This window comes from Geodermatophilus sp. SYSU D00779, from assembly GCF_054050595.1.
The window spans coordinates 1-57,671 of sequence record NZ_JBJGZQ010000008.1; the positions used below are offsets into that span (position 1 = coordinate 1).

General features: G+C 74.5%; 51 protein-coding genes and 1 riboswitch (1 of these 52 running past the window's edge). Of the genes, 31 read left to right on the top strand and 20 right to left on the bottom strand.

The genetic code is table 11. The annotated features are described in order from the left end of the window. Positions 1 to 53 precede the first annotated feature (53 nt). A complete protein-coding gene (locus ACI79G_RS07990; protein ID WP_456880602.1) occupies positions 54 to 1,265 on the bottom strand; it encodes a fatty acid desaturase family protein in 1,212 nt (403 codons plus the stop codon). Positions 1,266 to 1,293: 28 nt separating this feature from the next. Further along, positions 1,294 to 2,394 carry a ferredoxin reductase gene (locus ACI79G_RS07995; RefSeq protein ID WP_456880603.1) on the bottom strand — a complete coding sequence of 367 codons (1,101 nt, stop codon included), beginning with the start codon at positions 2,392 to 2,394 and terminating at the stop codon, positions 1,294 to 1,296. Positions 2,395 to 2,501: 107 nt separating this feature from the next. Here ACI79G_RS07995 and ACI79G_RS08000 point away from each other — a divergent pair, with 107 nt between their 5' ends. Beyond that, entirely contained in the window at positions 2,502 to 3,689 is a 1,188-nt protein-coding gene (locus ACI79G_RS08000) for a PucR family transcriptional regulator (protein WP_456880604.1), read from the top strand. A gap of 28 nt (positions 3,690 to 3,717) precedes the next feature. Here the strand turns inward: ACI79G_RS08000 and ACI79G_RS08005 are convergent, their stop codons facing one another. Beyond that, complete coding sequence (locus ACI79G_RS08005; protein WP_456880605.1) at positions 3,718 to 4,323, bottom strand: class I SAM-dependent methyltransferase; 606 nt, start codon at positions 4,321 to 4,323, stop codon at positions 3,718 to 3,720. Between the two features lie 131 nt (positions 4,324 to 4,454). On the opposite strand from ACI79G_RS08005, the gene ACI79G_RS08010 reads away from it, so the two are divergent. Continuing rightward, a complete protein-coding gene (locus ACI79G_RS08010) occupies positions 4,455 to 4,721 on the top strand; it encodes a hypothetical protein (protein WP_456880606.1) in 267 nt (88 codons plus the stop codon). Here the strand turns inward: ACI79G_RS08010 and ACI79G_RS08015 are convergent. Further along, a complete protein-coding gene (locus tag ACI79G_RS08015; RefSeq protein WP_456880607.1) occupies positions 4,693 to 6,054 on the bottom strand; it encodes a DNA polymerase IV in 1,362 nt (453 codons plus the stop codon). The genes ACI79G_RS08010 and ACI79G_RS08015 overlap by 29 nt on opposite strands. Positions 6,055 to 6,442: 388 nt before the next feature. Between ACI79G_RS08015 and ACI79G_RS08020 the strand changes: the two genes are divergently transcribed. Next, positions 6,443 to 6,616 (top strand): hypothetical protein, encoded by a 174-nt coding sequence (locus ACI79G_RS08020; protein WP_456880608.1) that lies wholly within the window; start codon positions 6,443 to 6,445, stop codon positions 6,614 to 6,616. Positions 6,617 to 6,685: 69 nt separating this feature from the next. On the opposite strand, the gene thiD is transcribed toward ACI79G_RS08020, so the two are convergent. From thiD to thiM, 3 genes are all read right to left on the bottom strand, one after another. Continuing rightward, positions 6,686 to 7,510, bottom strand: coding sequence for a bifunctional hydroxymethylpyrimidine kinase/phosphomethylpyrimidine kinase (gene thiD / locus ACI79G_RS08025; RefSeq protein ID WP_456880609.1), 825 nt, complete (start codon positions 7,508 to 7,510; stop codon positions 6,686 to 6,688). Beyond that, entirely contained in the window at positions 7,507 to 8,181 is a 675-nt protein-coding gene (gene thiE / locus ACI79G_RS08030; protein ID WP_456880610.1) for a thiamine phosphate synthase, read from the bottom strand. The genes thiD and thiE overlap by 4 nt, the downstream gene beginning before the upstream one ends. Then, entirely contained in the window at positions 8,178 to 8,966 is a 789-nt protein-coding gene (thiM, locus tag ACI79G_RS08035) for a hydroxyethylthiazole kinase (RefSeq protein ID WP_456880611.1), read from the bottom strand. The genes thiE and thiM overlap by 4 nt, the downstream gene beginning before the upstream one ends. Next, positions 8,960 to 9,055, bottom strand: a riboswitch (TPP riboswitch). It overlaps the preceding gene by 7 nt. A gap of 80 nt (positions 9,056 to 9,135) precedes the next feature. On the opposite strand from thiM, the gene ACI79G_RS08040 reads away from it, so the two are divergent. Further along, positions 9,136 to 9,870, top strand: coding sequence for a TSUP family transporter (locus ACI79G_RS08040; RefSeq protein ID WP_456880612.1), 735 nt, complete (start codon positions 9,136 to 9,138; stop codon positions 9,868 to 9,870). A gap of 46 nt (positions 9,871 to 9,916) precedes the next feature. On the opposite strand, the gene ACI79G_RS08045 is transcribed toward ACI79G_RS08040, so the two are convergent. Next, positions 9,917 to 11,659, bottom strand: a complete 1,743-nt coding sequence (locus tag ACI79G_RS08045; protein WP_456880613.1) for a helicase — start codon at positions 11,657 to 11,659, stop codon at positions 9,917 to 9,919. A 70-nt stretch (positions 11,660 to 11,729) separates the two neighbouring features. Between ACI79G_RS08045 and ACI79G_RS08050 the strand changes: the two genes are divergently transcribed. The 5 genes from ACI79G_RS08050 (at position 11,730) to pgm (ending at position 19,056) form a co-directional block, all read left to right on the top strand. Further along, complete coding sequence (locus ACI79G_RS08050) at positions 11,730 to 12,578, top strand: alpha/beta fold hydrolase (RefSeq protein ID WP_456880614.1); 849 nt, start codon at positions 11,730 to 11,732, stop codon at positions 12,576 to 12,578. A gap of 101 nt (positions 12,579 to 12,679) precedes the next feature. Continuing rightward, positions 12,680 to 14,287, top strand: a complete 1,608-nt coding sequence (locus ACI79G_RS08055) for a methyl-accepting chemotaxis protein (RefSeq protein ID WP_456880615.1) — start codon at positions 12,680 to 12,682, stop codon at positions 14,285 to 14,287. Positions 14,288 to 14,491: 204 nt separating this feature from the next. Then, a complete protein-coding gene (gene bluB / locus ACI79G_RS08060; protein ID WP_456880616.1) occupies positions 14,492 to 16,243 on the top strand; it encodes a 5,6-dimethylbenzimidazole synthase in 1,752 nt (583 codons plus the stop codon). Positions 16,244 to 16,900: 657 nt separating this feature from the next. After that, a complete protein-coding gene (locus ACI79G_RS08065) occupies positions 16,901 to 17,338 on the top strand; it encodes a DUF4190 domain-containing protein (protein WP_456880617.1) in 438 nt (145 codons plus the stop codon). Positions 17,339 to 17,421: 83 nt separating this feature from the next. Further along, positions 17,422 to 19,056, top strand: a complete 1,635-nt coding sequence (gene pgm, locus ACI79G_RS08070) for a phosphoglucomutase (alpha-D-glucose-1,6-bisphosphate-dependent) (RefSeq protein WP_456880618.1) — start codon at positions 17,422 to 17,424, stop codon at positions 19,054 to 19,056. A gap of 57 nt (positions 19,057 to 19,113) precedes the next feature. Here the strand turns inward: pgm and glpK (ACI79G_RS08075) are convergent, their stop codons facing one another. From glpK (ACI79G_RS08075) to ACI79G_RS08090, 4 genes are all read right to left on the bottom strand, one after another. After that, a complete protein-coding gene (glpK, locus tag ACI79G_RS08075; RefSeq protein WP_456880619.1) occupies positions 19,114 to 20,631 on the bottom strand; it encodes a glycerol kinase GlpK in 1,518 nt (505 codons plus the stop codon). 46 nt (positions 20,632 to 20,677) lie between these two features. Continuing rightward, complete coding sequence (locus ACI79G_RS08080; protein ID WP_456880620.1) at positions 20,678 to 21,400, bottom strand: MIP/aquaporin family protein; 723 nt, start codon at positions 21,398 to 21,400, stop codon at positions 20,678 to 20,680. A gap of 153 nt (positions 21,401 to 21,553) precedes the next feature. Beyond that, a complete protein-coding gene (gene glpK / locus ACI79G_RS08085) occupies positions 21,554 to 23,062 on the bottom strand; it encodes a glycerol kinase GlpK (RefSeq protein WP_456880621.1) in 1,509 nt (502 codons plus the stop codon). A gap of 73 nt (positions 23,063 to 23,135) precedes the next feature. Further along, positions 23,136 to 23,888 (bottom strand): IclR family transcriptional regulator, encoded by a 753-nt coding sequence (locus ACI79G_RS08090; protein WP_456880622.1) that lies wholly within the window; start codon positions 23,886 to 23,888, stop codon positions 23,136 to 23,138. Positions 23,889 to 23,999: 111 nt separating this feature from the next. On the opposite strand from ACI79G_RS08090, the gene ACI79G_RS08095 reads away from it, so the two are divergent. Continuing rightward, on the top strand, positions 24,000 to 25,727 hold the full coding sequence (locus ACI79G_RS08095) for a glycerol-3-phosphate dehydrogenase/oxidase (protein ID WP_456880623.1): 1,728 nt from the start codon (positions 24,000 to 24,002) through the stop codon (positions 25,725 to 25,727). 363 nt (positions 25,728 to 26,090) lie between these two features. Next, positions 26,091 to 27,212 carry a M20 family metallopeptidase gene (locus ACI79G_RS08100; protein WP_456880624.1) on the top strand — a complete coding sequence of 374 codons (1,122 nt, stop codon included), beginning with the start codon at positions 26,091 to 26,093 and terminating at the stop codon, positions 27,210 to 27,212. 113 nt (positions 27,213 to 27,325) lie between these two features. On the opposite strand, the gene ACI79G_RS08105 is transcribed toward ACI79G_RS08100, so the two are convergent. After that, positions 27,326 to 28,216, bottom strand: coding sequence for a diguanylate cyclase domain-containing protein (locus ACI79G_RS08105; RefSeq protein ID WP_456880625.1), 891 nt, complete (start codon positions 28,214 to 28,216; stop codon positions 27,326 to 27,328). Between the two features lie 134 nt (positions 28,217 to 28,350). On the opposite strand from ACI79G_RS08105, the gene ACI79G_RS08110 reads away from it, so the two are divergent. Continuing rightward, complete coding sequence (locus ACI79G_RS08110) at positions 28,351 to 29,286, top strand: hydroxymethylglutaryl-CoA lyase (protein ID WP_456880626.1); 936 nt, start codon at positions 28,351 to 28,353, stop codon at positions 29,284 to 29,286. Positions 29,287 to 29,314: 28 nt separating this feature from the next. Next, complete coding sequence (locus tag ACI79G_RS08115; RefSeq protein ID WP_456880627.1) at positions 29,315 to 29,830, top strand: flavin reductase family protein; 516 nt, start codon at positions 29,315 to 29,317, stop codon at positions 29,828 to 29,830. 10 nt (positions 29,831 to 29,840) lie between these two features. On the opposite strand, the gene ACI79G_RS08120 is transcribed toward ACI79G_RS08115, so the two are convergent. Next, the gene (locus tag ACI79G_RS08120) at positions 29,841 to 32,141 is read right to left on the bottom strand and encodes a SpoIIE family protein phosphatase (protein ID WP_456880628.1); all 2,301 of its coding nucleotides are present in this window, start codon (positions 32,139 to 32,141) and stop codon (positions 29,841 to 29,843) included. Positions 32,142 to 32,227: 86 nt separating this feature from the next. Here ACI79G_RS08120 and ACI79G_RS08125 point away from each other — a divergent pair, with 86 nt between their 5' ends. Beyond that, complete coding sequence (locus ACI79G_RS08125; protein WP_456880629.1) at positions 32,228 to 33,010, top strand: hypothetical protein; 783 nt, start codon at positions 32,228 to 32,230, stop codon at positions 33,008 to 33,010. A 79-nt stretch (positions 33,011 to 33,089) separates the two neighbouring features. Here ACI79G_RS08125 and ACI79G_RS08130 read toward each other — a convergent pair whose 3' ends face one another. The 3 genes from ACI79G_RS08130 to ACI79G_RS08140 form a co-directional block, all read right to left on the bottom strand. Then, the gene (locus ACI79G_RS08130; protein WP_456880630.1) at positions 33,090 to 33,512 is read right to left on the bottom strand and encodes a hypothetical protein; all 423 of its coding nucleotides are present in this window, start codon (positions 33,510 to 33,512) and stop codon (positions 33,090 to 33,092) included. Beyond that, entirely contained in the window at positions 33,505 to 33,870 is a 366-nt protein-coding gene (locus ACI79G_RS08135; RefSeq protein WP_456880631.1) for a hypothetical protein, read from the bottom strand. Before ACI79G_RS08135 ends, ACI79G_RS08130 begins: the two co-directional genes overlap by 8 nt. A 159-nt stretch (positions 33,871 to 34,029) precedes the next feature. Next, positions 34,030 to 35,049 carry an aldo/keto reductase gene (locus ACI79G_RS08140; RefSeq protein ID WP_456880632.1) on the bottom strand — a complete coding sequence of 340 codons (1,020 nt, stop codon included), beginning with the start codon at positions 35,047 to 35,049 and terminating at the stop codon, positions 34,030 to 34,032. A gap of 107 nt (positions 35,050 to 35,156) precedes the next feature. On the opposite strand from ACI79G_RS08140, the gene ACI79G_RS08145 reads away from it, so the two are divergent. The 4 genes from ACI79G_RS08145 to ACI79G_RS08160 are packed head-to-tail and all read left to right on the top strand — an operon-like array spanning position 35,157 to position 38,890. Beyond that, on the top strand, positions 35,157 to 36,107 hold the full coding sequence (locus ACI79G_RS08145) for a siderophore ABC transporter substrate-binding protein (protein WP_456880633.1): 951 nt from the start codon (positions 35,157 to 35,159) through the stop codon (positions 36,105 to 36,107). Between the two features lie 5 nt (positions 36,108 to 36,112). After that, on the top strand, positions 36,113 to 37,138 hold the full coding sequence (locus ACI79G_RS08150; protein ID WP_456880634.1) for an ABC transporter permease: 1,026 nt from the start codon (positions 36,113 to 36,115) through the stop codon (positions 37,136 to 37,138). Beyond that, positions 37,138 to 38,118 carry an iron chelate uptake ABC transporter family permease subunit gene (locus tag ACI79G_RS08155; RefSeq protein WP_456880635.1) on the top strand — a complete coding sequence of 327 codons (981 nt, stop codon included), beginning with the start codon at positions 37,138 to 37,140 and terminating at the stop codon, positions 38,116 to 38,118. The genes ACI79G_RS08150 and ACI79G_RS08155 overlap by 1 nt, the downstream gene beginning before the upstream one ends. 13 nt (positions 38,119 to 38,131) lie before the next feature. After that, positions 38,132 to 38,890, top strand: a complete 759-nt coding sequence (locus ACI79G_RS08160; protein ID WP_456880636.1) for an iron ABC transporter ATP-binding protein — start codon at positions 38,132 to 38,134, stop codon at positions 38,888 to 38,890. 49 nt (positions 38,891 to 38,939) lie between these two features. Here the strand turns inward: ACI79G_RS08160 and ACI79G_RS08165 are convergent, their stop codons facing one another. Further along, complete coding sequence (locus ACI79G_RS08165; protein ID WP_456880637.1) at positions 38,940 to 40,628, bottom strand: alpha/beta hydrolase; 1,689 nt, start codon at positions 40,626 to 40,628, stop codon at positions 38,940 to 38,942. A 488-nt stretch (positions 40,629 to 41,116) separates the two neighbouring features. Between ACI79G_RS08165 and ACI79G_RS08170 the strand changes: the two genes are divergently transcribed. Then, positions 41,117 to 41,446 (top strand): hypothetical protein, encoded by a 330-nt coding sequence (locus ACI79G_RS08170; protein WP_456880638.1) that lies wholly within the window; start codon positions 41,117 to 41,119, stop codon positions 41,444 to 41,446. On the opposite strand, the gene ACI79G_RS08175 is transcribed toward ACI79G_RS08170, so the two are convergent. Then, entirely contained in the window at positions 41,400 to 41,738 is a 339-nt protein-coding gene (locus ACI79G_RS08175) for a DUF1330 domain-containing protein (protein ID WP_456880639.1), read from the bottom strand. The two genes, ACI79G_RS08170 and ACI79G_RS08175, sit on opposite strands and share 47 nt — an antisense overlap. Then, on the bottom strand, positions 41,735 to 42,103 hold the full coding sequence (locus ACI79G_RS08180) for a nuclear transport factor 2 family protein (RefSeq protein ID WP_456880640.1): 369 nt from the start codon (positions 42,101 to 42,103) through the stop codon (positions 41,735 to 41,737). Before ACI79G_RS08180 ends, ACI79G_RS08175 begins: the two co-directional genes overlap by 4 nt. 157 nt (positions 42,104 to 42,260) lie before the next feature. Between ACI79G_RS08180 and ACI79G_RS08185 the strand changes: the two genes are divergently transcribed. The 12 genes from ACI79G_RS08185 to ACI79G_RS08240 form a co-directional block, all read left to right on the top strand. Next, complete coding sequence (locus ACI79G_RS08185; protein ID WP_456880641.1) at positions 42,261 to 43,052, top strand: helix-turn-helix domain-containing protein; 792 nt, start codon at positions 42,261 to 42,263, stop codon at positions 43,050 to 43,052. A gap of 152 nt (positions 43,053 to 43,204) precedes the next feature. After that, a complete protein-coding gene (locus tag ACI79G_RS08190) occupies positions 43,205 to 44,986 on the top strand; it encodes an N-acetylglutaminylglutamine amidotransferase (protein WP_456880642.1) in 1,782 nt (593 codons plus the stop codon). Positions 44,987 to 44,988: 2 nt separating this feature from the next. Next, a complete protein-coding gene (ngg, locus tag ACI79G_RS08195) occupies positions 44,989 to 46,740 on the top strand; it encodes an N-acetylglutaminylglutamine synthetase (RefSeq protein ID WP_456880643.1) in 1,752 nt (583 codons plus the stop codon). A gap of 139 nt (positions 46,741 to 46,879) precedes the next feature. Continuing rightward, positions 46,880 to 47,257, top strand: coding sequence for a fluoride efflux transporter CrcB (gene crcB / locus ACI79G_RS08200; RefSeq protein ID WP_456880644.1), 378 nt, complete (start codon positions 46,880 to 46,882; stop codon positions 47,255 to 47,257). Beyond that, positions 47,254 to 47,613, top strand: coding sequence for a fluoride efflux transporter FluC (locus ACI79G_RS08205; RefSeq protein WP_456880645.1), 360 nt, complete (start codon positions 47,254 to 47,256; stop codon positions 47,611 to 47,613). The genes crcB and ACI79G_RS08205 overlap by 4 nt, the downstream gene beginning before the upstream one ends. Positions 47,614 to 47,716: 103 nt before the next feature. Beyond that, entirely contained in the window at positions 47,717 to 49,132 is a 1,416-nt protein-coding gene (locus tag ACI79G_RS08210) for an alpha,alpha-trehalose-phosphate synthase (UDP-forming) (RefSeq protein WP_456880646.1), read from the top strand. Beyond that, positions 49,129 to 49,893, top strand: coding sequence for a trehalose-phosphatase (gene otsB / locus ACI79G_RS08215; RefSeq protein WP_456880647.1), 765 nt, complete (start codon positions 49,129 to 49,131; stop codon positions 49,891 to 49,893). Before ACI79G_RS08210 ends, otsB begins: the two co-directional genes overlap by 4 nt. 180 nt (positions 49,894 to 50,073) lie before the next feature. Continuing rightward, positions 50,074 to 51,687 (top strand): methyl-accepting chemotaxis protein, encoded by a 1,614-nt coding sequence (locus tag ACI79G_RS08220; protein ID WP_456880648.1) that lies wholly within the window; start codon positions 50,074 to 50,076, stop codon positions 51,685 to 51,687. A 268-nt stretch (positions 51,688 to 51,955) separates the two neighbouring features. Next, on the top strand, positions 51,956 to 53,587 hold the full coding sequence (locus ACI79G_RS08225; RefSeq protein ID WP_456880649.1) for a methyl-accepting chemotaxis protein: 1,632 nt from the start codon (positions 51,956 to 51,958) through the stop codon (positions 53,585 to 53,587). A gap of 28 nt (positions 53,588 to 53,615) precedes the next feature. Continuing rightward, complete coding sequence (locus tag ACI79G_RS08230; protein ID WP_456880650.1) at positions 53,616 to 55,238, top strand: methyl-accepting chemotaxis protein; 1,623 nt, start codon at positions 53,616 to 53,618, stop codon at positions 55,236 to 55,238. A gap of 274 nt (positions 55,239 to 55,512) precedes the next feature. After that, the gene (locus ACI79G_RS08235; protein ID WP_456880651.1) at positions 55,513 to 57,423 is read left to right on the top strand and encodes a methyl-accepting chemotaxis protein; all 1,911 of its coding nucleotides are present in this window, start codon (positions 55,513 to 55,515) and stop codon (positions 57,421 to 57,423) included. Further along, on the top strand, positions 57,420 to 57,671 hold the start of the coding sequence (locus ACI79G_RS08240) for a methyl-accepting chemotaxis protein (RefSeq protein WP_456880652.1). The gene runs 1,422 nt beyond the window's last position; the window shows 252 of its 1,674 coding nt (coding positions 1-252); the start codon lies at positions 57,420 to 57,422; its stop codon lies beyond the right edge, outside the window. Before ACI79G_RS08235 ends, ACI79G_RS08240 begins: the two co-directional genes overlap by 4 nt.

Sequence of the window (57,671 nt, forward strand, 5' to 3'; positions counted from 1 at the left end):
CGCGGCTCGCGCCGCGCACCCCGCCCTCCGTCGTCAGCGGGTCGGGAGACCGATCACGCGGCGGAAGCGGCCGCCGTCCACTCCGCCTGCAGGCGGCGGCGCGTGCGCCGGTCGCCGGTCGTCGCCTTGTAGAGCTTGACCAGCTGCGAGGGCAGGTTCCTCCGGTTGGTGGCGTCCAGCCACCCGTTGGGCAGCGACAGCCGGATGATCTTGTGCCAGGCCGAGCCGACCTGCTGGGGCAGCGGCGCGGTGTGGTAGTTCAGGCCGTAGCGGTCGAACAGGTCGCGGATCTTCGGCGCGATCTCGGCGTACCGGTTGCTCGGCAGGTCCGGGAACAGGTGGTGCTCGATCTGGTGCGACAGGTTCCCGGTCATGATGTGCATGGCCTTGGAGCCGGAGATGTTGGCCGAGCCGAGCATCTGGCGCAGGTACCACTCGCCGCGGGTCTCGCCGTCGATGGACTTCTTCTCGAAGGTCTCGACGCCCTCGGGGAAGTGTCCGCAGAGGATGACCGAGTTCGACCAGAGGTTGCGCACCAGGTTGGCGGTGAAGTTGGCCGCCAGCGTGGAGAGGAAGTTCGGCCCCGACAGCAGCGGGTGGATGAGGTAGTCCTTGCGGACCTGGGCGCCGATCTTGCGCAGCACGGCCTTCGCACGCGCCCGGAACTCCGGGTCGCCGGTCTGCTTCCTGGCGATGACCCCGCCGAGCTCGAGGTCGTAGGCCGCGATCCCGTACTCGAAGAAGCAGGCGTTGATGAAGCTCCAGATCGGCTGGCCGAGGTGGAACGGCTGCCACGGCTGGTCCTCGTCGACGCGCATGATGCCGTAGCCGAGGTCGTTGTCCTTGCCGACCACGTTCGTGTACGTGTGGTGCAGCTCGTTGTGCGAGTGCTTCCACTGCTCGGCCGGGCTGGCCATGTCCCACTCCCACGTCGTGGAGTGGATCTTCGGGTCGCGCATCCAGTCCCACTGACCGTGCAGGATGTTGTGCCCGATCTCCATGTTCTCGAGGATCTTGGCGACCGAGAGGCCGATCGTCCCGACGACCCACGCGGGCGGGAAGCCCGAGGCGAGCAGGACGGCGCGGCTGCCCAGCTCGATCTTGCGGTGGACGTCGATGACCTTGCGGATGTAGCGGGCGTCGGACTCGCCGCGGGTGTCGATCACACTCTGGCGGATGTCGTCGAGCTCCTTGCCGATGAGCTCGATGTCCTCGGAGGTGAGGTGCTCGATCGGGTTGTCGGCCTTCTTCTGCAGAACGGTCATGCGGTGCGGCTCCTCGGGTCTCGAGTGGTCAGTGGTCGATGTCGCAGGCGCCGGCGGCGGCGCTGATGCAGGTCTGGATCAGGACGCCGTCGCCGGGCGCGGCCGTGGTGACCTCGCCGTTGCGCAGGTCGCGGACGGCGCCCTCGCGCAAGGGCAGCACGCAGCCGTAGCAGATGCCCATCCGGCAGCCGCTGGGCATGAGGACGCCGGCGTCCTCGGCGGCGTCGAGGATCGGGGTGGCCCCGTCGGCCTCGATGCTCGTGCCGCCCTTCGTGAAGGTCACCGTGCCGCCCTCGCCGGCGACGACGACCGTGGGCCGGAAGCGCTCGGTGAACAGCCGGTCGGCGATGCCGGCGGCGCTCCAGTGCTCCTCCAGCGCCTCGAGCATGCCCACCGGGCCGCAGGCCCAGGTGGCCCGCTCGGCCAGGTCGGGGACCAGCGCGGCGATGGCGGCGGCGTCGAGCATCCCGGCGCTGTCGGTGTGCTGCTCGATGAGGCGGATGCGGCCGGCGGCGGCCAGCTCCCGCAGGTCCGCGCCGAAGACGACGTCCTCCGGGGTGGGAGCGGAGTGCACGACGACGACGTCGGCCAGCTCGTCGTGGTTGCGCAGGATGCCCATGACCGGGGTGATGCCGGAGCCGGCGGTGACGAACAGGACCTTGGCGGGGGCCTGCGCGGGCAGGACGAACTCGCCGGTGGCCTGGTCGAGGTGGACCAGCGTGCCGGGCTGGGTGCGGTGCACCAGGTGGTTGCTGACCTTGCCGCCCGGGATGGCCTTGACGGTGATGCTGATGCAGCCGTCGGGGCGGTCCAGGTGCGAGGTCAGCGAGTAGGCGCGCCACATGCGAACGCCGTCGACGTCGACGCCGATGCGCACCCACTGGCCGGGCACGTGGCGCTGCCAGTCGGCGCCCGGCCGGATGACCAGCGTGGCGGCGTCCCGGGTCTCCCGGTGGACGGCGACGACGCGGCCGCGCAGGTCCGCCCCCGCGCGCAGCGGGTTGACCATGTCCAGGTAGTCGGCCGGCAGCAGCGGGGTCGTGACGAGCTCGGCCAGGCGCATCGCCCGGTCGCGCAGCGCGCTCAGGGCCGGCCGGGCCGACGGAGGGCGCGGGACGGTCGCGGTCATACACCTGATGGTTCCCAGCGCTGCGCGCAATTACCTGTGCCGTGGGCGTGAACCTGCCGCTGGATACTGTCCCTGCCGAACAAAGCCCGGAGCGGAGGAGAGCGTCGATGGCGCCGGAGCAGGACACCTTCCCGCCGGAGGTCGCGGCGGCGATGCAGGGCCAGCTGCCCGCCGTCGCCGAGCGGACCGTCGCGGCGATCGTCGTCGAGGTGCCCAGCTACACCGAGGCCTTCAGCGGCGTCATGGGCCGCAAGATCGAGAACGCCGTCCAGCTGGCCCTCGGTGGCTTCCTGGAGCTGGCGACGGCGAACGGCGGGGCGGACCCCAGCCGGCCCATCGGCCCGGCGCTCGAGGGCGCCTACGCCCTCGGTCGCGGGGAGGCCAAGTCGGGCCGGACCATGGACGCGTTGCTGGCCGCCTACCGGGTGGGCGCACGGGTGGCGTGGCGGCACATGAGCGAGACGGCGGTGGCGGCCGGCATGCCCGCCGGGTCGCTGGCCCGCTTCGCCGAGCTGGTGTTCGCCTACATCGACCAGCTGTCGGCGGCCAGCGCCTCCGGCCACGCCGACCACCTCGACAGCAGCGGCCGGCTGCGCCGCCGCAACCTGGAACGGCTGACCGAGCTGCTGCTCACCGGTGCGCCCCCGTACGACCTCGCCGCCGCCGCCGAGCGCGCGGACTGGGCGCCGCCGCGGACCCTGACCGCGGTGCTGGTGCCCGAGTCGCGCGTGCGCGGCGCGCTCGCCGTGCTCGACGTCCGCACGCTGCAGGCCGGGGAGGACCTGCCCGGCACCGAGCCCGGCGCCGAGCGCTCGGTGCTGCTCGTGCCGGACGCCGACGGGTACGCCCGCACCCAGCTGGTCCGGGCGCTGGGCGGGCGGGAGGCCGTCGTCGGCCCGGCCCGGCCGTGGCAGCAGGCCCGCTCCTCCTACTCGCGGGCGCTGCGGGCGCTGCAGCTGGACCTGCGCCCGGACGGCGACCAGCCGGTCGACACCGAGCTGCGGCTGGCCGACCTCGTGCTGCGTGCCGACGGCGAGGCGCTCGCCGACCTGCGCGCCCAGGTGCTCGCCCCGCTCGACGGGCTGGGCCCCGGACCCCGCGAGAAGCTGGTGGAGACGCTGCGCTCCTGGCTGCTGCACCACGGGCGCCGGGAGAAGGTCGCCGCCGAGCTGTTCGTGCACCCGCAGACGGTCCGCTACCGGATGGGTCAGCTGCGCGACCTGTACGGCGAGCGCCTCGAGGACCCGCAGTCGGTCCTCGAACTGACCCTGGCCCTGGGCGCGGTGCAGCGGTGACACCGCGCGGCCGGACGGGGGTCCTCCCTCAGGCGGGACGCAGGACGGCGACCAGGAAGTCCGCGTCCGGGCTGAACGGCCGCAGGTCCCAGGTGGACAGCAGCAGGTCCTCCGCCCAGCCGGCCGTGCGGGCGTCGGCGCGGAAGTCGTCGAAGGCGTAGCCGCGGCCGGCGCCGAAGCCGATCGCGGCCCGTCCGCCGGAGGCCACGTGCGCCCGCAGCCGCTGCAGGACGGCGACCCGCGTGCTCGGCGCCAGGAAGGCCATCACGTTGCCCGCCGAGACGATGGCGTCGAACGGCCCGGGGATGCCGCGCGCCGGCAGGTCGAGCTCGGCGAGGTCGCCGACCAGCCACCGCGGCCCGGGGTGGTCCACCTCGGCGGCCGCGACGAGCACCGGGTCGACGTCCACCCCGACCACGTCGTGGCCCGCGCGGGCCAGCCAGCCGCCGGTGCGCCCCGGCCCGCAGCCGGCGTCGAGCACGCGGGAGGCGCGCGGCAGCATGGCGTCGACCAGCCGCGCCTCGCCGGCCAGGTCGAACCCCTGCGCGGCGAGGTCCCGGAACCGCTGCACGTAGGCGGCCGAGTGGCCCGGGTCCTGCTGGGTGATCCGCGTCCAGGCGCTCTGCTCCGTCACCCGCCCATGGTCGCCGACCGGGGTGGATCCCGAGGCAACCGGTACCTGGCGTCCAGCTGGGCCACAGGTGCGCCCCCCAGGCTCGACCTCACCAGCGGCCCACCGGGGGCCGGAGGACGGGAGGCACCGCCATGACCCAGACCCTGACCGGACGCCGGTCCCGCCGCACGCGGACGCCGCTGCCGACCCCGCCGGCCGCCGACGTCCTCGACGCCGACCTCGAGGTGCGGGTGGCGGCGGCCGCCCTCGCCGAGCACCCGGGCGCGACGGTCGGCCGGGTCGAGGTGGACGGCGAGGGTCGCTACGCGGCCCACCTCGTCACCTGGTTCGGCCAGCAGGTCGTCGTCCCGGTCGACCGGGACCTCACGGTCATGGGGTGGGCGGCGCTGGCGCGCTGACCCGCCACTCCGGCGGCTCGGCCGGGTGCAGGGCCGGGTCGTCGGCGGCCAGCGTGCGCACCGGCCCGGGCGGGGTCAGCGGCCCCTCGAAGCGCACGGTGACCCGGCCGAGGCCGCGACCCCACACCCAGCCGGCGCCGTGCTCGTCGTGCCGCACGTCCTGGCCCGGCCACCAGCGCGACTCCGCCGTCAGCGGCTCGGGCGCCTCCTCGACCTCGGCGCCGGGCGCCTCCACGGCGTCGTCCACCGGCTCCTCGTCGGTGGCGAACAGGTCGCCCTGCGCGTAGAGCGACAGCCCGGAGACGCCGACCCCGAGCAGCCGCAGCCCGCCCTGGGTGCCGGCCTCGGCCAGCAGCCGCGCGGCGATCGAGGCGATCACCCGCGGGTCGTCGGTCGGGTGGGGCAGCGTCTGCGAGCGGGTGAGCGTGGTGAAGTCGTAGCGGCGCAGCTTGAGCGTCACCGTCCGTCCCGAGTACGCGGACGCGCGCAGCCGGCTGCCGACCCGCGCGGCCATGCTGTCGACGTACCGGCCGAGCACCCTCAGGTCGGTGAGGTCGCGGGCGAAGGTCTCCTCCTGCGAGATCGACTTGGCCTCCCGCTCGGCGACCACCGGTCGGTCGTCCTCGGCGCGGGCCAGCGCGTACAGGCCGGTGCCGTGCGCCCGGCCGGCCAGCGCGACCAGGTCGGGCAGCGACTTGACCGCCAGGTCCGCGACGGTCTTCACGCCCACCTGGTGCAGCCGCTCGGCGGTCGCCGGTCCCACGCCCCCGAGCCGGGTGACCGGCAGCGGGTGCAGCACCTCGAGCTCGCCCCCCGGTGGGACGACGACCAGCCCGTCGGGCTTGTCGAGGTCCGAGGCGATCTTGGCCATCAGCTTGGAGCTGCCGATGCCGACCGACCCGGTCACCCCGCCGGTGGCTGCGGCGATCCGCTCCTTGAGGCCCCGGGCCAGCCCGGTCACGCCGTCCACCGACAGGTCCAGGCCGTCGCCCGCCCCCAGGTCGACGTAGGCCTCGTCGATCGACACCGGCTCGACCAGCGGGGACAGCTCGCGCAGCAGCGCCATCACGACGTCGGAGGTGCGGCGGTAGGCGGCGAAGCGGCCGCCGAGGAACGCCGTCCCGGGCGGGCAGCGGCGGCGCGCCTCGGCGGTGGACATCGCCGAGCGGGCGCCGTAGGCCCGCGCCTCGTAGGACGCCGTCGCCACCACGCCGCGCCCGCCCACGCCGCCGACCACCACCGGGCGGCCCCGTAGCGAGGGCTTGTCGCGCTGCTCGACGGCGGCGAAGAAGGCGTCGAGGTCCAGGTGCAGGATGCTCGCCTCCCGCCGCACGCCCCACCTCCTCGTCCTCGCCGCCGGCCCGCTCCATGGTCACCCGTCCTCCCCGCGGGTGAGAGCGGACGCACCGGTGCGGTCCCCGAAGGGCGTCGAGGCCGACCTCGAGGGTGTGGCCATCGTCGAGGTCGGCGGCACCGAGGACTCCATCCGGGCGGCCGCACAGCGCTTCCCCGACCAGCAGGACGGCATCGGTACCTCCACCTCGGAGGTGCTCGCCGGGGCGCTGCGCTCGATCGTCGGCGCCGCCAGGCGGTCGCCGACGCCGTCGAGCGGGAGGGCGCCGCGGAGGCGGCGGCGATCCTGGTCCGCGGGCAGGCGGAGGCCGAGGCGCTGGACGCCCGGGCCGAGGCCTTAGGAGTACGGCGAGACCGCGATCTTCGAGATGCTGGTCGAGGTGCTGCCCGAGGTCGTGCAGGCCGCGGCCGCCCCGCTGGCGGGCGTGGACGAGATCCGTCATCTCCGCCGACGGCGCCGGCTCGGTGGCGCGACGCCCGCCGCGGACGGCCCCACCCGCGTCCCGATCACCACGGTCGACGGGGAGGAGTCGGCCCGCTGACCCCTGTCCGCCGTGATCATCGGCGGGTGGTCGAGCACGTCGGCGTGTCAGGCGACCACCTGCCGATGATCAACGCGGGAGTGGCTCCCAGATGCCGGCGAAGTGGTGCACCGGGCCGTGGCCGGAGCCGACGCCCAGGCTCTCCCCCGCCTCCAGCGCCCGCTGCAGGTAGTCCCGGGCGGGGTCGACCAGCCGGGACCAGTCGTCGGTGCGGTGGCGGGCGGCCAGCGCGGCCAGCGCCGAGGACAGCGTGCAGCCGGTGCCGTGCGTCGAGGTGGTGCCGACCCGCGGCCGCCGGGTGACCGTGACGCCGTCCGCGGTGGCCAGCACGTCGACGCTGTCGTCCCCACCCAGGTGGCCGCCCTTGAGCAGCACCGCACGGGGGCCGAGCGCGAGCAGGGCGGTGGCCTGGCCGGGCAGCTGGTCGACGTCGGTGGCCGGGGGCACGTCGAGCAGGACGGCGGCCTCCGGCACGTTCGGCGTGACCAGGTCGGCCAGGGGCAGCAGGTCGGTGCGGACGGCGTCGATCGCGGCGTCGTCGATGAGCCGGTCGCCGCTGGTCGCGACCATCACCGGGTCGCACACGACCGGGCCGCCCGGGTGGCCGGCCAGCCCCGCGGCGACGGCGCGCACGACACCGGCGGTGCCGAGCATGCCGAGCTTGGTGGCGTGCACCTCGACGTCGGCGAACAGGGTCGCCAGCTGTTCGGCGACGAACTCCGGCGGGACGCCGTGCACGCCGGTGACGCCGCGGGTGTTCTGGGCGGTCAGCGCGGTGAGCACCGCCGTCCCGTAGACGCCCAGCGCGCTGAAGGTCTTGAGGTCGGCCTGGATGCCGGCGCCGCCGCTGGGGTCGCTGCCGGCCACGGTCAGCGCGACCGCAGTGTCACTCACCGGACCACCTGCGCGAGCCGCCCCCGGTCGATGGCCGAGCGGAGCGCGCGGGCGGCGGCGTCCGGGTCGGCCGCCGCGCAGATCGCGGAGACGACGCAGACGCCGTCCACCCCGGTCGCGGCCACCTCGGCGGCCCGGTCGGCGTCGATCCCGCCGATCGCGACGGTGCCGAACCCGGCGGCGCGGGCCGCCTCGGCCAGCCCCCGGACGCCGTCCGGGCCCAGGGCGCTGCCGGCGTCGGGCTTGGTGGGCGTCGTCCACACCGGTCCGATCCCGACCAGGTCCACCGTCCCCGCCGGCAGTGCGCGGGCGACGTCCAGCTCGGCGACGGAGGAGACGCTGAACCCGAGCAGCCGGTCGGGCCCGAGCAGGGTGCGCACCTCGGCGGGGGGCAGGTCGTCCTGGCCGACGTGCACGCCGTCCACGCCGGCGAGCAGCGCGACGTCGACGGCGTCGTTGACCCAGAGCGCGACGTCCGGCCGGTCGGCCAGCGCCGCCTGCACCGCGCGGGTGAGCTGGAGCAGCTCGCGGCGGGAGGCGGTCTTGTCCCGCACCTGGACGGTGGTGACGCCGCCGGCGACCGCCGCGCGCACGACGTCGGCGACCGGCCGCGGGGCGGACAGCGCGGTGTCGGTGACCAGGTAGAGGGTCGGGTCGACGCGGCGTGTCATCGGACGTCCGCCGCGGCCAGGGCCTCGCCGTCGACGGCGTCCAGCGCGTCGAGCCAGGCGGGCGCGAAGGTGCCCGGGCCGCGCGCGACCTGCGCGGCCCGCTCCGCGGCGACGGCGACGTGCGCGTGCGCGGCCACGGTGCCGGTCAGCGCGTCGCCGGTGGCCGCGACGTAGGCGGCGACGAGGGCGCCCAGCGCGCAGCCGGCGCCGGTGGTGCGGGTCAGCAGCGCCGATCCCCCGCCGACGCGGACGGTGCGGTGTCCGTCGGTGACCAGGTCGACCTCGCCGCTGACCGCGACGACCCCGCCGGTCAAGGCGGCCAGCGCGGTGGCCGCCTTGGCGGCGTCCTCGGTCGAGTCGGTGCTGTCCACGCCGCGGCCGCCACCACCCGCGCCGGCCAGCGCCATGACCTCCGAGGCGTTGCCGCGGACGACGGTGGGCCGCAGTCCGACCAGCTCGGTGGCCAGCTCGGTGCGGTAGACCAGGCCGCCGACGGCGACGGGGTCCAGGACCCACGGCGTCCCGGCGGCACCGGCCGAGCGCGCGGCCAGCCGCATCGCCTCGGCGGTGCGGGCGTGCACGGTGCCCACGTTGACCAGCACCGCGGAGGCGACGGCGGCGAAGTCGCCGGCCTCCTCCGGGGCGTCCACCATCGCCGGCGCGGCGCCCGCGGCCAGCAGGGCGTTGGCGGTGATCGTCTGGACGACGGTGTTGGTCAGGCAGTGCACCAGAGGGGTGCGTGCGCGCACCGCCGCGCGGGCGGCGCGCAGGTCGACGGCCGGCATGCCGGTGACATCCCTTCGCCAGTGCGAACTGGAGCAGGTTCGACGGGTGTGCTCTCAGTCCCCGGTCGGGGACACCCCGTGCCACGTGCGCCTCCGAACGTAACACCGCCCCGCCGTGGTGCTCCCGCCGCGCGGAGCAGCAGCCGGGGCGTGCGACAGGATGGCCGGCGTGCTGCTCGCCTGCCTCGCCGTGCTGGTGGGCGCGACCGTGCAGGCCGCCGCCGGGTTCGGGCTGGCGCTCATCGCCGGACCCGCTCTCGTGGCCGTGCTCGCCCCCACCGAGGCGGTGACCACGCTGATCGTGCTGGCCACGACCACGACCCTGCTCCTGCTGCTGGTGCGCCGCGGGTCGCGGCCGGCCATCCGGTGGGCCGACGTCCGCGTGGTGGTCCTCGCCGCCGTCCCCGGGGTCCTGGCCGGCGTGCTGGTGCTCGCCGTGGTCAGCAAGCCGGCGCTGCAGCTGGCGGTGGGCGTGGGTGTGCTCGCGGCCGTGGCGCTGCAGGTCCTGCGGCGCCCGGTCCCCGGCCAGGGGACGCCGTCCCGGTGGGCCACGCTCGGCGTGGGGCTCCTCGCCGGCGTCCTCACCACCACGACCAGCACCAACGGGCCGCCGCTGGTGCTCTGGCTCGAGCGGCGGCACGTGCCCCCGGCGGAGATGCGCGACACCCTCGCGGCGCTGTTCCTCGCCCTCAACCTGCTCGGCGCCGCGGTGCTCGCCGCGTCGGGGCGGGTCGCGCAGGCCTTCCGGCCGGAGGTGGTGCTGGTGCTGCTGGTCGCGGCGGTCGTCGGCCACGTGGCGGGCCGCCGGCTGTTCCACCTGCTCGACGTCCGCCGGTTCCGGGCGGCCGGGTTGGCCCTGTCGGCGCTGGCCGGGGTGGCCAGCATCGCCGCGGCGCTGGGCTGAGGTCGCAGCGCGGCCACCGGCTCCTCAACGCGAGGCGGAGGTGGCCTCAGGCGTCGGTGAGCGCGACCGGCGGCAGCCAGTCGGCGTCCAGGAGCTCGGCGATCTCCTGCAGGGCCGAGGTGTCGGCCCCGGCGGTGGAGCCGCTGACCGCCAGCCGCTCCACCATCACCCGGGCCACCTGCTCCTCGACCGTGTCCTCGGCGAAGGCCACCCGCCACGGGGACACCTGACCGTCGCGGTGCGTGCGGCCGGTGACCTGGCGGGCCTGGATGCCGGAGAAGCGCGGCTGGTGGAACAACCCGACCCGCGGTGTCGTGGAGGCCGTGGCCCCGCCGGGCAGCAGCTCGCCGGCGTGCAGGCTGATCGAGGCGGTCACGGTGAACACGCACACCGGCGCCGCGCCGGTCTGGAAGCGCAGCCGCTCGGCCTCGACGTCGAAGCGGTCGCGGCCGTAGATGGCGGCCACACCGACGCCCGAGTCGAGCAGCGCCTCGCGGATCGGGTCGGCCGCCGTCTCGACGAACTCCACCGACACCGCGACCTGCCGCTCGGCCTCGACCTGCGCGCGCACCCAGTCGACGGTGGCCTGGGCGCGGATCAGCCCGGCCTTCTGCCGGAAGCGCAGCAGCGCGGCGCGCCCGCGGGCGGTCTGGCGGGCCCTCCGGGCCAGCTGCATCTCGGCGCGGAACTCCTGCCACTCGGACTCGTAGGCGCACCTCTCGGCCGGCGTCAGCGCGACCGGCGTCCCGGTGACCGACACCGGGCCCCAGGGCGCCGGCCGGTGCAGCGTCGCGGGCGGCTCGCCGTCGGCCAGCCAGCCCTGCAGCCGGGCGAGGTCGGCGCGGCGGGAGTCGGCGTCCTCGGTCCACGCCCACCCGTAGCGCCCACGTTCCACGTGGAACCCGTGCTCGGCGAGCTTCGCCGGGAGGTCGGCCCAGGCGCGCAGCGGGTCGCCGTGGCGCTGGGCGAACTGCGGGGCCAGGTAGGGCAGCTCCAACGGCGTGTGCGCCGGGGTGGCGGTGGCGGCGACGACGAAGGGCACGTCCCTCACCCGCCCGGCGCCGGAGACGGCCTTCCAGTGCTTCCACCGCTGGGTCGTCGTGTGCCGGACCATGTGCGCCTCGTCGGCGATGACGACGTCGAAGCGCAGCTCGCTCACCTTGGCCAGCCGGTCCCAGGTGGTGACGCACCAGCGCAGCCCCCCGTCGCCGAAGCCGGCGATCGAGCGGGTCCAGTGCGGGATGGTGATCGCCGCCGGACGGTCGGCCACGACCAGCACGCGGTCCCCACCGCGCAGCTCGCAGACCTCCCGGGCGGCCAGGACGGCGGTCCCGGTCTTGCCCACGCCCGGGTCGTCACCGAGCAGGAAGACCCGGTGCCCGGCCGCCGCGGAGGCGACGACGGCCTCAGCCCCCGTGGCCTGCTCCTCGCGCGGGACGAGGGGACGGCCCGGCGGCACCGGCCGCGGGGTGTCGTTGAGCTCGTCCTCGAGGAAGCGCTCGAAGGTGTACGGGGGCGGGTCGTAGGCGGCCAGCTCCGGCGGCAGCTCCCGGCCCACCCAGACGTGCGCCTGCAGGTCCGGCCGCCACTGGGCGCCCGGCGCCGGCGCGCGGAACGGGACGGCGAGCACCCACACCCGCTCTCCGGGCCCGGCGACCGGCCGCTCCGGTGCGGGCTTCGGGGTGCGGCGGGCCGGCGCCTTCGGACGGGTCGTCGTCGTGGTGCGGGTCGTGCCGGTCGAGCGGCTCTGGCTCGTCGACCGGGCTGTGCGGCGGCGCCGTCCGGGCACGGGTGTCCTCCTCTGCGTCGGTCGACGACGGTAGGTCGGCGGCGCGACGGGATCTGGTGGAATCGCCGACGTGACGGCGAACTCCGAGGACGAACGGCTGCACGCCCGGACGCTGGGCTCCGCCGGGCCGCGGGTGGTGTTCGTGCACGGCCTGTTCGGCCAGGGCAAGAACTGGACGACGATCGCCAAGGGCCTCGCCGCGGACCACCGGGTGACCCTCCTCGACCTGCCCAACCACGGGCACTCGCCATGGACCGACCGGGTCGACTACGTCGACATGGCCGAGCTGGTCGCCGCGGAGCTCCGCTCGTTCGGCGAGCCGGTCACGCTCGTCGGGCACTCGATGGGCGGGAAGGTGTCGATGCAGCTGGCGCTGCGGCACCCGGAGCTGCTGCGCGCGCTGGTCGTCGTCGACATCGCCCCGGTCGAGTACCCGGTCTCCGGCGGCCGCACCGACGACCCCGACGAGGAGGCCTCGCCCTTCGCCGCCTACATCGAGGCGATGGGCGCGCTCGACCTCGACCGGCTGAGGACCCGCGAGGACGCCGACGCCGCCCTGCGGGCCGCCGTCCCGAGCCGGATGGTGCGCTCGTTCCTGCTGCAGAGCCTGGTGCGCGAGGGGGCGGGCGCAGACGGTGGGTGGCGTTGGCGGCTCAACCTCGAGCTGCTCGGTCGCGACCTGGGCGAGCTGCGCGGCTTCCCCGAGCCGCCGCCGGGCGCCCGCTACGACGGCCCGGTGCTGTGGATCGCCGGCGCCACCAGCCACTACGTGCTGCCCGGGGACCGGGCACGCATGGAGGAGCTCTTCCCGAACACCCGGCTGGTGCGGGTCAAGAACGCGGGCCACTGGGTGCACTCCGAGCAGCCAGAGGTCTTCCTCGAGACGGTGAAGCGGTTCCTCGAGCGCGTCGAGCACTGACGACGGGGGACCCTCGGTCCCCCGTCGACGGTTCCGCTGGAGATCGGACGGACCGGGCCGAAACCCTCGGTTGCCCCGTCTCAACGTCCCCGAGGTGCTCCGTGCGGCTCTCCGTCCCGTCCCGTCTGCTCGCGCTGCCCCTGCGCGTCAAGGTCCTCACGGCGGTCGCCGCGGCCTGCGTGGTCGCCCTGACCGTCGGCATCGTCGGCGTCCTGCAGCTGGGTGCCCTCCAGCAGCGCAGCCAGGACATCAACACCGACGCCCTCGTGCCCTCCAACCAGATCGCCGAGGTGCGCCGGGCCTTCCTGCAGACCCGCATCGACGCCCTCGCCGACGAGCTCCTGCCCGACGCCGCCGCCGCGGCCAAGGCCCACGAGCTGTACCTGGCCGACATCGAGGCCATGGACGCCGCGATCGAGGCCTACGCCGCCAGCGGGCTGACCCCCGCCCAGGAGCAGCAGGTGGCGGCCCTCTCCGACGCCTGGGAGCAGTACGAGTCGCTGGTCAGCAGCGACGCCTACCGCCTGGCGGTGCACCAGGGCCGGTTCGCGGACTTCCTGTCGATGCGCAGCAACACGATCGCCCCGGTGGCCGCGCAGCTCAACGCCGCACTGGACGAGCTGCTCGCCAGCGAGGCCGCGGCCGCCGAGTCCTCGGTCCAGGCGGCGACGGACACCTACGAGTCGGCCCGCACCCTCGTGCTCGTCCTGCTCGCGGTCGGGCTGGCCGCCGCCGTCGTGCTGGCGCTGCTGGTGGCGCGACTGGTCACCCGGCCGGTGGTGGCCGTGCGCAACGGCCTCGTGGCGATGGCCGCCGGTGACCTGACCACCCGGGTGGAGGTTTCCTCCGGTGACGAGGTCGGCCAGATGGCCGAGGCGCTCAACCAGGCGGCCGAGAGCCTGCGCGGCACCGTCTCCTCGACCGCCGAGTCGGCGTCCGCCCTCGCCGCCGCGGCCGAGGAGCTCAGCGCGTCGTCGGAGTCCATCGCCGGCAGTGCGGAGGACGCCGCGAGCCAGGCCGGCACCGTGGCCGCCGCCGCCGAGCAGATCTCCCGCAACGTGCAGACCGTCGCCTCCGGGTCCGAGGAGATGGGCGCCTCCATCGACGAGATCGCCCAGAACGCCTCGGAGGCCGCCCGCGTCGCCGGCACCGCCGTCCAGGCCGCCGAGGAGACGACGCGGACGGTGAGCAAGCTCGGCGTCTCCTCGCAGGAGATCGGCGAGGTGGTCAAGACCATCACCTCGATCGCCGAGCAGACCAACCTGCTGGCGCTCAACGCCACCATCGAGGCCGCCCGGGCCGGGGAGGCGGGCAAGGGCTTCGCGGTGGTGGCCAACGAGGTCAAGGAGCTGGCCCAGGAGACGGCGAAGGCCACCGAGGACATCGCCCGCCGGGTCGAGGCCATCCAGGCCGACACCGCCGGCGCGACGACGGCGATCAGCGGCATCGCGGGGATCATCAGCCAGATCAACGACTTCCAGCTGACCATCGCCTCGGCGGTGGAGGAGCAGGGGGCGACCACCGCGGAGATGAACCGCAGCGTCAGCGAGGCCGCCACGGGTAGCGGCGAGATCGCCGGCAGCATCAGCGGCGTCGCGCACGCCGCGTCCGTCACCACGGCCGGGGTCGCGCAGACCCGGCAGGCGGCCGAGGAGCTGGCCCGCATGTCCGGCGACCTGCAGGAGCTGGTGCAGCGCTTCCGCTACTGACCGGGGTGCGCGTCCGACGGGCGCCGTGGACCTGCGTGTCCGCGGCGCCCGTCGTCGTTCCCGGACCCGTCGAGGCCGGACCGCCGGGCGCCCGTCGAGCAGCCGGCACGCGGTACGACGAGGCGGTGCCCGCCGATCCGGTGGCGACCGGAACTACAGTCGGCCCGCCCGGGAGCCGGGCGCACCGCGTGGGGAGGGGAGCCCGTGGCGGAGACGTGGCCGCGGCCGGTGCCGCTGGTCGGCGACACGACCTCGGCGTCCCAGCGGGCCGCCGACCCCACCGGCTGGGCGATGGGCGAGCAGGTCCGGGAGGCTCTGCACCGGGTGGTCGGCGCCCGCCGCGACGTCCGACGGTTCCGGCCCGACGCCGTCCCCGCCGACGTCCTCGAGCGCGTGCTGTCCGCGGCGCACGCCGCCCCGTCGGTCGGCCACAGCCAGCCGTGGCGGTTCCTCGTCGTGCAGGACGCCGGGACCCGGGACCGGGCGGCGGTGCTGACCGACCGGGAACGGTTGCGCCAGGCCGCGCAGCTGGAGCCGGACGCCGCTCGCCGGCTGCTCGACCTGCAGCTCGAGGGCGTCCGGGAGGCGCCCCTCGGCGTGGTGGTCTGCTGCGACCGGCGGACCCCGGCGGCCGGGGTGCTGGGCCGCGCCACCTTCCCCGACGCCGACCTGTGGAGCTGCGCGGCGGCCATCCAGAACCTGTGGCTGGCGGCCCGGGCCGAGGGCCTCGGACTGGGCTGGGTGACCCTGTTCCGGCCCGAGGAGCTCGCCGGGCTGCTCGGGCTGCCGGACGGCGTCGTGACCCTGGGCTGGCTGTGCCTGGGCTGGCCCGACGAGCGGCCACCCGCCCCGGGCCTGGAGCGGGCCGGCTGGTCCCGGCGGCTGCCCCTGTCCGACGTCGTCCTGCACGACCGGTGGCCGGTCGAGGACGCCGGGGCCCCGGCCGCGCCTCCGTCGCACCTGCGGGCGCCGGGTCGCCAGGCGGTCGTCGCGGCCCGGGACCAGGCCGACCGGTTGCTCACCCCGCCGGGCTCGCTCGGCGTCCTGGACCGCGCCGTGGACGGCGTGGTGGCGCTCGGTGGCGCCGGCACCTCGGGCGGCACCCTGGTGCTGGTGGCCGCCGACCACCCGGTCGCCGCCCACGGGGTGTCGGCCTACTCCCCCGGCGTCACCCGGGACGTCGTCCGTGCGGCGGTCAGCGGGACCTCGCTGGGGGCCACGGCCGCCCGCACCACCGGCCTCGGGGTGTGCGTCGTGGACGCCGGGGTCTCCGGCGATCCCGTCCCGGGTGCGACGGTGCGCCGTCCCGTCGATCCGCGTGGGGACCTCGTCGGCCGGCCGGCGATGACGCCGGAGGACACCCGACGGTCGCTGGACGCCGGCCGCGAGCTGGGCCGGACAGCGGCGGCCGCGGGGCTGGTGGCCCTGGGTGAGGTCGGGGTCGGCAACACCACCGTGGCGGCGGCGCTCGCGTGCGGCCTGCTGGACGCCGACCCGACCGACGCCGTCGGGCTGGGGTCGGGTGCCGACGCCGAGGTCCTCGCGCGCAAGCGGCAGGTGGTCGGCGAGGCCCTGGGGCGGGCCCGGCGGAGCTCCCCGGCCCTGACGCGGGACCCGGTGGTGGCGCTCGCCGAGCTGGGCGGCCCGGAGCTCGCCGTCCTGGCCGGGGTGGTCGTGGGTGCGGCGGAGGCCGGGTCGGCCGTGGTGCTGGACGGCTACGCCACCTCGGTCGCCGCCCTCGTGGCCGTGCGGCTGGAGCCGGGTGTGCAGCCCGCCCTGGTCGCGGGGCAGCGCAGTCGCGAGCGCGGGCACGAGCTCGTCCTCCAGGACCTGGGCCGGGAGCCGCTGCTGGACCTGCGGGTGCGCGCCGGTGAGGGCGTCGGCGCGGCCCTGGCCAGCGGCCTGCTGCTCGCCGGGCTGGCGCTGCGCCGGGAGACCGTGCGCGTCGACTCCTGACCGGCCGCATGTTCCGATGACCGGAACGGGATGGCGCCACCGTCGGCCGCGTCGTCCAGCGCCCCGTCGGGGTCGACACCGGCCACCCAGCGGGCCACACCCTTGGCCGTCTCGCGGTCGGCCGCCCGCACCGCGGACGTCAGCGTGGCGGCCATCCGGTTGGCGGCCGTGGACAGCTCCCCCACCAGGTCGAGCAGCGCGTCGTCGGAGAGCGCGGTGAGGTCGATCCCGGCCAGCCCGTCGAGGGCGGAGCGCAGTTCGGACACCTCGCCCTCCTCTCAGGAGCCCACACCGGATCGACGGGTCGAACATGCGGTCGAGATACGACAGAAACCGCAGCTCAGCTCGGCGTTTCCGTCTCCACCACCGCACCACGGCGCGCGACGAGGCCGACATCGACACCACCAGGCTCAAGGACGGCTCGCTGGACGACCTCCCGGCCCCGGAGGTCATCGCGCGCGATCGTGGACGACTCACCCTGCGCTGGCCTGGTTCGAGGCGGTTGCCGCCGCTCCGGGAGGGGACGAGCGCAGCCGACCCGGCGTGAGCCTCCTCGCCCTCTCCCCCGTCGGGGTGGCCGGCCCGCGAGCCGCGCCTCCGGATCTCTCGCCGGCCGCCACCATGTGGTCGACCGACCCAGTGATCAGGAGCGAGCAGATGGCACACGAAGGTCCGCACCAGCCCGGTGCCGACGACCCCAACGGCGCGGCGGGGTCGGCCCCCCAGGGCTGGCAGCAGCCGGCGCCCTACGGCGCTGCGCCGTCCGGCGGCTGGCAGGCCCCGCCCCAGGGTGGCTACCCGCAGCCCTACGGTCAGCAGTACGGCCAGCCCTACGGCGGCTACCCGTACGCGCCGCCGCAGCGCACCAACGGCCTGGCCATCGCCTCGATGGTGCTGGGCATCCTCTGGCTGTACTGGATCGGCAGCATCCTGGCGCTGGTCTTCGGCTACACCGCCAAGCGGCAGATCCGGGAGCGCGGCGAGGCCGGGGGCGGCATGGCCACCGCCGGCATCGTGCTCGGCTGGGTCGGCGTGGGCTTCCTCGTGCTCATCTTCCTCGTCGCGGTCGTCTCCTCCTCGTCCTCCGGCTTCTGAGCCGGACGCCGGCCGGGGTCGCGCACCCGGGATCGCACCGGCCGGGGTCGCGGGGGCGGCGGGTGCAGGGCCAGGATCGGCGCATGACCGACCCCCGCGCCGGACAGCCGGCTGCCCCCAGCGACCTGGTCGACGTCGCCTCGCTGGTCACCGCGTACTACACGCTCGAGCCGGACCCGGCCGACCCGGCCCAGCAGGTCGCGTTCGGCACCTCCGGGCACCGCGGGTCGGCGTTCGACCGGGCGTTCAACGAGGCGCACATCGTCGCCACCACGCAGGCGATCTGCGAGTACCGCGCGGCGCAGGGCCACGACGGCCCGCTGTTCATCGGCCGGGACACCCACGCGCTCTCCGAGCCGGCCTGGGCCTCCGCGCTGGAGGTGCTGGTCGCCAACGACGTGACCGTGCTGGTCGACGCCGCGGACCGCTACACGCCCACCCCGGCGGTCAGCCACGCCATCCTGCGGGCCAACCGGGGGAAGACCTCGGGCCTGGCCGACGGCATCGTCGTCACCCCGTCGCACAACCCGCCACGGGACGGCGGCTTCAAGTACAACCCGCCCAACGGCGGCCCGGCCGACACCGACGCCACGAAGGTGATCGCCGCCCGCGCCAACGAGCTGCTGCAGGACGGCCTCAAGGGCGTGCAGCGCGTGCCCTTCGCCCGCGCCCGGGCGGCGGCGCAGGCGCACGACTTCCTCGGCGACTACGTCGACGACCTGCCCTCGGTGCTCGACCTCGACGCGGTCCGGGACGCCGGCGTGCGCATCGGCGCGGACCCGCTCGGCGGCGCCAGCGTCGACTACTGGGCGGCGATCGCCGAGCGGCACCGCCTCGACCTGGCCGTCGTCAACCCGCTGGTCGACCCGACCTGGCGGTTCATGACGCTGGACTGGGACGGCAAGATCCGCATGGACTGCTCCTCGCCGTCGGCCATGGCCTCGCTCATCGGCAAGCGCGAGCAGTTCCAGATCGCCACCGGCAACGACGCCGACGCCGACCGGCACGGCATCGTGACCCCCGACGGCGGGCTGATGAACCCCAACCACTTCCTCGCCGTCGCGATCTCCTACCTGTTCGCGCACCGGCCGGAGTGGGGCGCCGACGTGGCCGTCGGCAAGACGCTGGTGTCGTCGTCCCTCATCGACCGGGTCGTCGCCGGTCTGGGCCGGCGGCTGGTCGAGGTGCCCGTCGGCTTCAAGTGGTTCGTCCCCGGCCTGCTCGACGGGTCGGTCGGCTTCGGCGGCGAGGAGTCCGCCGGCGCCTCGTTCCTGCGGCGGGACGGCGGCGTGTGGACGACCGACAAGGACGGCATCCTGCTGGCGCTGCTGGCCAGCGAGATCCAGGCGGTGACCGGCAGCTCGCCGTCCCAGCTGCACGCCGAGCTGACCGCCCGGTACGGCGAGTCGGCCTACGCCCGCGTCGACGCGCCGGCCACCCGCGAGCAGAAGGCGGCGCTCGGCAAGCTCTCCCCGGAGGACGTGACGGCGACCGAGCTGGCGGGCGAGCCGATCACCGCCAAGCTCACCCGCGCGCCGGGCAACGACGCGGCGATCGGCGGGCTCAAGGTGACCACCGAGAACGCCTGGTTCGCCGCCCGCCCGTCGGGCACCGAGGACGTCTACAAGGTCTACGCGGAGTCGTTCCGGGGCCCCGACCACCTGGCGCAGGTCCAGGAGGAGGCCAAGGCCGTCGTGACCGCAGCGCTGGGCGGCTGACGGTGGTCGGGTCCGGCCGTCTCCGCGGAGACGGCCGGACCCGACGCCTGGCTGTGCCTATCGCACGTCCTCGTCGACCCAGTCGAGGCTCTTGGTGACCGCCTTCTTCCAGTTGCGGTAGTTGCGCTCGCGCTCCTCGGCCGGCATCTGCGGCTCCCAGCGCTTGTCCTCGGCCCACTTGGCGGTCAGCTCGTCCAGGTCGGACCAGAAGCCGACCGCGAGGCCCGCGGCGTAGGCGGCGCCCAGTGCCGTCGTCTCGGCGATCTCCGGCCGGATCACCGGGACGTCGAGGATGTCGGCCTGGAACTGCATGAGCAGCTCGTTGCCGACCATGCCACCGTCCACCCGCAGCTCGGTGAGGTCGACCCCGGAGTCGGCGTTCATCGCGTCGAGCACCTCGCGGGTCTGGTACGCCGTCGCCTCGAGCACGGCCCGGGCCAGGTGTCCCTTGTTGACGTACCGGGTGAGCCCGACGATGGCGCCGCGGGCGTCCGAGCGCCAGTACGGCGCGAACAGCCCGGAGAAGGCCGGCACGAAGTACGCGCCGCCGTTGTCCTCGACCGAGCGGGCCTGGTCCTCGATCTCCGGGGCGCTCGTGATCATCCCGAGGTTGTCCCGGACCCACTGCACCAGCGACCCGGTGACCGCGATCGAGCCCTCCAGGGCGTACACCGGCTTGCCGTCGCCGAGCTGGTAGCACAGCGTCGTGAGCAGGCCGTTCTGCGACGGGACGGCCTCCTCACCGGTGTTGAGCAGCATGAAGTTGCCGGTGCCGTAGGTGTTCTTGGCCATGCCCTTGGTGAAGCAGACCTGGCCGAAGGTCGCCGCCTGCTGGTCGCCGAGCGAACCGGCGATGGGGACCCCGGCGAGGAAGCCGGCCTTGCGGCCCCGGCCGTACTCCTCGGAGTTGGACCGGATCTCCGGGAGCATGGACGTCGGGATGCCCATCTCCTCGGCGATGTCGGCGTCCCAGGTCAGCGTCCGGTAGTCCATGAGCATCGTGCGGGAGGCGTTGGACACGTCGGTGAGGTGCAGCCCGCCGTCGGCTCCGCCGGTCATGTTCCAGATCAGCCAGGAGTCGATGGTGCCCATGAGCAGCTCACCGCGCTCGGCCCGTTCCCGGGCGCCGTCGACGTTGTCGAGGATCCAGCGCACCTTGGGCCCGGCGAAGTAGGTGGCCAGCGGCAGGCCGACCTTGTCCTTGTACCGGTCGGCGCCGCCGCCGAGGGCGCCGAGCTGCTCGACGATCGCGGTGGTGCGGGTGTCCTGCCAGACGATCGCGTTGTAGACCGGCCGGCCGGTGTTCCGGTCCCAGACGACGGTGGTCTCGCGCTGGTTGGTGATGCCGACGGCGACCACGTCCGAGTGCCCGACGTTGCCCCGGGCGAGCGCCTGGCCCACCACCTCCCGGGTGTTGGCCCAGATCTCGTCGGCGTCGTGCTCGACCCACCCGGCGCGCGGGAAGATCTGCTGGTGCTCCTTCTGGCCGACGGAGACCACGGCGCCCTCGTGGTCGAAGATCATGCAGCGGGTGCTCGTGGTCCCCTGGTCGATGGCTGCCACGTACTGGCTCACGGTGGTTCCTCTCGCTTCGTCGCGGTGGGGTTCGGGAGAGCTGCGGTCAGAGGGGGGCCCGGGACAGCAGGCCGCCCAGGACGGCCCCGATGAGCGGGCCCACGACCGGCACCCAGGCGTAGCCCCAGTTGCTGTCCCCCTTGGCGCGGATCGGCAGCACGGCGTGCGCGATGCGCGGGCCCAGGTCGCGGGCGGGGTTGATGGCGTAGCCGGTCGGTCCGCCGAGGGAGGCGCCGATGCCGATGACGAGCAGCGCCACCGCCAGCGGGCCGAGCTCGCCCGGCGTGTCGCCGAAGCGCAGGATGAGGTAGACGAGCACGAAGGTGCCGATGGCCTCGGTGACCACGTTCCAGGCGGGGCTGGCGATCGTCGGGCCGGTGGAGAAGGTGCCGAGCACCGGCTCGGTCGCCGCGTCGTACTGCTTGCGGTAGGCCAGCCACGCGACGACGGCGCCGAGGAAGGCGCCGACGAGCTGGCCGATCACGTAGACCAGCGACGACGCCAGGGTGATCGGCACGCCGGGCGCGTACTCGTTCGCGCCGCTCACCGCCAGGCCGAGGGTGACCGCCGGGTTGAGGTGCGCCCCCGAGCTGGCGCCGGCGTAGACGCCGGCGAAGACGCCGATGCCCCAGCCGAAGTTGATGAGCAGCCAGCCTCCCCCGTTGCCCAGGGTCTGGGGCAGGACGACGTTGGCGACCACGCCCACGCCGAGGAGTATGAGGACGCCGGTTCCGACGACCTCGCTGCCGAACACGGTCCACAGGCTCATGCGCTGCTCCTCATCGCCGGTGATGCGGTGGTGCCACGGGCTCGGCGCCGGACCGCGGACGGCCGGTCGACGACTGGCGCGGTGACGCTATTCACACAGGTCGAGGGCGGACAACGGGCGCTGTACGACGATGTCGGACAGCGCGATCCCACGTCAGGGGCGTTCGCCCCAGGCGATGCTCAGCTGCACGGCGCGCTCCCACTCCGGATAGGCGGCGTCGAGCGCGGCCACCCGCCTCGGGTCGGGCACCCACTGCGCGGAGCGGTGCCAGTTGCGCCGCAGCGCCTCGGTGTCCGACCACACCCCCACGGCGAGCCCGGCCGCGTAGGCCGCGCCGAGCGACACCGTCTCCCCCACCATCGGGCGCACCACGGGGCTGTCGAGCACGTCGGCCAGGAACTGCATGAGCAGGTTGTTGGTGGTCATCCCGCCGTCGACCCGCAGCGCGGTGAGCGGCAGGCGGGAGTCGGCGTCCATGGCCCGGACGACGTCGCGGGTCTGCCAGCCGGTCGCCTCCAGCACCGCTCGGGCCAGGTGCCCCTTGGTGACGTAGGAGGTCAGGCCGGCGACCAGCCCGCGCGCCCGGCCCGCCCAGTGCGGGGCGAGCAGCCCGGAGAACGCCGGCACGACGTAGCACCCGCCGTTGTCCGAGACGCTGCGGGCGAGGGTCTCCACCTCGGGCGCCGAGCCGATGAGCCCGAGGCTGTCCCGGAGCCACTGCACCAGGGCGCCGGTGACCGCGATCGAGCCCTCCAGCGCGTAGTGCACCGGCTCCCCCGCCAGCTGGTAGGCCACCGTGCTGATCAGCCCGTGCGTCGAGCGGACCAGGTCGGTGCCGGTGTTCTGCAGCAGGAAGCTGCCGGTGCCGTAGGTGCACTTGGCCTCGCCGGGCGCGAAGCAGGTCTGCCCGAACAGCGCAGCCTGCTGGTCGCCGAGCGTGCCGCCGATGGGCAGCGGCACCGGCAGGGCGGTCGCGGTGCCCAGCACGCCGACCGACGGGCGGATCTCCGGGAGCATCGCGGCGGGGACGCCGAAGAAGTCGAGCAGCTCGAGGTCCCAGCGGCAGCGGTGCACGTCCATCAGCAGGGTCCGGCTGGCGTTGGTCACGTCGGTGACGTGCACCCCGCCGTCCGGGCCCCCGGTGAGGTTCCAGACCAGCCAGCTCTCCATCGTGCCGAACAGCAGCTCGCCGCGTTCGGCGCGCGCCCGGGCGCCGCGGACGTTGTCGAGCACCCAGCGCAGCCGCGGGCCGGCGAAGTACCCGGCCAGCTCCAGCCCGGTGCGCTCGCGCACCAGCGCGGCCTCGGGCCGGGCGGCCAGCTCCTCCACCAGCGGCCCGGTGCGGGTGTCCTGCCAGACCAGCGCGCGCACCAGCGGCCGGCCGGTGGCGCGCTCCCACACCACCGTCGTCTCGCGCTGGTTGGCGATGCCCAGCGCCACCACCTGCCCGGGCGAGCCGGCGACGTCGCGCAGCGCCTGGGCGGCGGTCAGCTGGGTGTTGGCCCAGATCTCCTCCGGGTCGTGCTCCACCCAGCCGGGGCGGGGGAAGTGCTGGCGGTGCTCCCGCTGCCGGACGGCGACCAGCCGGCCGGCGCGGTCGAACACGATCGACCGGGTCGAGGTGGTGCCCTGGTCCACCGCGAGCACGTACCGCTCCGTCACCGACCCTCCTCGCTGGCGCTCGTCGGGTCCGTGCCGGGCCGTGCTGCGTCCCTTCGTGACCTCGCGAGCTCGGTCACGTGGCGAGCTCCCGGGAGACCGCGGCCGCGGCCTCGACCACCATGGCGCGCAGCGCCGGCCGCGCGGCGTCGGCGAAGAGCTCCTCGACCGGGCCGCCGACGCCCAGCGCGCCGACGACCAGGCCGCCCGGCCCGTGCACCGGTGCGGCGATCCCGCCCACGCCCATCCGGTACTCCCCCTGCTGCTCGGCCCAGCCCCGCGCGCGGACGGTCGACAGCTCGGCCAGCAGCGCCGCCGGGTCGGCGACGGTGCGCGGGGTCAGCGCCTCCAGCCGGGTGTCGGCCAGCATCCGGGCCATCGCCGGGCGGGAGGCCAGCAGGATCTTCCCCACGGCGGTGGCGTGCGCCGGCAGCACGGACCCCACCTCCAGCTCCTGCGGCGAGTCGTCGGGCCGGAACACGTGGTGGACGACGACGACCTGCAGGCCCGCCGGCGTCCCGAGCCGGACGGCGAACCCGCTGCGCGCGGCCAGCGAGTCGGCCCAGTTCGACGCGCGGGACCGCAGTTCGTTGGCGTCCAGGTAGTGCGAGCCCAGCCCCAGCAGGCCGGCGCCGAGGGTGTAGCGGCCGGTGCGCTGGTCCTGCTCGACGAACCCGACCGCCAGCAGCGTGCGCAGCAGCCCGTGGGTCGTCGTCTTCGGCAGCCCCACCGCACCCGCCAGCTCGGTGACGCCCATCTGGCCGCCCGACTCGACGATGGCGTGCAGCAGGGTGGCGGCGCGCTCGATCGACTGCACGGTGCCCGGCACGGCGGGTCACCCTAGGCCCTCGGCGTACGACGATGTCGAACGGAGCACGTCGACGGCCCAAGAGCACCCGCCTACCGTTGTGGACGAGCAATCCCCGCCAGAGGAGTCGGCATGCCCGTAGTCCCCCCACTCGGCCCCGATCAGCGCGCGCGAGCCTGGGCGGAGCTGGCCGAGCAGTCCTTCGAGGTCCTCGTCGTCGGAGGCGGCGTGACCGGTGCCGGCGTCGCGCTCGACGCGGCGACCCGGGGCCTGCGGACGGCGCTGGTCGAGGCCCGCGACTTCGCCAGCGGCACGTCCTCGCGCTCGTCCAAGCTCTTCCACGGCGGGCTGCGCTACCTGGAGTCCTTCGACTTCGGCCTGGTGCGCGAGGCTCTCCACGAGCGCGACCTGAGCGTCACCCGGCTCGCGCCGCACCTGGTCAAGCCGGTGCCCTTCCTCTACCCGCTCACCCACCACTGGGAGCGGCCCTACGTCACCGCCGGGCTCACCCTCTACGACGGGCTGGCCCGCATCGGCGCGCTGTCGACCCCGCTGCCCCCGCAGAAGCAGCTCACCCGCACCGGCGCCCGCAAGCTGTTCCCCGCGCTCAAGCCCGACGCGCTCGTCGGCGCGGTCCGCTACTACGACGCGCAGGCCGACGACGCCCGGCACACCCTCACCGTCGCCCGCACCGCCGCGGCCTACGGCGCCACCGTGCTCAACTCGGCCGAGGTCGTCGCCTTCCACCACGCCGGCGGCCGGGTCACCGGGGTCCGGGTCCGGGACGTCGAGACCGGGCGCGAGGTCGACGTCAAGGCCGAGGTCGTCGTCAACGCCACGGGGGTGTGGACCGACGACATCCAGACCCTGGTCGGCGGGCGCGGCCGGTTCCACGTGCGAGCCAGCAAGGGCGTGCACATCGTCGTCCCCCGCGACCGGATCAACGGCGAGACCGGCCTGATCCTGCGCACCGAGAAGTCGGTGCTGTTCGTCATCCCCTGGGGCAGCCACTGGATCGTCGGGACGACGGACACCGACTGGACGCTGGACAAGGCCCACCCGGCGGCGTCGCGGGCCGACATCGACTACATCCTCGAGCACGTCAACAAGGTGCTGACCACGGAGCTGACCCACGACGACATCACCGGCGTCTACGCGGGGCTGCGCCCGCTGCTGGCCGGGGAGTCGGAGCTGACCAGCCAGCTGTCCCGTGAGCACGCGGTCGCCCGGCCGATGCCCGGCGTGATCGCGGTCGCCGGCGGCAAGTACACGACCTACCGGCCGATGGCCGCCGACGCGGTGGACGCCGTCGCCGTCGACGTCACGCGGCCGGTGCCGCCCAGCGTCACCGACAACATCCCGCTGGCCGGCGCCGAGGGCTACGCGGCGATGCGCAACTCCCTCGACGCCCTCGCCGAGCGCTGGGGCATCCCGCACTTCCGTGCCGAGCACCTCCTCAACCGGTACGGGTCGCTCACGCCGGAGGTCCTCTCGCTCGCCGCCGACGACCCGGCACTGCTGGCTCCGGTCCCCGGCGCCGAGGAGTACCTCATGGTCGAGCTGGTCTACGGCGCGGCGTACGAGGGCGCCCAGCACCTCGACGACCTGCTCGCCCGCCGCACCCGGATCTCGATCGAGACGCCGCACCGAGGGGTGGAGTCGGCCGAGCCGGTGGCCCGCGCGGTGGCCGGGGTCCTCGGCTGGGACGAGCAGCGGATCGGCAACGAGGTGGAGAGCTACCGCGCCCGGGTCGATGCCGAGCGTCGCTCGCAGGAGGCGGCCGACGACCGGGCGGCCGACGCCGTCCGCGTCGCCGCGCCGGACACGCGGGCCGTCGCGGTGGGCCGCGCGCTCGTGTGATCTGCGGTCCTCCGGACCGCACCGCGGCCAATGGCCGTTCCCGACGGCCGTGGAGCCGCTGCCCGTGTCCCGGTCGGGAGACCCTCCGGGCCCCCGCGACCGGTCCACCGCGGCCAATGGCCGTTCCCGACGGCCGTGGAGCCGCTGCCCGTGTCCCGGTCGGGAGACCCTCCGGGCCCCCGCGACCGGTCCACCGCGGCCAATGGCCGTCCCCGACGGCCGTGGAGCCGCTGCCCGTGTCCCGGTCGGGAGACCCTCCGGGCCCCCGCGACCGGTCCACCGCGGCCGACGGCCGTCCCCGACGGCCGTGGAGCCGCTGCGGTGTCCCGCGCCGTCCGGGTGGCGCGGGGGCAGGATCGGACCATGACGGCGACCGGCCCTGCCCTCGACCTGGTGGCGCTCGTGCGGGAGCTGGTGCGCCGCCCCACCGTCTCCGGCGACGCCGACGCGCAGCGCGACGTCCTCGGCACGCTCACCGAGGTGCTGCGCGAGCGCGCCCCGCACCTGCAGGTGACGGAGGGCCGCGACCGCGACCACCCCTGGACCCTGCTGCGCACACCGGCCGACCCCGGCCGCCGGCAGCTGCTGCTCGCCTGTCACGTCGACACCGTCCCCGCGACCGACCCGGCCGCCTGGCAGCGGGACCCCTTCGACGGCGACCTCGACGGGGGCCGGGTGTGGGGCCGCGGGGGCAGCGACATGAAGGCCGGCGTGGTCGCCGCGGCGGCCGCGCTGGCCGCCGCCGACCCGGACACGCCGGTGGCCCTGCTGCTGACCAGCGACGAGGAGATCGGCTCGCAGGGGGCTGCCGCGGCGGCCGCGGCCGTCGCCGAGCTGCCCGTGGGCGCGGTGGTCGTCCCGGAGGCCACCGGGAACCAGGTGGTCCTCGGTCACAAGGGAGCGCTGTGGCTCGCCGTCCGGACCGCCGGCCGGGCCGCCCACGGCAGCACGCCGGAGCGCGGGCACAACGCGGTGCTGGACCTGGCCGCGCTGCTGGCCCGGGCCGGCGGGGTGCTGCCCTTCCGCACCGACCCGTTCCTCGGCACCGAGACGTGGAACCCCGGGGTCGTCGCGGGCGGCACGGTGCCCAACGTCGTCCCCGACCGCGCCGAGGTGGTCGTCGACATGCGCACCGTGGCCGACGGCGGCGACCTGCTCGCCTGGTGGCGGGCGCAGCCGGAGGTGGCCGACGTCGAGGTGCGGGTGGACCTGCCGCCGGTCGGCACCCCCGCCGACGACCCGTGGGTGACCTCGCTGCCCGCGCCGGTGCTGCCCACGCCCGCCACCTACTTCACCGACGCCTCGGTGCTCGTGCAGGTCGTCCGGGGCGCCCCGATCGTGGTCTGGGGACCGGGCACCCCGGCGGTCATGCACGCCGTCGACGAGTACGTCGAGCTCGCCGAGGTGGAGCAGGCCGCAGCCGCCTTCACCGACGTCGTCAGCCGCTGGAACGGCCCTCCTGCAGGGTCCCGCCGCGAGCCCTGACGGCCCCCTGCAGTGTCCCGCCGCGAGCCTCGATCGGCCCTCCTGCAGGGTCCCGCCGCGAGCCTGCGAGTGGGGGGCAGGGGGGTCCTTCCGGGGGGCAGGAGGGTCCTCCTTCAGTCCTGCCAGCGGGCCTTGTCGACGTACATCGCGTCGTCGGCCTCCCGCACGAGCGCCTCGAACGCCCGCTCGGGGTCGACATCGCCCTCGGCCGTGCCGATCCCGATGCTCACCGTCAGTGGGAGGGCCAGCCCGCTGGGCAGGCGCAGCGGCTCCCTCACCCGGTCCCGCAGCCGGGCGGCGAGGGTCTCGGCGTCGGGCCGCCCGCTGTTCTCGCAGACGATGCTGAACTCGTCCCCGCCGACCCGGGCCGCGGTGTCGCTGGCCCGCAGCACCGAGGTCAGCCGCTCGGCGAGGGCGACGAGCACCTCGTCGCCCACCGGGTGGCCGTACTGGTCGTTGATCTGCTTGAAGCCGTCGAGGTCGATGCCCAGCAGGCTGGTCGGCGTCCGCTCCCGGCGCCCACGCTCCAGGGCGTGGTGCAGCCGGTCGTTGAACAGGATCCGGTTGGGCAACCCGGTCAGCGGGTCGTGCAGGGAACGGTGGACCAGCGCGGCCTCCAGGGCCTTGCGGTCGGTGATGTCCTCGACGATCGCGACGACGTGCGGCGGGTCGCCGTCGGGCGTCCCGTCCACCCAGGACGAGGTGACCTGCACGGGCACCACGCTGCCGTCCGCCCGCACCAGCCGGGTCTCGTGCCGCATCATCCTGCGCTCCTCGAGGAGCTCGGCGAACGCCTCGACAGCGGCTGGGCGGTTGTCGGGGTGGACGAGGTCGAGCATCGAGCGGCCGTAGAGCTCCTCGGCGGTGTAGGCGAGCATCGCCGCCAGCGCCGGGTTGGCGTCGACGATGAGACCGGCCGGCGTGACGAGCGCGATCCCCATGGGCGCGTTGGCGAACGCGCTCCGGCGGTCCGCCGGGGGCAGCGTGTCCGCCGCATTGGTCACATCCCACCTCCGTGCCGGTCATCCTGCGCCGACAGGGCCCGTTGCTGCAGCTCTTGGGCCCGAACGCCTCCCAGTGGTTCCACGTGGAACCCGGCGCCGGGGCAGGATGTCACGTGATCGACCGAGGAGGGCCCGTGAACGAATTCGACCTGGTGCTGCCCGCGACGGTGGACGTCCGCGAGGTCGGCATGCGCGACGGCCTGCAGCTGGAGGCTCCGGTGCCCCTGGAGGGCAAGCGGGCGATGCTCGAGGCGCTCGTGGCCACCGGCGTCCGCCGGATCGAGGTGACGTCGTTCGTCTCCCCGAAGGCCGTGCCGGCGCTCGCCGACGCCGACCAGGTGGCCGCCGAACTGCACGCCTTCGACGGCGTGCTCTTCTCCGCCCTGGTCGCCAACGCCCGCGGCGCCACCCGCGCGGTGGACGCCGGCGTCGCCGACCTGGAGTACGTGGTCTCGGCCTCCGACGGGCACAGCCGGGCCAACGCCGGGCGCAGCACCGCCGAGGCCGTCGCCGCGGTCGGGGAGATCGCCGCCCTCGCGCACGGCGCCGGGGGCTCGCTGGAGGTGGTGATCGCGACCGCGTGGGACTGCCCCTTCGACGGCCGCACCCCGATCCCCCGCACCGTGGACGTCGCCCGCGCCGCGGTCACCGCCGGCGCCGACCGGCTCTGCCTGGGCGACACGATCGGCACGACCACCCCGCTGCGGGTCGTGCAGCTGCTCGACGCCGTCCGCCGGGCCTGCCCGGGCGTCGACGTGGGCGTGCACTTCCACGACACCCGCGGCACCGGGCAGGCCAACGCGCTGGCCGCCGTCCAGGCGGGGGTGACGCAGTTGGACTCCTCGGTCGGTGGTCTCGGCGGCTGCCCGTTCGCGCCCGGCGCGAGCGGCAACATCGCCACCGAGGAGCTGGTGTACATGCTCGAGGAGTCCGGTGTGCGCACCGGGCTCGACCTCGACGCCGTCCTCGCCGCCGCCCGGGTCACCGAGGAGGCCGTCGGGCACGAGCTCCCGAGTTCGCTGTACCGAGCGGGCGGGCGCTCGGTGCCCCGGCCCACGGGCGTCGGGTGACCCCGGCCGCCGTGGTTGGCTGGAGCGCATGAGCGAGCCGTCGTCCGGGGGGAGGACGGTCGACCCCCGCACCATGCGCGACGTCCTCGGTCACTTCGCCTCCGGCGTCACCGTGGTCACCGCCCAGGGCGACGAGGGCCCGATCGGCTTCACCTGCCAGTCGTTCAGCTCGCTGTCGCTGGACCCGCCGCTGGTGGCCATCGCGCCCGCCCGCACGTCGCGCACCTGGCCGCGGCTGCGCGCGCTCGGCCGCTTCTGCGTCAACGTGCTCGCCGAGGACCAGTCCGACCTCTCGGCCCGGTTCGCCCGTTCCAGCGCCGACAAGTTCGCCGGGGTGTCCTGGTGGCCCAGCCGGCTGGGGCAGCCGGTGCTCGAGCACGTCGTCGCCTGGATCGACTGCGAGCTGTGGGCGGAGTACGACGGCGGCGACCACACCCTCGTCGCCGCCCGGGTGCTGGACCTCGGCGCCGACCCCGGACGGCGGCCGCTGCTGTTCCACCGCGGCGCCTACGGCCTGCTGGAGACCCGCGCGGCGGAGGGGTAGCGGCAGAGGGTCAGCGGAACCGGACGGCGATCAGCGCGACGTCGTCCCGCCCGTCGATGGAGCCGGGGACCGCGGCATCGCACAGCGCGCGCGGGCCCGCCTCGACCGGGGCGGCCGCCAGCCGGTCGACCAGCTCGGCGATGCCCTCGTCGAGGTCGGTGCCCGGCCGCTCGATGAGCCCGTCGGTGTAGGCCAGCAGCGTGGCGTCGCGCGGCAGGTCGATCGACGTCGTCCGTCGGGGCAGGCTGCCGTCGACGCCGATCAGCAGGCCGGTCACGCCGTCCAGGAGCTGCACGTCGCCGTCGGCGGTGCGGAGCAGCGGCGGGGGGTGGCCGGCGCTGGCCAGGTGCAGCCGCCACGGTGCGCCGTCGTCGGCCGGGGGCACCGCCCGGGCGTAGACCATCGTCGCCATGGAGGCCACGCCCAGGCCCTGCACCAGCCGGTCCACCCGCGCCAGGACGACACCGGGGTCGGGGTCGGGCGCCTCCCAGGCGCAGGCACGGATCAGCCCGCGCAGGTGGCCCATGGCCGCGGCGGCCGCGATGTCGTGGCCGACGACGTCGCCGATGACCACGCCGATCGACCCGTCGGGCAGGTGCAGCAGGTCGTAGAAGTCACCGCCCACGTCGGCCGCCGTGGAGGCGCTGACGTAGTGGGCGGCCGACTCCACGCCGGGGATGACCGGCAGCTCGGGCAGCAGCGAGCGCTGCAGCGTGTCGGCGACGGTGTGCTCCTGCTGGTAGAGGCGCACGTTGTCCATGGCCAGCGCGGCGCGGCGGGCGAGGTCCTCGGCGAGGTCGACGTCCTCCTGGTCGAAGGGCCGTTCGGTGCCGGCGCGGGCCAGCAGGATGGCGCCGCGGGTCCGCCGGCGGGCGACCATGGGGACGGCGAGCAGCGACCCCGTGCCGAGCCGCTCGGCGGCCTGGCGGGCGGCCTCGGAGGTGAACAGCCCGTCGAGATCGGCGCCGGTCCGCTGGACGAGCACCGGCCGGGAGCTGGCGATGCTGCGCCGGGTCGGCGAGTTCTCCGGCAGGTGCGGAGCGTGCTGCGTGGCCAGCACCCGCAGCTCCTCCTCGAGGCCGTCGCGGTGCCGGGAGGCGGTCTCGCGGACGGTCCCGGTGTCGTCGACCAGGGAGATGAACACCCAGTCGGCGAGCAGCGGCACGCACAGCCGGGCCAGCCGGTCGAGGACGTCGGCGAGGTCCAGCGTGGCGATCAGCGTGCTCGTCGCCTCGGCCATCAGCGCCAGGCGTCCCTGGATGCGCTCGGCGTCCGCGCGGGCCCGCTCGGCGTCGGCCTGCGCCCGCTCGGCGGCCGCCCGTGCCAGCTCGGCCTCCTGGCGGGCGGACTGCTCCGCGGCGAAGGCGGCCTCGCGCTCGTGCTCCACCCGCACCCGCTCGGTGACGTCGGTCTGCACGCCGACGAAGCTGACCAGCTCGCCCTCGCCGTCGAAGACCGGGCTGATCGACAGCTGGTTCCAGAAGGCGGTGCCGTCCTTGCGGTGGTTGAGCAGCGTCGTGGTGACCGCCCGCTGCTCCCCCAGTGCGGTGCGGATCGCGGCGACGGCCGCGGGGTCGGTCGCCGGCCCCTGCAGGAAGCGGCAGTTGCGGCCGACGACCTCGTCGTACCCGTAGCCGGTGATGCGGGTGAAGGAGGGGTTGACCCACACCAGCGGGTCGTCCTGCTCGCGGGGGTCGGTGATCGTGAAGGCGATGTCGGTGGCGACGACCGCCCGCTCCCGCAGCGCCTGCAGCTGGTCGTCGGCGGCGTCGCTCCCGCCGGCCTCGACCTCGAGGAAGACCACCAGCGACAGGTGCTCGTCGCCGTCGGGCCGCGACAGCGGGAAGCCGGTGACCCACAGCACCCGGTCGGCACGGTCGCCGGGGTCCTGAGCGGGCAGGCCGTCGTCCGCCTCACCCGGGACCATCCGCACCGCCTCGCCGGTGACCGGGAGGCCCTGGGCGACCAGCGACAGCGGACCGGACGTGCTGGCCAGGGGCTGGCCGCCCAGGTCGGTGAGACCCACGGAGGCGCCCCAGGTGTCGATGTCGACGGGGAGGCGGACGTTGCCGGCCAGCTCGACCGCTGCGCTGTTGGCGTAGGTGACCGCCCCGGCGTCGCGGTCGATGAGCAGCACCGCCACCGGGACGTCGGCCAGCACGCCGGGCAGCGCGGACGACGCGGTGCTGGTGCCCGAGCGCTCGACGACGGCGGCGGCGGCGCTGACGACGCCGGCCTCCTCGTGGCCCACCACACCGTCGGGGCGCTGGAGGAATGGCGTGTCCCGCGGTCGGTCCCGCTCGGCCGGCACGGTGTCGACCCTAACCGTGCACCTCGCGCCCCGGCCACCACGGTCCGGGGCGCTGACCAGCGGGTCCACGCCCCCAGGTGTGGGACGTGGCCCGGCGGGAACCCCTGGCGCGGGGTACGCCGTTCCCCGACCGGAGGGAGACGATCGCCATGGGACTGCTCGACCGGCTCTTCGGCCGCCGCCGTTCAGACGAATACCACGACCCGGGCTACCAGCAGGCCGCGCCGCAGTACGGCGGCTACCAGACGGCGCCCCCGCCGCAGGGCGGGGCGCCCACCGACCAGCAGGCCATCGAGCGCTACCGGTACCTGCTGCGCACCGCGCCGCCGGACAAGATCGAGGAGGCGCACGCGGAGGCCTTCGCCCAGCTCACGCCGCAGCAGCGGCAGGAGGTGCTGGTCCAGCTGGCCGCCGCGGTGCCCTCGTCGGAGCGGCCGCGCTCGGACGACCCGCGCTCCCTCGCCCGCGCCGCCACCCGCGCGGAGGTGCGCCAGCCCGGCACGCTGGAGCGGGCCTTCGGCGGCGGCTTCGGAGGGGGCGGTCACGGACCCGGGTACGGCGGCGGTTACGGACGCGGCTACGGCGGGCCCAGCTTCGGCAGCACCCTGGGCGCCAGCCTGCTCGGCACCGTCGGCGGCCTGGTGGTCGGCACGGCGGTCGCCGACGCGCTGTTCGACACCGGCCTCGGCGACGGCGGTCTGTTCGGCGGCGGCGACGAGGAGGCCTACGCCCAGGGCTACGAGGACGGCGCCGGCGCTGACGGGGGCGACTACGGCGGCGACCCGGGCGGGGACCTCGCGGCCGGTGCCGACGGCGGCGACTGGGGCGGCGGCGACTTCGGTGGGGACTTCGGCGGCGGGGAGTTCTGAAGCCGGCGGGCAGTGCGCCGGTTCGCGGTGATGTGCACGTGCGGCGCACCCGGGCCTCGGGATGCACCACGAGCGCACATCACCGCAGCGGTCCCGGCCCCTGCGTCCGGGCGGTGCGGCGCAGGTAGAGCAGCCCGACGACCGGGAGCACCAGCGGGATGAACAGGTAGCCGCGGCCGTACGCCGACCACACCGTCTCGTCGGGGAAGGCGGCGCGGTCCGCCAGCGAGAGCGTGCCGATAACGAGGACGCCGACCAGCTCGACGGTGATCGCGGCCAGGGCGACCCGGCGTCCCCCACGGGCCAGGGCCACGGTGGCGACGACGTAGACGACGGCGGCCAGCGCGGACAGCAGGTAGGCCACCGGCGCCTCGGTGAAGCGGGTCGACAGCTGGACGGCGGCCCGGGCGCCGGCGGCGAGGGCGAAGACGCCGTACACCGCGACCAGCACCCGGCCGGGCCCGCCGGCGGCTCCCGACCGGTCCCCCGTCGGCTCAGCCACCCGTCGCCTCCCACAGCTCCTGCAGCCGCCAGATCATCACGCCCACCGCCGCGGCCGCCACGGCGAGCACGGTGCCCGCCCAGCGGCTCGGCTCAGTCCGCGCCCACAGCGCCCCGGCGACGGGCAGCAGCACGATGCCGACCAGGTAGCTGAGGAAGGTCGGCGTGTCGGCCGGCCGCTCCCCGCCCAGCAGGGCGACGACGGCGAGGGCTGCCTGCACCAGCAGCAGGACCTCCAGCAGTACCGCGCCCCACAGGTGCAGCAGGCCGATCCGCCGACGGGCGAGGGTGGAGGCGACCCCGGCCAGGGCCAGGAGCCCGGCAGCGACGGTCACCACGACCACCAGCGGGAGGGTCACCGGGCGGACGCGGGGATGGCGGGCACGGGTGCCATCCTCTCGCCCGGCGGGCGACCACCCGCCACGGGCTGCCGGCCCCGTCCCGGGTCCCGCCCCGAGCCTGCGAGGGGTGGGGGGACGGGGTCCTCCTCCGAGGGGCCGGGGGCACGGGGTCCTCGGTCAGCGGTGCACGCTGGACATGTCCGGGTAGCGGTCCCCCGCCGTCGCACCGACCGGCGCGGCCTCGTCCAGCCGGCGCAGGTCGTCGTCGGTCAGCCGGACGTCGGCGGCCGCGGCGTTCTCCTCGAGGTAGGCCACCCGCTTGGTGCCCGGGATCGGCACGATGACAGGCCTCCCCGCCCCACCACCCCCGGCCGGGGAACCCCCACGGCCGCTCTGCGCCATCACCCAGGCCAGCGCGAGCTGGGTGGCGGTCACGCCCTTCTCGTCGGCGATCTCGCGGACCCGGTCGACCAGCTCCAGGTTCCGCGCGAAGTTCTCGCCCTGGAAGCGCGGGTTGTTCCGGCGGAAGTCGTCGGGGGCGAGGTCGTCGAGGCTGCGGATCTGGCCGGAGAGGAAGCCGCGGCCGATCGGTGAGTAGGCGACGAAGCCGATGCCGAGCTCGGCGCAGGTGGCCAGCACGCCGTCGTCCTCGGGGTCGCGGGTCCACAGCGAGTACTCGGTCTGGACGGCGGTCACCGGCTGCACCGCGTGCGCCCGGCGGATGGTCTCGGGCGCCGCCTCGGAGATGCCGACGTGGCGGACCTTGCCCGCCTCGACCAGCTCCCCCAGCGCGCCCCAGGTGTCCTCGACCGGGACGGTGGTGTCGACCCGGTGCTGGTAGTAGAGGTCGATGACGTCGACGCCGAGCCGCTGCAGCGAGGCGTCGCAGGCGCGGCGCACGTAGTCGGGCCTGCCGTTGATGCCGAGGAACGAGCCGTCCTCGCCGCGCTCGTTGCCGAACTTGGTGGCGAGCACCACCTCCTCGCGCCGGCCGGCGATGGCCTTCCCGACGAGCCGCTCGTTGGTGAACGGGCCGTACATGTCCGCGGTGTCGAGGAAGGTGACGCCGAGGTCCAGCGCCCGCTGGATGGTGCGTTCGGCCTCCGCCTGGTCACCGGTGCCGTAGAACTCGCTCATCCCCATGCAGCCCAGTCCCTGGGCCGGGACGGTCAGCCGTCCCAGTGTGCGTGTCTCCATGGTCACTCCCCTGCCCGTCCGGACCCGGTTGACACGTGCAACGGGGGGTGTGACAGGTTAGGCATGCCTCAGTTAGCCAAGCCTCACCTCTGTACGACAGGAGCCCGATGCGCACGCAGGCCCGGCCGCTGGCCGCCTTCTCCCTCACCGTGGCGACCGCCCTCGCCGTCAGCGCCTGCGGCGGCGGGGAGGACACCACCGCCGAGGCCGCCGCGGGGTCCGGCGAGGTCACCGTCACCCACGCCCAGGGCGAGACCGCCGTCCCGGTCGACCCGCAGCGGGTCGTCGTCTTCGACGTCGGCGTGCTGTCGACCCTGGACAGCCTCGGCGTCGAGGTGGCCGGCGTGCCGGAGGCGACCTACCCGGAGTCGCTGGCGGAGTACTCGGGGGACGAGTACGCCAAGGTCGGCTCGCTGTTCGAGCCGGACTACGAGGCGGTCAACGCCCTCGAGCCGGACCTGATCATCGTCGGCGGGCGCTCGGCCGCGGTGTACCCCGAGCTCGCCGAGATCGCCCCCACCATCGACCTGACCGTCGACAACCAGGACTTCCTGGCCTCCTTCGAGGAGCGGGTGACCACCCTCGCGGGGGTCTTCGGTGAGGAGGACGCCGTCGCCGACCGGCTGGCCGCTCTGGACCAGCGGGTCGCCGAGGTGCGGGCGGCCGCGGAGGGCGCCGGTGACGCGCTGTTCGTGATGACCAACGCCGGTGAGGTCAGCGCCTACGGCCCCGACACCCGCTTCGGCCTGGTCTACGACGAGCTGGGGCTCACCCCCACCGACGAGGGGCTGACCGCCGCCGACCACGGCGACGCCATCTCGTTCGAGTACATCGCCGACAAGGACCCCGACATCCTGCTGGTGCTCGACCGCGACGCGGCCATCGGCGAGTCCGGTCAGGCCGCGCAGCAGGTGCTCGACAACGAGCTGGTGCGCGGCACGACGGCGTGGCAGAACGACGACGTCCACTACCTCGACTCGTCCGTCTGGTACATCGCGCCGAACGGTCTGCCGTCGGTCGAGCAGATGGTCGAGGAAGTCGCCACGGCGGTCGCCTGACCCCGGTGACCAGTACGGACGAACGACGCAGCGGCGCCGCACCCACCGGGGTGCGGCGCCGCCGCGGTGTGCAGCGGTGGCACGTCGCCGCCGCGCTGGTCGGCCTCGTGGTGGCGGGCTCGGCATCCCTGTTCATCGGGGTCGGCGACCTGACGCCGGCCGACCTGCTCGACCCCGGCGAGGCGCAGGCGCGGGTGCTGTGGACCAGCCGCGTGCCGCGGCTGCTCGCGATCCTGCTGGCCGGTTCGGCGATGGCCGTGGCCGGGCTGGTGATGATGCACCTGACCCGCAACCGGTTCGTCTCCCCGCAGACCGCCGGGACGACGGAGTGGGTGGGGCTGGGCATCGTCGTCGCGACGCTGGCCTTCGGCGGCACCTCCGTGCTCGGCAAGATGACGATCGGCGTGGCGTTCGCTCTGGTCGGCACCGCGCTCTTCGTCTGGCTGCTGCAGCGGATGGTGCTCACCGACGTCGTGGTGGTCCCGCTGGTCGGCATCCTGCTCGGCGGCGTGGTCACCGCGGCGACGACCTTCCTGGCCTACCGCTTCGACCTGCTCCAGTCGATGGACGTGTGGATGAACGGCGACTTCTCCGGCGTCCTGGCGGGCCGCTACGAGCTGCTCTGGCTGGTGCTGGCGGCCACCGTGCTCGCCTACCTGTGGGCCGACCGGTTCTCCGTCGCGGGCATGGGTGAGAGCTTCGCGATCAACCTCGGCGTCGCCTACACCCGCGTGGTCATGGTCGGCCTGGCCATCGCGTCGGTCGTCACCGCGATCGTCGTCGTGAGCGTCGGGTCGATCCCCTTCCTCGGTCTCGTCGTCCCCAACCTGGTGACCCTGGCGATGGGGGACAACCTGCGCCGGGTGCTGCCGGTGACCGCGCTGACGGGGGCGGCGTTCGTGCTGGTCTGCGACGTCCTGGCCCGCACCATCCGGTACCCGTACGAGGTGCCGGTCGGCATGATCGGCGGGGTCGTCGGCGGCGTGCTGTTCATCTGGCTGCTGCTGCGCGCCCGGAAGCGGGCCATCTGATGACGGCCGTCCTGACCGCGCCGCAGCGGGCCACCCGCCGCCGGCGCACGCTCGTCGTCCTCGGCGTCCTGACCGCCGTCGCCGTCGCCGCGTTCCTCACCGTCGACGTCACCGGGTCCTGGGACTACGCGCTGCAGCAGCGCGGGCGCCGGCTGGCCGCCATGGCGGTCGTCGCCGTGGCGGTCGCGGTCTCCACCGTGCTGTTCCAGACGGTGACCAACAACCGGATCCTGACCCCGGAGATCATGGGGTTCGACCGGCTGTTCGTGCTGGTCCAGACGGTCGGGGTGTTCTTCTTCGGCGCCGCCACCGTCACCACGACCGACCCGCGGCTGCGCTTCGCGGTCGAGGTCGTCGTGCTGATCGGCTTCGGCGCCGTCCTCTACCGGTCGCTGTTCGGCCGCACCGAGCGCGACGTGTACGTGCTGGTGCTCCTCGGCGTGGTGCTCGGCTCCACCTTCACCAGCCTCACGCTGCTGGTCTCCCGGCTGATCGACCCCAACGAGTTCCTCACCCTGCAGGACCTGCTGTTCGCCAGCTTCAACTCCGTCGACCGGCAGATGCTGGCGCTGTCGGCCGTCCTCGTCGCGCTGGTCACCGTGGGCGTGTGGCGGCTGCTCCCCCGGCTGGACGTCGTCGCGCTGGGCCGGGACACCGCCGTCGGTCTGGGCGTCGACCACCGCCGGGTGGTCAACCGGGCGCTGCTGGCCGTCGCCGTCCTCGTCGCCGTCGCCACCGCGCTGGTCGGGCCGATCACCTTCCTCGGCCTGCTGGTGGCCAACCTGGCCCGCCAGCTGCTGGGCACCCACCGGCACGCCTGGGTGCTGCCCGGTGCGGCCCTGCTGGGGCTGCTCGCCCTGGTCGGCGGGCAGCTGGTCCTCGAGCAGGTGTTCGGCTTCAACTCCAGCCTCAGCGTCGTCGTCAACTTCGTGGGCGGGATCGTCTTCATCGCCCTCCTGATCAGAGAGCCTCGTCAGTGAGGGAGCAGAGCCAGTGATCGAGATCGAGTCCGTCTCGAAGTCCTACGGCGGCGTGCGCGTGCTGGACGACGTCTCGCTGACCATCCCGACCGGCGGCATCACCTCGCTGATCGGCGCCAACGGCGCGGGCAAGTCCACGCTCCTCTCGGTCGCCGCCCGGCTGCTGCCCGCCGACAGCGGCCGGGTGTGCGTCGACGGGATGGACGTCGCGACGACACCGGGCCCGGTGCTGGCCCGTCGGCTGGCCGTCCTCCGGCAGGAGAACGCGATGTCGGTGCGGCTGACCGTGCGCGAGCTGGTCGCCTTCGGCCGCTTCCCGCACTCCGGCGGACGGCTGACGGCCGACGACCACCGCCTGGTCGACGAGGCCATGGCGTGGTTCGAGCTCGGCCCGCTGGCCGACCGGCACCTCGACCAGCTCTCCGGCGGACAGCGGCAGCGCGCCTACGTGGCGATGGTGATGTGCCAGGGCACCGACCACGTGCTGCTCGACGAGCCGCTGAACAACCTCGACATGCGGCACGCCGTCCAGATGATGCGGATGCTGCGCGGCATGGCCGACGAGCTCGGCCGCACCGTCGTCCTCGTCGTGCACGACGTCAACGTGGCCTCCTGCTACTCCGACCGGATCGTCGCGATGCGCGAGGGGCAGCTGGTCGCCGAGGGCCCCACGTCCGAGCTGATGACGCCGGAGCTGCTGCGCAAGGTGTTCGACGTCGAGGTGGAGGTCCACGAGCTGGCCGGACGGCGGATCGGCGTCCCCTGGACGTGACCCGGCCCGCGGGACCGGGTCACCGGCCCCGCGGGTACCCGACCGGCGGCTACCCGGCTGCCAGGCCCGTCCGGACCGCGCCCGTGGGGGTGGACGCCGGGACGGGGTCGAACGCCCCGCGGTCCTGGGTGCACACCGTCCCGGCCGGCGGGGTGGCCCCGGTCAGCAGGTACTGCGACGTGAGCGAGGCCGCGCAGGAGCTGGTGCCGAACGAGGTGTGCCCGACGCCGTCCACGGTCAGCAGGGTGCTGTTGGGCAGCAGGTCGTCCACCGCCACCGCGTTGCGGTAGGGGGTGGCGGGGTCGTACAGGTTGCCGATGACGAGCACCGGGTTGCGGGTCCAGCTGTCCCACGGGCCGGTGTGGCGCTCGGTCGAGCGACCGGCCCACGGCGCGCAGACGAGCCCGGCGTAGGCCCACCGGGAGCCGACGTAGGGCGCGGTCGTGGCGTCCAGTGCGCGCCCGACCTCGCCGTAGCGGTAGGGGTCGTCCGGGTTGTCGGTGTCGGCGCAGGTGATGGCGGCTCTCGCGTCGGGGAAGTTGTCGTAGCCCTCCTGCACCGGGGGCTGCGGCAGCCTCCCCAGGCCGGCGGCGACAGCGGCGCCGTCGGCGCTGTAGGCCCCCTGCAGCAGCTCGCCGAGGACCGGCCACGTGTCCGGGATGAAGAGCAGGGCCGCGGTCACCACGACCAGGTCCGAGTAGGTCAGCGGCTCCGCCGGCCCGTCGGGCACGGGGATCAGCAGCGGGGCGGCCCGCAGCCGGGCGGCGAGCTCGGCGTACTTCTGTTCCGGGTCCCCGTCGGCGGCGAACGCGCACTGCTGCGGTCCGGCCTCCGCACACAGCTCGAAGAACCGGTCCAGGGTCTCCGTGCTGCCCACCTCGGTGCCCTCGCGGATCCAGCTGATGGTGCCCGGGGGACCGCTGGCCCAGCCGGGGTTCACCACGCCGTCGAGGACCAGGGCCCCGGTGCGGGTGGGGAACGTGTTGGCGACCACCTGGCCGAGGAAGGTGCCGTAGGACAGGCCGTACAGGTTGATCCGCTGGTCACCCATCGCCGCGCGCAGCACGTCGAGGTCGCGGGCGAACTGCAGGGTGCCGACGTGGTCGAGCAGGTCCCCGTTGCGTGCCCGGCACTCCTCCGCGAACGCGCGCACCTGCGCGATCGCCTGCTCCTCCTGGACCCGGTCGGTGGGGAAGTCGGCCAGTGTGGCGTAGGGCAGGGCGGCCTGCTCCGCCGTGCTGCCCGTGCAGCGCACCGGCTGGCTCTCGCCGGTCCCGCGCGGGTCGACGCCGACCAGGTCGTAGCGCGCGAGCACCTCCGGTGGGAACAGCAGCCGGCCCAGCTCGCGCACGGTCGCCGCTGCGGGTCCGCCCGGGCCGCCGAAGTTGACGAACAGGGCGCCGATCCGGTTCGCCGGGTCGGCCGCGGGCAGGCGCACCGCGTGCAGGCGGAAGGTGCGGCCCTGCGGGTCGGCGTAGTCGTACGGGACGTCGACGTCGGCCTGCTGGAAACCGTCGCCGGCGTCGGCCCAGGTGATGGACGGGACCGGCACGCCCGGTACGCCACCCGGTGGGGGTTCGCCGTGACCGTCGCCCTGCGGATCCGTGGCCGCGGGCGTCACCGGAGCGGCGGCCGCGACGCCGCCGAGCGGGACGGCGAGCAGGGCGGCGGACGTCGCCGCCGCACAGGCAGCGGCGGCGATCCGGCGCCGCAGGCGGTGGGATGAGGCGATCGACATGGGTCCCCCCGTGGTCGGGCTCGCGCACCTGGCCGTCCCGGGCTCGTCCGGCCTCGTCCGGCGAGCACTGTGCCGGTGTCCCCACCGACCGCGGAAGTGCCGACTGCGCGGCGACGACACCTGGGCGGCACGACCTGCTGTGCCGGCCGCGTCGACGGCGCCCGGGGACCGCGGAGGCAGCTGCGGCACCGCCGTGCTGGCGCACGTCCTGCGCGGGTGGCACCCGCGCAGGACGGCCGGGACGTGGTGACCCCGTCCTCCCCCGGTCCCGCGCCGGTGCCGGTCGCCGTTCCACGTGGAACCCGTGCTCGACCACGGTGCGCCTCGCACGTCATCACCGGTGGGCGCACCGACTGCGCCGCGCCCGGGTCCGTCACCACGCGGGAGCGGCTCCGGACGGGTCGCCGCAGCTGTCCCCGGTACCGGGCGATGACTCCGCAGCCGCCGTCCGGTCGGAGCCGTGACGGGCGGGAGCGGGAGGAGGAGCCGTGCAGGTCGACCAGGGACCGACGATGGCCGCGCTGATCGGGCGGTGGCGCACGAGGGGCGAGGTGCTCGGGGACGACGGGCAGACCGTGGTGGCGACCGTCCGGGGCAGCGACGTCCACGAGGAGCTCGGTCCCACCGTCGTCCACCACGTCGACGTGGTGACCGGCGGTCGGCGGACCCGGGCACTGGAGGTCGACCTGCTGCTCGACGAGCCGCCGCCCTCCTGGCCGAGGATGCCCACCGGGCGGACGGCCCGGGATCGACGTCCCGGGCCGCCCGCGGTCACGACTGCGCCGCCAGGACGTCGGTGGCGCGGTGCGGCCCGGTGACGCCCTCCACCAGGACCGCCCAACCGGTGCTGGACCCGGTCCGGAGGCCCACGATCTCCTGGTAGGCCGCCGACGAGTACCAGGCGCGGGCACCGGCGGCGTCCGGGAAGCCGATCACCACCAGGTCGCCCTGCCACGGGCCCTCGACGACCTCGGCGCGGGCGCCGTGCACCAGGAACCGCCCCCCGAAGGGCTCGAGGGTGGCGTCGATCCGGGCCAGGTACTCGGCGATCTCGGGGCCCATGGCCACCGTCTCGAGGTGCGCGACGGCGTAGGAGCCGAACCCGCTCACGGCTGCGGGACCCGGTCGAGGAAGCCGCAGACCCGGTCGAAGCGGCCGTCCCCGTCGGTGACGGCCACGTCGGAGCCGACCACCGGCGGCTCCTGGCCCTCCGGACCCAGGCTCCAGGTGAACCGCACCTGGTCGTGGTGGGCGTCGACCGGCCCGGCGAGCCGGAAGACCCAGCCCGGGAACTGCTCGTGCACCGCGACGATCGCCGCCTCGATGCCGTCGTGCCCCCGGACGTCGACCAGCGGGTCGACGTAACGGGCGTCCTCGGTGAAGAGCGCCGCGACGGCCCGGCGGCGGGCCTGCGGCTCGGTCTCGTTCCACGCGGCGATGTACCGCTGGACCTGGGTGGCGGTGTCCTCGGGCACGGTGCGTCCTCCTCGCTGCCGGGCCGGCGCCCGGGTGGCTCCGGCCTGGACCCGAGGCTGCGCGAGGACGGAGCCGCCCGTCGATGACCTCACAGGTCATGGACGCCTACCTCCGAGGTAGGTGCCGGGCGGCCGGGGCGCCCGTAGCGTCCGGGCCGTGACGGCGACCCCGACCCGCTCGACCTTCGGGCCGCTGCTGCGCCAGTGGCGCACCCGGCGCCGGCTCAGCCAGCTGGACCTGGCCGTCGAGAGCGACGTCTCCGCGCGGCACATCAGCTTCCTGGAGACCGGCCGGTCGAAGCCCAGCCGCGAGATGGTGCTGCGGCTGGCGACCCAGCTCGACGTCCCGCTGCGCGAGCGCAACCAGCTGCTGCTCGGGGCCGGTTACGCCCCCGAGTACCACGCCCGTCCCCTCGACGACCCGGAGATGGCCCCGGTCCGCGCCGCGGTCGACGCCGTGCTGCGCGCCCACGCACCGCACCCGGCCCTCGCCGTCGACCGGCACTGGGACCTGGTGAGCGCCAACGCCGGCGTCGACCTGCTCACCCGCGGGGTCGCGCCGCACCTGCTCGAACCACCGGTCAACGTGCTGCGGCTGAGCCTGCACCCCGACGGGCTGGCCGGCCGGATCCGCAACCTCGCCGAGTGGCGTGGCCACGTGCTCGGCCGCCTGGCCCGGGAACTCGCCGTCACCGGCGACCCGCGGACGCGGGCGCTGCTGCACGAGCTGGCGGCGCTCCCCGGCGGCCGCAGCCACGGCACGACGAACGCCGTCGCCGTCCCCCTGCGGCTGGAGGCCGGCGGCCGGGAGCTGGCGTTCCTCAGCACCGTCACGACCTTCGGCACCGCCCTCGACGTCACCCTCGCGGAGCTGAGCATCGAGGCCTTCCTGCCCGCTGACGCGGCGACGGCGGAGGTCGTGGCCGCACTGGCCGCCGACGGACCCTGACACCGCGGACCGGAGCGTGACCCGGACCGCCCGCTCGTCCCGGGCCCCGGTCGAACCCGTCGCCGTTCCACGTGGAACGCCGCCGCGTTGCATCGGTGTGACATGGACCGTGGGCGGTCGCGCCGGCGCGGCCCGTGGGGTTGGATCACCACATGTGCGGCCTCTCCGGTGAGATCCGGTTCGACGGCTCCCTGGCCGACACCACCGCCGTGGCGCGGATGGTCGAGTGCCTGGTCCCCCGCGGGCCGGACGGCCAGGGTGCCTGGAGCAACGGGCGGGTGGCCTTCGGGCACCGCCGGCTGTCGGTCATCGACCTGTCGCCGGCCGGCAGCCAGCCGATGGTGGACAACGAGCTCGGCCTGACCGCGGTCTTCAACGGCTGCATCTACGACTACAAGGAGCTGCGCGCCGAGCTCGAGGGCCACGGCTACCGCTTCTTCTCGACCTCCGACACGGAGGTGATCCTCAAGGGCTACCACCACTGGGGCACCGCGGTGGTGGAGCACCTGCACGGCATGTTCGCGTTCGTCATCACCGAGCGCGACACCGGCCGCGTGGTGCTCGCCCGCGACCGGCTGGGCATCAAGCCGCTCTACCTGGCCGAGACGCCCGGCCGGCTGCGCTTCGCCTCCTCCCTGCCGGCGCTGCTGCAGGCCGGGGACGTCGACACCTCCATCGACCCGGTCGCGCTGCACCACTACCTCACCTGGCACGCCGTCGTCCCCGCGCCGCGGACGATCATCAACGGCGTCCGCAAGCTGCCCCCGGCCACCGTGCGGGTGGTCGAGGCCGACGGCACCTCCCGCGAGCACCGCTACTGGGAGGCCCGCTACGAGCGCGACCCTGCGCACGCGAACTGGTCCGCCCGCGACTGGGAGGACGCGATCGAGGAGGCGCTGCGGGTCGCCGTCCGGCGGCGGCTGGTGGCCGACATCCCGGTCGGCGTGCTGCTCTCCGGCGGGCTGGACTCCAGCCTGATCGTCGGCCTGCTCGCCCAGGAGGGGCAGACCGGCCTGGCGACCTACTCGATCGGCTTCGAGGCCGTCGGCGGCCGGGAGGGCGACGAGTTCCAGTACTCCGACGTCATCGCCGAGCGCTTCGGCACCGACCACCACCGCATCCGGGTCGCCTCCGACGAGCTCGCCGCGGCGCTCGGCCACGCCATCCACGCGATGGCCGAGCCGATGGTCAGCCACGACGTCGTCGCCTTCGACCTGCTCTCCGAGCGGGTCAGCCAGTCGATCCGGGTGGTGCAGTCCGGGCAGGGCGCCGACGAGGTCTTCGCCGGCTACCACTGGTACCCGCCGCTGCAGGGCGTGGACCGCGAGCGGGCGGTGGAGACCTACGCGAGGGCGTTCTTCGACCGGGACGCCGCCGACATGGCCCGGCTCGTGGCCGACCGCTACGCGGTGGACGGCGACCCGAGCCTGGAGTTCGTCCGCCGGCACATGTCCGCGCCGCACGCCGACACCGCCGTGGACGCCGCGCTGCGCCTGGACAGCGAGGTCATGCTCGTCGACGACCCGGTCAAGCGGGTGGACAACATGTCCATGGCCTGGGGGCTGGAGGCCCGGGTGCCCTTCCTCGACCACGACCTGGTCGAGCTGGCTGCGATGTGCCCGCCGGAGCTGAAGCTGGCCGACGGCGGCAAGGGCGTGCTCAAGGCGATCGGCCGGCGGATCATCCCGCCGGAGGTCATCGACCGGCCCAAGGGCTACTTCCCGGTCCCGGCGATCACCCACCTCGAGGGCAAGGTGCTCGACCTGGTGCGCGACTCGCTGTCCAACGACGCCGCCCGCGAGCGCGGGCTGTTCCGGTCGGAGTACGTCGACCGGCTGCTGGCCGACCCGAACGGTGAGCTCACCCCGCTGCGCGGCAACAAGCTGTGGCAGCTGGGTCTGCTGGAGCTCTGGCTGCAGGCCCACGGGGTCTGAGCGTGCCCCGGATCGCGGGGCACCGGCGCCGCCTCCCGGTGTCCGACACGCCCTCCACCAGCCGTCCCTGGCAGCAGGTCTCCGAGCACCAGCGGCAGGGGATGGCCTCCGACGTCGTCCTGGACCTCGCCTGGGGCCGGCTGGTCTTCGGGCAGACCTTCTCCAGCCTCGAGGGCATCGTGAAGGCGCTGCGCTCGGAGGAGAGCGGCCGGCGCGACATCTGCATCTACCCGCGCGACCCGCACGTGATGGTCGGGATGGCGCCCGACGAGCTGTTCATCGACCCCAGCTACGTCTACCGGCTCGACCTGCACCGCTACCGGCCGCGCGCCGAGCTCATCCGCGGCGTCTTCGTGCGCACGGTGACCGCGCTGGACGAGATGCGGCAGGTCAACGACATCTACGCGCGCAACGGCATGGTCACCGGGGACGCGGAGACCATGTGGGCCAACCACCGCACGCGGTGCTTCACCTACCTGGTGGCCGAGGACCGGCGGACCGGCCGGATCGTCGGCACGGTCACCGGCGTCGACCACGTGCTCGCCTTCGGCGACCCGGAGGGCGGCGCGAGCCTGTGGTGCCTGGCCGTCGACGCGCAGGACGCCCCGCCCGGCACCGGTGAGGCGCTGGTGCGGGTGCTGGCCGAGCGCTACGTCGGCCGCGGCCGCGCCTACCTCGACCTCTCGGTCATGCACGACAACACCGGGGCGATCGCGCTGTACCGCAAGCTCGGCTTCCACCGGGTGCCGGCGCTGTGCGTGAAGCGGAAGAACCCGATCAACACGCCGCTGTTCGCCGCCCGCCCGCCGGGGCTGGCCGAGCTCAACCCCTACGCGCGGCTCATCGCCGAGGAGGCGCTCGAGCGCGGCATCCGCGTCGAGGTCAACGACGCCGAGTGGGGCGAGATGCGGCTGTCGCTGGGTGGGCGCACCGTGCTCACCCGGGAGTCGCTGTCGGAGTTCACCAGCGCGGTCGCGATGAGCCGCTGCGACGACAAACGGGTCACCCGGCGGATCATGGAGCGGGCCGGCGTCCGCGTGCCCCGCGGTGCGACCGTCACCGAGGACGACCTGGAGGCCGCTCGCACCCTGCTGGCCGAGTGCGGCGAGGTCGTGGTCAAGCCCGCCCGCGGGGAGCAGGGGCGCGGCATCACCGTCGGCGTGCGTGAGGAGGCGGCGCTGGACCGGGCGGTGCGCCTGGCCCTGCAGTACTGCCCCGACGTGCTGGTCGAGGAGCTCGTCGAGGGGCAGGACCTGCGGGTGGTCGTCATCGACCACGAGGTGGTGGCCGCCGCGGTGCGCCGTCCCGCCGAGGTGGTCGGCGACGGCCGCTCCCCCGTCACCGAGCTGGTGCGCAGCACCAGCCGCCGGCGCGAGCGGGCCACCGACGGCGAGTCGAGCATCCCGCTCGACGACACGACCGCCGAGGTGGTCGCCGAGTCCGGGTACACCATGGACGACGTCCCGCCGGTGGGCGAGCGCATCCAGGTCCGGCGGACGGCGAACCTGCACACCGGCGGCACCATCGAGGACGTCACCGAGCGGCTGCACCCGGCGATCGCGCAGGCCGCCGTCCGGGCCAGCCGGGCGATCGGCATCCCGGTGACGGGGCTCGACTTCCTGGTGCCCGACGTCGCGGGCCCCGACCACGTGTTCATCGAGGCCAACGAACGGCCGGGGCTGGCCAACCACGAGCCGCAGCCGACCGTGGAGCGCTTCGTCGACCTGCTCTTCCCCGAGACCCGCCGACGGTGAAGGGGGACCACCCGCGCGATCGGTCGGCGTGGCGGGTCAGGTCCCGACGATCATGAGACCGCGGTGGCGACCCGCCGGTGGCGCTCGGCGTGTCGCCACGGGGAGGTCATGATCGTCGCGGAGAGAGGGGGATGGGCCGGTGGCGTATGTGCTCGCGGCGCTCGGGGGCGCGCTCGGCGCGCTGGCCCGCTGGGGCGTGGCGACGGCGCTTCCGCACTCCCCCGCCGGGTGGCCGTGGGCCACGCTGCTGGTCAACCTCACCGGCTGCCTGGTGTTCGGCGCGCTGACCGCCGTCCTCACCACCCGCTCCCCCGAGCCGCCGTGGGCGCGGCCGTTCCTCGCCGTCGGCGTGCTCGGCGGCTACACGACCTACTCCGCGTTCGCGATCGAGACGGTGCGGCTGGCCGAGGCCGGCGAACCCCTCCTGGCCGCCGGCTACGTGCTCGTCTCCGTCGTCGGCGGCGTGCTGGCCGTGGCCGGCGGTGCCCTGGCGGTGCGGGCCGCCCGCGTCCGGTGACGCCGCTGCTCGTGGTGGCCGGTGCGCTGGTCGGCGCCCCGCTGCGGCTGCTGGCCACCCGGCTGGCGGCCCGCGACGGGGGCGAGCCGGCCCGCGGCACGCTGGCCGTGAACGTCGTGGGCAGCGCCCTGCTGGGTCTGGTGCTGGGCGCCGCCGCGACTCCCCCGGCGGTGGTCGCCCTGGTGGGCACCGGCTTCTGCGGCACGCTCACCACCTTCTCGACGTTCGGCGCCGACGTGCTGCGGATGGTCGAGCAGCGACGACTGGCCCACGGCCTGGCCTACCTGGCCGCGACGCTGGTGCTGGGGCTGGGCGCGGCGGCGGCCACGTACGCCGCCGCCCTGGTGAGCCACTGACCGGCAGGGTCGACTCGTGACCCGCCGCGTCGCAGCGCGCCGCGGCGGGTCACGCTAGCTCCGGGAGCGCGGGGAGGGCGGACTCAGTAGGGTCGGGGACGGTATGGCTGGGACAGCAGCAGGACAGGGCGGGGCGGACAGCCCCGTCGTCGTGGTGGCCAACCGGCTGCCGGTCGACCAGGTCACCGACCCCGACGGCAGCACGCGATGGCAGCGCAGCCCGGGCGGGCTGGTGACCGCGCTGGAGCCCTTCGTGGCCGGCCGCGGCGGCGCCTGGGTCGGCTGGTCGGGGTCGGCCGGTGAGGCCCCCGAGCCCTTCGAGTCCGGCGGGATGTCGCTGGTCCCCGTGCCGCTCTCCGAGGAGGAGGTCGACCGGTACTACGAGGGCATGTCGAACGCCTCGTTGTGGCCGCTGTACCACGACGTGGTCGAGAAGCCCGAGTACCACCGGACGTGGTGGGACACCTACGTCCAGGTCAACAAGCGCTTCGCCGAGCGCGCCGCCGAGGTGGCCGCCGAGGGCGCGATCGTGTGGGTGCACGACTACCAGCTGCAGCTGGTGCCGGCCATGCTGCGCCAGCAGCGCCCGGACCTCACCATCGGCTTCTTCCTGCACATCCCGTTCCCGCCCTACGAGCTGTTCACCCAGCTGCCGTGGCGGTCGGCCATCGTCGAGGGCCTGCTCGGCGCCGACCTGGTCGGGTTCCAGCGGCCCGCCGCGGCGGCCAACTTCGTGCAACTGGCCCGCCGGCTGCACGACCTGCCGGCCCGCGGCACGACGATCGAGTACGACGGCCGCACGGTCACCGCGCGCGCCTTCCCGATCTCCATCGACGCCAAGGCGTTCGAGGAGCTGGCGAGCCGGCCGGACGTGGTGAAGCGGGCGGAGGAGATCCGCGCCGAGCTCGGCAACCCGCGGAAGATCATCCTGGGCGTGGACCGGCTGGACTACACGAAGGGCATCGCCGTCCGGCTCAACGCCTTCCAGGAGCTGCTGGAGGACGGGGTCGTCGAGGTCCCCGACACGGTGATGGTGCAGGTCGCCACGCCCAGCCGGGAGCGCGTCGAGCACTACGTGCACATGCGCGAGACGATCGAGCAGCAGGTCGGCCACATCAACGGCGTCTTCGGCACCCTCGGCGGGCCCGCCGTCCACTACATCAACCAGTCGGTGCCCCGCGAGGAGCTGGCCGCGCTCTACCGGGCCGCCGACGTCATGCTCGTGACGCCCTACCGCGACGGCATGAACCTCGTGGCCAAGGAGTACGTCGCAGCCCGCAGCGACCTCGGCGGCACCCTCGTGCTCTCCGAGTTCGCCGGCGCCGCCGCCGAGCTCAAGCAGGCGTTCCTGGTCAACCCGCACGACATCGCCGGGGTGAAGAACCAGCTCCTGCGGGCCCTGCGCATCGAGCCGGCCGAGGCGGCGAAGCGGATGCGCGCGATGCGTCGCCACCTGGCCCGCAACGACCTGGAGCACTGGGCCAACTCGTTCTTCGACGCGCTGCAGGCGAAGGCGTGAGCGGGGCGGCGGCGGCCACCGGCGCGCTGCCGGCCGACCTCGCCGAGGCGCTGGCGGAGGTGGCCGGACGGCGCCCGCTGCTGGTGGCCAGCGACTACGACGGCGTCCTCGCGCCCCTGGTGGGCGACCCCTCGGCCGCCGTCCCGGTGCCGGGGGTCGCCGCGGCGCTGCAGCGGCTCGTCGCCCATGACGACGTCGTGGTGGCACTGGTCAGCGGCCGTGGTGTGGCCGACCTGCGGGCGGTGAGCAGTCTGGAGGGCCCCTACCGCTGGATCGGCAGCCACGGGGCCGAGTACGACGGCCCGCTGACCGGGGAGCTCGCCGTCCGCCGCGACGCGCTCGCCGAGCGGCTGGCGCCGCTCGTCGCCGCGGTGCCCGGCGCGCGGCTGGAGGTCAAGCCGGCCAGCGTGGCGGTGCACGTGCGGCAGGTGACCGACCGCGTCGCGGCCGCCGCGCTGCTGGATCAGGCCCACGCCGTGGCCGATCCGTCACTGACGTTGAAGCCGGGCAAGGAGGTGCTCGAGCTCGCGGTCACCGACGCCGACAAGGGCACCGCGCTCCTGCGGCTCCGCGACGACCTCGGCGCCGTCGCGACGGTCTACCTCGGTGACGACCGCACCGACGAGGACGCCTTCCGCGTCCTCTCCCCCGGCGACCTCACCGTCAAGGTCGGCGAGGGGGAGACCGCGGCCCGCCACCGGGTCCCCGACCCGGCCGCCGTCGTCCTCCTGCTCGAGACGCTCGCCGACGCCCTGGACTGACGTCCTCCCGGTGTGCGGGAATGGCGCCGGGATGTCGACAAAGCGGTCGGTGGAATGCGGTCGTCGACATTTCTCCGGCACCGTTCTCCGACACGCTCCGGAATGGCGCGACACGATGGCGGAACGGCCCACCATTGCGATGCAAGCCGCAGTGGCGTCGCCCTCTCCTCTGGAGCCCCCATGTCCGTCGTCCGCACTCCCCTCCCCTCCGGGCGCTCCGGAGGCTGGTTCGCCGACCGCCCCATCGGCGTGAAGATCGGGGCCGCGGTGGCCCTCCTGGCCGCCGTGGCCGTGGGAATGACCATCCTCGCCGTGTCTCGGATCGGCGCTCTCGAGGCCGGTGCGTCGAGGATCAACGACAACGTCGTCACCCTCGCCGACCTGGCCAACATCCAGCGGTCGTGGCAGGGCGACCGCTCGCGCTACAACTCCTACGGTCTGGTCGACGCGCAGACCCGCGTCGAGCTGCGGACCGAGCTCGCGGAGCGCCGCACGAAGATCGAGGACCAGCTCGACGCCTACGCCGAGGTCACCGTCAACCGGGAGGCGTTCGAGACCTTCCGCGGGTACGTCGAGGACTACTACGCCATCGCCGACGGGCAGCTGGTCCCGGCAGCCGACCGTGGTGACCTCGCGGCCACGGGGCAGGTCATCTCGGGGCCGCTCCAGGACGCCTCCGACGTCATCATGGACGAGTACCAGGCCATGCAGGACCGCCGCGTCGCCGCCGGTCAGACCGACACGGACGACGCGACGGACACCGCCCGGTCGGCGATCACGACCCTGTGGATCTCCCTCACCGTCGGCATCCTGCTGGCCGGTGCGCTGACCCTCCTCGTCGTCCGCCGGCTCATCGGCACCGTCCGCTCGGTGCAGACGTCGGTGGAGGCGCTGGCGGCGGGTGACCTGACCGTGCGCGCCGAGGTGCGCAGCCAGGACGAGCTGGGCCGGATGTCGGCGGCACTCGGCACCGCCCAGGAGAGCCTGCGGGAGGTCCTCACCGCGGTGGCGTCGTCTGCGGACGCCGTGGCTGCCTCGTCGGAGGAGCTGAGCGCCAGCTCGGCGCAGATCTCGGCCTCGGCGGAGGAGACCTCGGCGCAGTCCGGTGTGGTGGCCGGCGCGGCCGAGGAGGTCAGCCGCAACGTGCAGACCGTGGCCGCCGGCGCGGAGCAGATGGGCGCCTCGATCCGGGAGATCGCCACGAACGCCGCGGAGGCGTCGGACGTGGCCGCGCGGGCCGTCACGGCGGCCGAGACGACGACGGCGACGGTGGCCAAGCTGGGCGAGTCGTCGGCGGAGATCGGCAACGTGGTGAAGGTGATCACCTCGATCGCCGAGCAGACCAACCTGCTGGCGCTCAACGCCACCATCGAGGCCGCCCGGGCCGGGGAGGCCGGCAAGGGCTTCGCCGTCGTCGCGAACGAGGTCAAGGAGCTGGCGCAGGAGACGGCCAAGGCGACCGAGGACATCGCCCGGCGGGTTGAGGCCATCCAGAAGGACACCGGTGCCGCGGTCGGGGCGATCGGGGAGATCTCGCACATCGTCGCCCAGATCTCCGACCGGCAGACCACGATCGCCAGCGCGGTGGAGGAGCAGACCGCCACCACCACGGAGATGTCGCGGTCGGTGGCCGAGGCGGCCGGCGGCTCGGGTCAGATCGCCGAGAACATCACCGGGGTGTCGGCCGCGGCCGACAGCACCACCCAGGCGCTCACGCAGACGCGTGCGGCGGTGGACGAGCTGTCCCGCATGGCCGCCGACCTGCGGACCTCGGTGGCCCGCTTCACCTACTGACACGCACGCCCGAGAGGGGGCGGTGACCGGTCCCGGTCGCCGCCCCCTCTCCGTTGTCCGCTGTTCTCGGAATGGTCTCGGCGGATTTGTCGACAACAGAGGAAGTGGTGGCCGCACTTTCTCGGCGCCACGCCGGGACACGCCCTGACAATTCTGATCCCCGTGACGAGGAACCCCTACTTTTCTTGCGATCAGCCGCGCTCGGTCCGCGGCGGACGGGCGCAGGAGCCCGATTCGGTATCGGTGACGAGAACGGGGACGGCACGAGATGAACACGAACGGGATCGGGCGGCGCGCCCGCCGCATCGGGGTCCGCGGGTCGATCCTGGCCGTCGGCGCCGCAGGGATGGCGGCCGCGGTCGCCGTCGGCGGCTTCGCGTTGAACGGGCTGGGCGCGGCCGGCGACGCACGGGACGAGATCGGCCGCCTCGCCGGCGCCCTCACCGCCGTCCAGGAGATCCAGACCTCCAACGCCGACGTGACCGGGTGGCAGACCGCCTACGCCTGGGACGCCCGCCGCATCGGTGGCGCCGCCGCGGTCCGGGACGACAACGCCAACCGTGCCGGGTACCTCGACAGCGCCGACCGGCTGCGCGGCCAGCTCGACGCCGTGCCCACGGACGCGCTCACCGACGCCGAGCAGACGACGTTCGAGCAGATCGAGCAGCAGTGGGATGCCTTCTTCGCGGTGGACGACCGCATCGTCGCCACCTACGCGCAGGGCACGCCGGCCGCCATCGAGGCGGCGGACGCACTCGTCGTGGGTGACGGCTACAACGTCTACTTCGAGGTGCTCCAGCTCACCGCGGAGCTGCGGGCGTCCCTGCAGGACCGGGTCCAGGCGGCGGACGTGGCTGCTGACGAACAGCAGACGCGGACGCAGTGGACCATGGTCGCCGTCGTCGCCCTGGGAGCGCTCCTGGCCCTCGCCCTGGCGCTCACCGTGGCCCGGCGCATCGTGCGGCCGATCAACGCGGTGGTCTCCGTCGCGGAGGCCCTGGCCGCCGGCGACCTGACCCGGACGACGGGCGTGAGCCGGGACGACGAGGTCGGCCGGGCCGCCGCTGCCATCGACACGGCCCTCGGCGAGCTCCGTACGGTGTTGGCCTCGGTCGCGGCGTCCTCCGATGCGGTGGCCGCCAGCTCGGAGGAGTTGTCGGCCTCGTCGGCGCAGATCTCGGCCTCGGCGGAGGAGACCTCAGCGCAGTCGGGTGTGGTGGCCGGTGCCGCGGAGGAGGTCTCGCGCAACGTGCAGACCGTCGCCGCCGGCGCGGAGCAGATGGGCGCCTCCATCCGGGAGATCGCGACCAACGCCGCAGAGGCCAGCGACGTCGCCGCACGGGCGGTCACGGCTGCCGAGACCACCACCGCCACGGTGGCCAAGCTGGGCGAGTCCTCGGCCGAGATCGGCAACGTGGTCAAGGTGATCACCTCGATCGCCGAGCAGACCAACCTGCTGGCCCTGAACGCCACCATCGAGGCGGCGCGCGCCGGGGAGGCCGGCAAGGGCTTCGCGGTGGTGGCCAACGAGGTCAAGGAGCTGGCCCAGGAGACGGCGAAGGCGACCGAGGACATCGCCCGGCGGGTGGAGGCGATCCAGGGCGACACGACCGCGGCGGTGACCGCGATCAGCGAGATCAGCTCGATCGTCGCGCAGATCTCCGATCGGCAGACCACCATCGCCTCGGCGGTGGAGGAGCAGACCGCCACGACGACGGAGATGTCGCGGTCGGTGGCCGAGGCCGCCGGTGGGGCCGGTCAGATCGCCGAGAACATCACCGGGGTCTCGGCTGCCGCGGACTCGACGACGCAGGCGTTGACCCAGACCCGCACCGCCGTGGACGAGCTGTCCCGCATGGCCGCCGACCTGCGCACCAGCGTCTCCCGGTTCACCTACTGAGCCCCCCGCCCCCGACAGGAGATCAACAGTGTTCCTCCCCCGCCTCTCCGACGTCCGTGTCGGACGCCGGCTCGGCCTCGCCTTCGGCGCGGTCGGGGTGCTCGTGCTGCTCAGTGCCGGTGCGGGTCTGTCCGCGGTCGGCGAGCAGCGCGACCTCGCCGAGCAGGTCAGCGCCGTCGACGGCGTCCTCGCCGACGCGGAGACGGCGCGCTTCCAGATCGCCGACGTCACCGGCTGGCAGGGTCTCGTCCTCGCGGACGTCGCCGCCTACGGCCCCGCCGTGGCCCTGGCCCCCGACGCCTACAACCGCTCGGGCATGCTCGAGGCCAAGGACTCGGTGTACGACTGGCTGGACACGGTCGACACCTCGGCGATGAGCCCGGTGGAGCGGGAGGCCTTCGACCGGCTGCGCCCGGCCTGGGACAACTACTTCCGCTGGGACGACCAGGTCGTCGCATGGCTCTCCGCAGGCACCCACGAGAGCTACCTCGCCACCATGGAGAGCATCAACGGTGGCGAGGCCGGCGAGGGCTACGGGATCGTCCTCGACCTGGCGGACGGCATCCAGGCCTCGGCCCAGGACCGCGCCGAGGACCTGCGCCGACAGCAGGACCAGGCGCAGACCCGGGCGACGGTCCTGCTCAGCGTCGTGGGAGCCCTCGCGGTGGTCCTCGCCGCGCTGCTCGCGGTGCTCGCGGCCCGGTCGGTGACGCGGCCGCTGCGGCAGGTCAGGGCCGCCCTGGACGCTGCCGCCCAGGGTGACCTCACGGTGGAGTCCGGTGTGGACCGGCGGGACGAACTCGGACAGATGGCCGCATCCCTGGCCGCCATGCAGACCGAGCTCCGCATGGTGCTGTCCTCGGTGGTCGCATCGGCGGACGCGGTCGCTGCCTCGTCGAAGGAGTTGTCGGCCTCGTCGGCGCAGATCTCGGCCTCGGCCGAGGAGACCTCCGCGCAGTCCGGCGTCGTCGCCGGTGCCGCGGAGGAGGTGTCGCGCAACGTGCAGACCGTCGCCGCCGGCGCCGAGCAGATGGGTGCGAGCATCCGGGAGATCGCCTCGAACGCCGCGGAGGCCTCGGATGTGGCGGCGCGGGCGGTGACCGCGGCGGAGACGACGACGGCGACGGTGGCCAAGCTGGGGGAGTCCTCGGCGGAGATCGGCAACGTGGTGAAGGTGATCACCAGCATCGCCGAGCAGACCAACCTGCTGGCGCTGAACGCCACCATCGAGGCCGCCCGGGCCGGGGAGGCGGGCAAGGGCTTCGCGGTGGTGGCCAACGAGGTCAAGGAGCTGGCCCAGGAGACGGCCAAGGCCACCGAGGACATCGCCCGGCGGGTGCAGTCCATCCAGGGCGACACCGGCGCCGCCGTGGCGGCCATCGCCGAGATCAGCGCGATCGTCGCGCAGATCTCCGATCGGCAGACCACCATCGCCAGCGCGGTGGAGGAGCAGACCGCCACCACCAACGAGATGAGCCGATCGGTCAACGAGGCCGCGCAGGGTTCGACCCAGATCGCGGACAACATCACCGGCGTCTCGGGCGCCGCCGACTCCACCACCCAGGCGCTGGCCCAGACCCGGGTCGCGGTCGACGAGCTGTCCCGCATGGCCGCCGACCTGCGCACCAGCGTCTCCCGGTTCACCTACTGACGCGCACGTCCTCCGTCGAGGGGATGGCGACAGGAAACCTGTCGCCATCCCCTCGCGCCATTTCCGCGATCCCGCGGACACCACTTGTCGACAATGGCGAGGCGGTCATCGGACTTTTTCGCCGGCGCCATTCGGACACGCGGCGAATTGCTCGATGCCCCCGGTCCGGTCGCTGATTCTGTGTGGAGCGCCGGGATGTCCGGTGACCGATGGCGGTCGGATCCCGAGCGCCCTTCACCCCACCCCCGTCCGTGTCCACGAGGAGTCCACAGCCGTGACCGCCCCCGCCGCCGCCCGGGCCACCCGCCGCCGAGCGGCCTGGTTCGCCGACCGCCCCCTCGGCGTCAAGATCCTGTCCCTCGTCTCGTTCAGCGCATCCGTCGGCGTCCTGCTCTGCATCGTCGCGGTGGGGCGCATCGACGCGCTGGACCAGAGCCAGCGGGACATGTACCAGGGCCACGTCGTCTCCCTCTCCGACCTGGACGCCATCCAGGGCACCTACGAGGCCGTGCGACAGGGCTACACCGCGTACTTCCTGGCCGACTCGGCGACCCGTCAGGGGATCAAGGCCCAGGTGACCGAGGGACGGGCGCAGCTCGAGCGGCAGATGGACGACTACGCCGAGATCACCGAGCACGCCGACCTGTTCAGCACGCTGCGCAGTGACGTCGACGAGTACTTCACCGTCAGCGACGACCAGATGGTCGCGGCACTGGACGCCGGGGACGTGGCCACCGCCAGCGCCGTCGCGGCCGGCCCCCTGGTCGAGGTGCAGAACGCCGTCACCACCGACTTCACCGGGATCCGCACCGCGGTGCGGGAGGGGGCCGACGCCCAGATGCAGGAGGGGGCCGAGGAGGCGTCGTCGGCGAAGACCACGCTGTGGGTCGTCCTGGTGGTCAGCTGCCTGGTCGGGGTGGGGTTCGCGACCCTCGTCGTCCGCATGATTACGGGCACGGTCCGCTCGGTGCAGGCGTCGGTGGACGCGCTGGCCGCCGGTGACCTGACCGTGGTGCCCGAGGTCACCTCCCGCGACGAGCTGGGCCGGATGGCCGCCTCCCTCGCCCAGGCGCAGGAGAACCTGCGCGAGGTGCTGTCGTCGGTGGTCGCATCGGCGGACGCGGTCGCTGCCTCGTCGGAGGAGTTGTCGGCCTCGTCGGCGCAGATCTCGGCCTCGGCGGAGGAGACCTCGGCCCAGTCCGGCGTGGTGGCCGGTGCCGCGGAGGAGGTCAGCCGCAACGTGCAGACCGTGGCCGCCGGCGCGGAGCAGATGGGCGCCTCGATCCGGGAGATCGCCAGCAACGCTGCCGAGGCCAGCGACGTGGCGGCACGGGCGGTGACCGCGGCGGAGACGACGACGGCGACGGTGGCCAAGCTCGGGGAGTCCTCGGCGGAGATCGGCAACGTGGTGAAGGTGATCACCAGCATCGCCGAGCAGACCAACCTGCTGGCGCTGAACGCCACCATCGAGGCGGCGCGCGCCGGGGAGGCGGGCAAGGGCTTCGCGGTGGTGGCCAACGAGGTCAAGGAGCTGGCGCAGGAGACGGCCAAGGCGACCGAGGACATCGCGCGGCGGGTGGAGGCGATCCAGAAGGACACCGGTGCCGCGGTGGGCGCGATCGAGGAGATCTCGCAGATCGTCGCGCAGATCTCCGACCGGCAGACCACCATCGCCTCGGCGGTGGAGGAGCAGACCGCCACCACGACGGAGATGAGCCGGTCGGTGGCCGAGGCGGCCGGCGGCTCGGGCCAGATCGCCGAGAACATCACCGGGGTGTCGGCCGCGGCCGACAGCACCACCCAGGCGCTCACGCAGACGCGTGCGGCGGTGGACGAGCTGTCCCGCATGGCCGCCCACCTGCGCACAAGGGTGGCCCGCTTCACCAACTCATCCACCGACCCCGCCCGACCGGGGGGGCGCCCGGTTTCCGGGGCCCCACCCCGTTCGTACGTCCGCTGTCGGCCGGACGTTGCCGGACATGGCGTCATGTCGACAGCGGAAATTCGGTCACCGACCTTTCTTCTCGCGCGATCCCCGACACGCCGGAATGGCCGGAGAAGAGGTCCGGTAGTGCCCTACCTTTTTTTCCTGACAGGCGCCCGACCACCATTCCGCACCATGCAGTCACTGCTGCGGGAACGGCTGCCCAGACCCACCACTCGATCAGCCAGGAGACGTCCATGACCGCTGCAGTGCGCCCGGCACCCACCTCGGGCTCGGCACCCGTCCGGGGCCAGGACCACGCGGGACACCGCACAGGGCTGCTGGCCTGGTGGGGCGACCGTGGCCTGAGCACCAAGATCCTGAGTGCCGTGGGTACGGCCTCGCTCGTGGCCGCCGGCGTCGGCGTCATGGGCCTCGCCGCCCTCGGCACGTCCGCCGACGCGACCCAGGAGCTGTACGAGGAGAACCTCATCGGCATCTCCGCGCTG

Bases quoted from the DNA above. Each gene is read 5' to 3' on its own strand.
- ACI79G_RS07990 (WP_456880602.1), bottom strand. From the start codon at position 1,265: ATGACCGTTCTGCAGAAGAAGGCCGACAACCCGATCGAGCACCTCACC.
- ACI79G_RS07995 (WP_456880603.1), bottom strand. From the start codon at position 2,394: ATGACCGCGACCGTCCCGCGCCCTCCGTCGGCCCGGCCGGCCCTGAGC.
- ACI79G_RS08000 (WP_456880604.1), top strand. From the start codon at position 2,502: ATGGCGCCGGAGCAGGACACCTTCCCGCCGGAGGTCGCGGCGGCGATG.
- ACI79G_RS08010 (WP_456880606.1), top strand. From the start codon at position 4,455: ATGACCCAGACCCTGACCGGACGCCGGTCCCGCCGCACGCGGACGCCG.
- ACI79G_RS08020 (WP_456880608.1), top strand. From the start codon at position 6,443: ATGCTGGTCGAGGTGCTGCCCGAGGTCGTGCAGGCCGCGGCCGCCCCG.
- thiE (WP_456880610.1), bottom strand. From the start codon at position 8,181: ATGACACGCCGCGTCGACCCGACCCTCTACCTGGTCACCGACACCGCG.
- thiM (WP_456880611.1), bottom strand. From the start codon at position 8,966: ATGCCGGCCGTCGACCTGCGCGCCGCCCGCGCGGCGGTGCGCGCACGC.
- ACI79G_RS08065 (WP_456880617.1), top strand. From the start codon at position 16,901: ATGGCACACGAAGGTCCGCACCAGCCCGGTGCCGACGACCCCAACGGC.
- pgm (WP_456880618.1), top strand. From the start codon at position 17,422: ATGACCGACCCCCGCGCCGGACAGCCGGCTGCCCCCAGCGACCTGGTC.
- ACI79G_RS08080 (WP_456880620.1), bottom strand. From the start codon at position 21,400: ATGAGCCTGTGGACCGTGTTCGGCAGCGAGGTCGTCGGAACCGGCGTC.
- ACI79G_RS08095 (WP_456880623.1), top strand. From the start codon at position 24,000: ATGCCCGTAGTCCCCCCACTCGGCCCCGATCAGCGCGCGCGAGCCTGG.
- ACI79G_RS08100 (WP_456880624.1), top strand. From the start codon at position 26,091: ATGACGGCGACCGGCCCTGCCCTCGACCTGGTGGCGCTCGTGCGGGAG.
- ACI79G_RS08115 (WP_456880627.1), top strand. From the start codon at position 29,315: ATGAGCGAGCCGTCGTCCGGGGGGAGGACGGTCGACCCCCGCACCATG.
- ACI79G_RS08140 (WP_456880632.1), bottom strand. From the start codon at position 35,049: ATGGAGACACGCACACTGGGACGGCTGACCGTCCCGGCCCAGGGACTG.
- ACI79G_RS08145 (WP_456880633.1), top strand. From the start codon at position 35,157: ATGCGCACGCAGGCCCGGCCGCTGGCCGCCTTCTCCCTCACCGTGGCG.
- ACI79G_RS08155 (WP_456880635.1), top strand. From the start codon at position 37,138: ATGACGGCCGTCCTGACCGCGCCGCAGCGGGCCACCCGCCGCCGGCGC.
- ACI79G_RS08165 (WP_456880637.1), bottom strand. From the start codon at position 40,628: ATGTCGATCGCCTCATCCCACCGCCTGCGGCGCCGGATCGCCGCCGCT.
- ACI79G_RS08190 (WP_456880642.1), top strand. From the start codon at position 43,205: ATGTGCGGCCTCTCCGGTGAGATCCGGTTCGACGGCTCCCTGGCCGAC.
- ACI79G_RS08210 (WP_456880646.1), top strand. From the start codon at position 47,717: ATGGCTGGGACAGCAGCAGGACAGGGCGGGGCGGACAGCCCCGTCGTC.
- ACI79G_RS08220 (WP_456880648.1), top strand. From the start codon at position 50,074: ATGTCCGTCGTCCGCACTCCCCTCCCCTCCGGGCGCTCCGGAGGCTGG.
- ACI79G_RS08225 (WP_456880649.1), top strand. From the start codon at position 51,956: ATGAACACGAACGGGATCGGGCGGCGCGCCCGCCGCATCGGGGTCCGC.